Source organism: Salinisphaera sp. G21_0 (assembly GCF_017744115.1).
Classification (GTDB): Bacteria; Pseudomonadota; Gammaproteobacteria; order Pseudomonadales; family Endozoicomonadaceae; genus Endozoicomonas.
In genome coordinates this window covers 1-57,671 of the sequence record NZ_JAGHQW010000029.1, presented here as the reverse complement: position 1 = coordinate 57,671, position 57,671 = coordinate 1, and the positions used below count along the sequence as shown (strand labels likewise).

The 57,671-nt window shown below is 49.0% G+C and carries 47 protein-coding genes and 1 pseudogene (1 of these 48 running past the window's edge); 30 read left to right on the top strand and 18 right to left on the bottom strand.

The annotated features are described in order from the left end of the window. Positions 1-512: the 3' portion of an AmmeMemoRadiSam system protein B gene (gene amrB / locus J7439_RS14695; protein WP_209202740.1), read on the top strand. It extends 268 nt beyond the left edge of the window; 512 of the gene's 780 nt are visible here — the last part of the coding sequence; the start codon falls outside the window, past its left edge; its stop codon occupies positions 510-512. 127 nt (positions 513-639) lie between these two features. Next, positions 640-1,251 carry an AmmeMemoRadiSam system protein A gene (amrA, locus tag J7439_RS14690; RefSeq protein WP_209202739.1) on the top strand — a complete coding sequence of 204 codons (612 nt, stop codon included), beginning with the start codon at positions 640-642 and terminating at the stop codon, positions 1,249-1,251. Between the two features lie 126 nt (positions 1,252-1,377). Here amrA and tyrS read toward each other — a convergent pair whose 3' ends face one another. Continuing rightward, complete coding sequence (gene tyrS / locus J7439_RS14685) at positions 1,378-2,685, bottom strand: tyrosine--tRNA ligase (protein WP_209202738.1); 1,308 nt, start codon at positions 2,683-2,685, stop codon at positions 1,378-1,380. A 489-nt stretch (positions 2,686-3,174) separates the two neighbouring features. Between tyrS and J7439_RS14680 the strand changes: the two genes are divergently transcribed. The 3 genes from J7439_RS14680 (at position 3,175) to J7439_RS14670 (ending at position 7,109) form a co-directional block, all read left to right on the top strand. Next, positions 3,175-4,221, top strand: a complete 1,047-nt coding sequence (locus tag J7439_RS14680) for a hypothetical protein (RefSeq protein WP_209202737.1) — start codon at positions 3,175-3,177, stop codon at positions 4,219-4,221. Positions 4,222-4,423: 202 nt separating this feature from the next. After that, positions 4,424-5,869 carry an OapA family protein gene (locus J7439_RS14675; protein ID WP_209202736.1) on the top strand — a complete coding sequence of 482 codons (1,446 nt, stop codon included), beginning with the start codon at positions 4,424-4,426 and terminating at the stop codon, positions 5,867-5,869. A gap of 130 nt (positions 5,870-5,999) precedes the next feature. After that, positions 6,000-7,109: an anhydro-N-acetylmuramic acid kinase gene (locus J7439_RS14670; protein WP_209202735.1), complete on the top strand. Its 1,110-nt coding sequence runs from the start codon at positions 6,000-6,002 to the stop codon at positions 7,107-7,109. Between the two features lie 13 nt (positions 7,110-7,122). Here the strand turns inward: J7439_RS14670 and J7439_RS14665 are convergent, their stop codons facing one another. After that, a complete protein-coding gene (locus J7439_RS14665; protein WP_209202734.1) occupies positions 7,123-8,487 on the bottom strand; it encodes a hypothetical protein in 1,365 nt (454 codons plus the stop codon). A 654-nt stretch (positions 8,488-9,141) separates the two neighbouring features. Between J7439_RS14665 and J7439_RS14660 the strand changes: the two genes are divergently transcribed. The 4 genes from J7439_RS14660 to J7439_RS14645 all read left to right on the top strand — a co-directional run bounded on the left by J7439_RS14660 (position 9,142) and on the right by J7439_RS14645 (position 13,863). Next, positions 9,142-10,176, top strand: a complete 1,035-nt coding sequence (locus tag J7439_RS14660; protein WP_209202733.1) for a hypothetical protein — start codon at positions 9,142-9,144, stop codon at positions 10,174-10,176. 249 nt (positions 10,177-10,425) lie between these two features. After that, the gene (locus J7439_RS14655) at positions 10,426-10,890 is read left to right on the top strand and encodes a C2H2-type zinc finger protein (RefSeq protein ID WP_209202732.1); all 465 of its coding nucleotides are present in this window, start codon (positions 10,426-10,428) and stop codon (positions 10,888-10,890) included. A 22-nt stretch (positions 10,891-10,912) separates the two neighbouring features. Beyond that, complete coding sequence (locus tag J7439_RS14650; RefSeq protein WP_209202731.1) at positions 10,913-12,682, top strand: SGNH/GDSL hydrolase family protein; 1,770 nt, start codon at positions 10,913-10,915, stop codon at positions 12,680-12,682. Positions 12,683-12,816: 134 nt separating this feature from the next. Further along, positions 12,817-13,863: an START domain-containing protein gene (locus J7439_RS14645; RefSeq protein ID WP_209202730.1), complete on the top strand. Its 1,047-nt coding sequence runs from the start codon at positions 12,817-12,819 to the stop codon at positions 13,861-13,863. 60 nt (positions 13,864-13,923) lie between these two features. Here J7439_RS14645 and J7439_RS14640 read toward each other — a convergent pair whose 3' ends face one another. The 3 genes and pseudogenes from J7439_RS14640 to J7439_RS14630 form a co-directional block, all read right to left on the bottom strand. After that, entirely contained in the window at positions 13,924-14,931 is a 1,008-nt protein-coding gene (locus J7439_RS14640) for a C2H2-type zinc finger protein (RefSeq protein WP_209202729.1), read from the bottom strand. A gap of 64 nt (positions 14,932-14,995) precedes the next feature. Then, positions 14,996-15,172 (bottom strand): annotated as a pseudogene (locus tag J7439_RS26540) (OsmC family protein); the annotation flags it as partial. A gap of 224 nt (positions 15,173-15,396) precedes the next feature. Beyond that, entirely contained in the window at positions 15,397-15,813 is a 417-nt protein-coding gene (locus tag J7439_RS14630) for a hypothetical protein (protein WP_209202728.1), read from the bottom strand. A 72-nt stretch (positions 15,814-15,885) separates the two neighbouring features. Here J7439_RS14630 and J7439_RS14625 point away from each other — a divergent pair, with 72 nt between their 5' ends. The 6 genes from J7439_RS14625 (at position 15,886) to J7439_RS14600 (ending at position 21,472) form a co-directional block, all read left to right on the top strand. After that, positions 15,886-16,437: a GNAT family N-acetyltransferase gene (locus tag J7439_RS14625; protein WP_209202727.1), complete on the top strand. Its 552-nt coding sequence runs from the start codon at positions 15,886-15,888 to the stop codon at positions 16,435-16,437. A gap of 494 nt (positions 16,438-16,931) precedes the next feature. Beyond that, a complete protein-coding gene (locus J7439_RS14620) occupies positions 16,932-18,248 on the top strand; it encodes a dicarboxylate/amino acid:cation symporter (protein WP_209202726.1) in 1,317 nt (438 codons plus the stop codon). Between the two features lie 122 nt (positions 18,249-18,370). Beyond that, a complete protein-coding gene (gene thiE, locus J7439_RS14615) occupies positions 18,371-19,015 on the top strand; it encodes a thiamine phosphate synthase (RefSeq protein ID WP_209202725.1) in 645 nt (214 codons plus the stop codon). 80 nt (positions 19,016-19,095) lie between these two features. Continuing rightward, a complete protein-coding gene (gene hemL, locus J7439_RS14610) occupies positions 19,096-20,391 on the top strand; it encodes a glutamate-1-semialdehyde 2,1-aminomutase (protein ID WP_209202724.1) in 1,296 nt (431 codons plus the stop codon). A 29-nt stretch (positions 20,392-20,420) separates the two neighbouring features. Beyond that, complete coding sequence (locus tag J7439_RS14605; RefSeq protein WP_209202723.1) at positions 20,421-20,810, top strand: DUF4019 domain-containing protein; 390 nt, start codon at positions 20,421-20,423, stop codon at positions 20,808-20,810. A 23-nt stretch (positions 20,811-20,833) separates the two neighbouring features. Further along, positions 20,834-21,472 carry a hypothetical protein gene (locus J7439_RS14600; protein WP_209202722.1) on the top strand — a complete coding sequence of 213 codons (639 nt, stop codon included), beginning with the start codon at positions 20,834-20,836 and terminating at the stop codon, positions 21,470-21,472. Positions 21,473-21,507: 35 nt separating this feature from the next. On the opposite strand, the gene J7439_RS14595 is transcribed toward J7439_RS14600, so the two are convergent. Both J7439_RS14595 and J7439_RS14590 read right to left on the bottom strand, forming a co-directional pair. Beyond that, entirely contained in the window at positions 21,508-23,922 is a 2,415-nt protein-coding gene (locus J7439_RS14595; protein ID WP_209202721.1) for a hypothetical protein, read from the bottom strand. A 93-nt stretch (positions 23,923-24,015) separates the two neighbouring features. Beyond that, positions 24,016-24,342, bottom strand: coding sequence for a DUF1820 family protein (locus tag J7439_RS14590; RefSeq protein WP_209202720.1), 327 nt, complete (start codon positions 24,340-24,342; stop codon positions 24,016-24,018). Between the two features lie 382 nt (positions 24,343-24,724). Here J7439_RS14590 and miaB point away from each other — a divergent pair, with 382 nt between their 5' ends. The 5 genes from miaB to lnt (J7439_RS14565) all read left to right on the top strand — a co-directional run bounded on the left by miaB (position 24,725) and on the right by lnt (J7439_RS14565) (position 30,356). After that, positions 24,725-26,074, top strand: a complete 1,350-nt coding sequence (gene miaB / locus J7439_RS14585) for a tRNA (N6-isopentenyl adenosine(37)-C2)-methylthiotransferase MiaB (RefSeq protein ID WP_209202719.1) — start codon at positions 24,725-24,727, stop codon at positions 26,072-26,074. Between the two features lie 113 nt (positions 26,075-26,187). Further along, positions 26,188-27,411 (top strand): PhoH family protein, encoded by a 1,224-nt coding sequence (locus J7439_RS14580; protein ID WP_209202718.1) that lies wholly within the window; start codon positions 26,188-26,190, stop codon positions 27,409-27,411. Next, positions 27,411-27,872 (top strand): rRNA maturation RNase YbeY, encoded by a 462-nt coding sequence (ybeY, locus tag J7439_RS14575; protein WP_209202717.1) that lies wholly within the window; start codon positions 27,411-27,413, stop codon positions 27,870-27,872. Before J7439_RS14580 ends, ybeY begins: the two co-directional genes overlap by 1 nt. Positions 27,873-27,957: 85 nt before the next feature. Beyond that, positions 27,958-28,800, top strand: a complete 843-nt coding sequence (locus J7439_RS14570; RefSeq protein WP_101745588.1) for a CorC family transporter — start codon at positions 27,958-27,960, stop codon at positions 28,798-28,800. Further along, positions 28,800-30,356 (top strand): apolipoprotein N-acyltransferase, encoded by a 1,557-nt coding sequence (gene lnt, locus J7439_RS14565; protein ID WP_209202716.1) that lies wholly within the window; start codon positions 28,800-28,802, stop codon positions 30,354-30,356. Before J7439_RS14570 ends, lnt (J7439_RS14565) begins: the two co-directional genes overlap by 1 nt. A 630-nt stretch (positions 30,357-30,986) precedes the next feature. On the opposite strand, the gene J7439_RS27175 is transcribed toward lnt (J7439_RS14565), so the two are convergent. Then, positions 30,987-31,262 carry an RING finger domain-containing protein gene (locus tag J7439_RS27175; protein ID WP_209202715.1) on the bottom strand — a complete coding sequence of 92 codons (276 nt, stop codon included), beginning with the start codon at positions 31,260-31,262 and terminating at the stop codon, positions 30,987-30,989. A 96-nt stretch (positions 31,263-31,358) separates the two neighbouring features. Between J7439_RS27175 and J7439_RS14555 the strand changes: the two genes are divergently transcribed. Beyond that, entirely contained in the window at positions 31,359-31,745 is a 387-nt protein-coding gene (locus tag J7439_RS14555; protein WP_209202714.1) for a hypothetical protein, read from the top strand. Positions 31,746-31,908: 163 nt separating this feature from the next. Here J7439_RS14555 and J7439_RS14550 read toward each other — a convergent pair whose 3' ends face one another. Continuing rightward, entirely contained in the window at positions 31,909-32,781 is an 873-nt protein-coding gene (locus J7439_RS14550) for a hypothetical protein (RefSeq protein WP_209202713.1), read from the bottom strand. Positions 32,782-32,871: 90 nt separating this feature from the next. Between J7439_RS14550 and J7439_RS14545 the strand changes: the two genes are divergently transcribed. The 3 genes from J7439_RS14545 (at position 32,872) to lnt (J7439_RS14535) (ending at position 34,521) form a co-directional block, all read left to right on the top strand. Then, positions 32,872-33,276: a hypothetical protein gene (locus J7439_RS14545; protein WP_209202712.1), complete on the top strand. Its 405-nt coding sequence runs from the start codon at positions 32,872-32,874 to the stop codon at positions 33,274-33,276. Between the two features lie 63 nt (positions 33,277-33,339). After that, positions 33,340-33,789, top strand: a complete 450-nt coding sequence (locus J7439_RS14540; RefSeq protein WP_209202711.1) for a hypothetical protein — start codon at positions 33,340-33,342, stop codon at positions 33,787-33,789. Between the two features lie 144 nt (positions 33,790-33,933). Next, a complete protein-coding gene (gene lnt, locus J7439_RS14535; RefSeq protein ID WP_353623066.1) occupies positions 33,934-34,521 on the top strand; it encodes an apolipoprotein N-acyltransferase in 588 nt (195 codons plus the stop codon). 408 nt (positions 34,522-34,929) lie between these two features. Here lnt (J7439_RS14535) and J7439_RS14530 read toward each other — a convergent pair whose 3' ends face one another. Beyond that, positions 34,930-35,904 carry an ankyrin repeat domain-containing protein gene (locus tag J7439_RS14530; protein ID WP_209202709.1) on the bottom strand — a complete coding sequence of 325 codons (975 nt, stop codon included), beginning with the start codon at positions 35,902-35,904 and terminating at the stop codon, positions 34,930-34,932. Positions 35,905-36,055: 151 nt separating this feature from the next. Here J7439_RS14530 and J7439_RS14525 point away from each other — a divergent pair, with 151 nt between their 5' ends. Next, positions 36,056-39,037 (top strand): hypothetical protein, encoded by a 2,982-nt coding sequence (locus tag J7439_RS14525; RefSeq protein ID WP_209202708.1) that lies wholly within the window; start codon positions 36,056-36,058, stop codon positions 39,035-39,037. A 51-nt stretch (positions 39,038-39,088) separates the two neighbouring features. Here the strand turns inward: J7439_RS14525 and J7439_RS14520 are convergent, their stop codons facing one another. Further along, the gene (locus tag J7439_RS14520; protein ID WP_209202707.1) at positions 39,089-39,748 is read right to left on the bottom strand and encodes a YdcF family protein; all 660 of its coding nucleotides are present in this window, start codon (positions 39,746-39,748) and stop codon (positions 39,089-39,091) included. A gap of 175 nt (positions 39,749-39,923) precedes the next feature. Between J7439_RS14520 and J7439_RS14515 the strand changes: the two genes are divergently transcribed. Continuing rightward, a complete protein-coding gene (locus tag J7439_RS14515; protein WP_209202706.1) occupies positions 39,924-41,099 on the top strand; it encodes a cation:proton antiporter domain-containing protein in 1,176 nt (391 codons plus the stop codon). Between the two features lie 29 nt (positions 41,100-41,128). Here the strand turns inward: J7439_RS14515 and J7439_RS14510 are convergent, their stop codons facing one another. Continuing rightward, entirely contained in the window at positions 41,129-41,629 is a 501-nt protein-coding gene (locus J7439_RS14510) for a hypothetical protein (RefSeq protein ID WP_209202705.1), read from the bottom strand. A gap of 110 nt (positions 41,630-41,739) precedes the next feature. Then, positions 41,740-43,401 carry a putative transporter gene (locus J7439_RS14505; RefSeq protein ID WP_209202704.1) on the bottom strand — a complete coding sequence of 554 codons (1,662 nt, stop codon included), beginning with the start codon at positions 43,399-43,401 and terminating at the stop codon, positions 41,740-41,742. 268 nt (positions 43,402-43,669) lie between these two features. Between J7439_RS14505 and leuS the strand changes: the two genes are divergently transcribed. Then, the gene (gene leuS / locus J7439_RS14500; protein ID WP_209202755.1) at positions 43,670-46,297 is read left to right on the top strand and encodes a leucine--tRNA ligase; all 2,628 of its coding nucleotides are present in this window, start codon (positions 43,670-43,672) and stop codon (positions 46,295-46,297) included. Between the two features lie 230 nt (positions 46,298-46,527). On the opposite strand, the gene J7439_RS14495 is transcribed toward leuS, so the two are convergent. The 4 genes from J7439_RS14495 to J7439_RS14480 form a co-directional block, all read right to left on the bottom strand. After that, positions 46,528-47,448, bottom strand: coding sequence for a hypothetical protein (locus J7439_RS14495; protein WP_209202703.1), 921 nt, complete (start codon positions 47,446-47,448; stop codon positions 46,528-46,530). A gap of 164 nt (positions 47,449-47,612) precedes the next feature. Beyond that, on the bottom strand, positions 47,613-48,494 hold the full coding sequence (locus J7439_RS14490; protein ID WP_209202702.1) for a hypothetical protein: 882 nt from the start codon (positions 48,492-48,494) through the stop codon (positions 47,613-47,615). Next, entirely contained in the window at positions 48,478-49,215 is a 738-nt protein-coding gene (locus J7439_RS14485) for a hypothetical protein (protein ID WP_209202701.1), read from the bottom strand. The genes J7439_RS14490 and J7439_RS14485 overlap by 17 nt, the downstream gene beginning before the upstream one ends. A 360-nt stretch (positions 49,216-49,575) precedes the next feature. Next, positions 49,576-50,967: a hypothetical protein gene (locus tag J7439_RS14480; RefSeq protein ID WP_209202700.1), complete on the bottom strand. Its 1,392-nt coding sequence runs from the start codon at positions 50,965-50,967 to the stop codon at positions 49,576-49,578. A gap of 364 nt (positions 50,968-51,331) precedes the next feature. Between J7439_RS14480 and J7439_RS14475 the strand changes: the two genes are divergently transcribed. The 3 genes from J7439_RS14475 to katG all read left to right on the top strand — a co-directional run bounded on the left by J7439_RS14475 (position 51,332) and on the right by katG (position 56,110). Beyond that, positions 51,332-52,612 (top strand): aq_1923 C-terminal domain, encoded by a 1,281-nt coding sequence (locus tag J7439_RS14475; RefSeq protein ID WP_502950423.1) that lies wholly within the window; start codon positions 51,332-51,334, stop codon positions 52,610-52,612. A gap of 203 nt (positions 52,613-52,815) precedes the next feature. After that, positions 52,816-53,706, top strand: coding sequence for an aspartoacylase (locus tag J7439_RS14470; RefSeq protein WP_209202698.1), 891 nt, complete (start codon positions 52,816-52,818; stop codon positions 53,704-53,706). Between the two features lie 238 nt (positions 53,707-53,944). After that, positions 53,945-56,110: a catalase/peroxidase HPI gene (gene katG / locus J7439_RS14465; RefSeq protein WP_286198359.1), complete on the top strand. Its 2,166-nt coding sequence runs from the start codon at positions 53,945-53,947 to the stop codon at positions 56,108-56,110. 217 nt (positions 56,111-56,327) lie between these two features. Here the strand turns inward: katG and J7439_RS14460 are convergent, their stop codons facing one another. After that, the gene (locus tag J7439_RS14460) at positions 56,328-57,413 is read right to left on the bottom strand and encodes a serine/threonine-protein kinase (RefSeq protein ID WP_209202696.1); all 1,086 of its coding nucleotides are present in this window, start codon (positions 57,411-57,413) and stop codon (positions 56,328-56,330) included. Positions 57,414-57,671 lie beyond the last annotated feature (258 nt).

Sequence of the window (57,671 nt, the reverse complement as noted above, 5' to 3'; positions counted from 1 at the left end):
ACTGTGAAGCCTTTGCCACACCGCTTGGTCATATTCCGCTGGATATTGACGCCATGGAGGAACTGAAACAGTTCAGCCAGGTAGAGACCGTCGATGAAGCCCATACCCACGAGCACAGTCTTGAGGTCCAGTGCCCGTTTCTGCAGGAATGTCTGGATGACTTCAAACTGATTCCAATCGTTGTTGGCGACACCAGCCCTATAGCGGTTGCTGAGGTGATTGAACACCTCTGGGGAGAAGAGGAGACCCTGATGATTATCAGCTCCGACCTCAGTCATTACCACACCTATGAAGAGGCCTGTTACCGGGATAACCAGACGGTTAAAGCCATTGAACAGCTCAGTTGTAATTTGACCGGTGGACAGGCCTGTGGCTGCTATCCTCTTAATGGCATGTTGAAGGTTGCCCAGCACCGGGGGATGGATGTTATTACGCTTGATGTGCGCAACTCCGGAGATACTGCTGGCGATAAAAGCAGGGTAGTGGGCTATGGAGCCTTTGTTATTCAATAGCGCGATTATTCTGCAGAATCCGCCCTGCACACATCCACAAATCAGACGTTCAACTGCTGTCAGATAACATGAAGCCGTTATTCAGTGGTCCCGTTGAGTGGCGATAAAAATCAGAAGGAGGCTATTAATGCCTCTAACGAAGGAAACGGAAATTTTTACTGTGCAAATTGCCCCTACAGAAAGTCAGAAAAGAGAATTATTGCGCCTTGCCCGCAAGACCATCAGTGAAGGCTGTACCCGGAGCCTGCCACCAGAACCATTACCTGAAGAAGACCTGGCAGATTTCTTTCTGCAACAGGCAGCCAGCTTTGTAACACTGAAAAAGCGCGAGGAACTGCGGGGCTGTATTGGTTCAACCCAGGCTTACCGGACACTATTGGATGATGTGATCCACAATGCCTTTGCCAGCGCATTCCGGGATCCACGGTTTCCCCCGGTGACGGAAAGTGAGCTGACCGATATCAAAATTGAAGTTTCCGTGCTGACCCCTCAGGAACGCATGGACGTTGCTGATGAGAAAGACCTTTTGCAGCAGCTGAATCCCGGCATCGACGGATTATTGATTCGCAATCCCCAATACAGCGCAACCTTCTTACCGCAGGTGTGGAAACAGCTGCCTAACCCCCGGCAGTTTCTGGCCCATTTGAAAAGCAAAGCCGGTATGACTCCGGGGTTGTGGCCGGATGATATGGAGTGCTTTCGTTATCAGTGTGTTAAGTTCAAAGAGAGGAGGCACTGAAGCTGGCCCTGTTAACTTGAATGGCCAGCTTTATAAATCAGTCACCGGGACAGGACTGCCCGATGACCATCAGCTTTTAAGAGCACGCTTTTAATAAAACGCTCTTAATAAAGAGCGGCGATTCGATCAAACCACTTCAAACAGAAAGTGATTTTTCTTACCCAATTTCACCAGGAAGAACCGATCATACATGGCACCCCGGGCTGCAAAGCATTCTGCCAGGTTCATATTATCTGCCGAGCCACGGGCGACACCATTAAAGAACACCGCGTTATTAGCCAGCGCATCTTTAACCTGCTTGCCTGACTTCACCATGCCGACTTCTGCAAACAGCTGCGTCATAGCCTGGCCTTCCAGCCCGCTCCGCTCGATAGTAGCACTGGGCAGGCCATCCTGCTTCAGCTGCTCCATATCGGTTTCTGACAGCTGGGTAATGTCCCCGGAAAACAGTGCTTCAGTGATGCGCTCCGCCGCCTTGAGACCTTCCTCACCATGCACCAGGCGGGTAGCTTCACGGGCAAGAATCCTCTGGGCTTCCGGCCTGCCCTGACGCTCAGCATCCGCTTGCTCAATGGCCTCAATATCTTCCATGCTCAGGAAGGTAAAGAACTTCAGGAAACGATACACATCGGCATCAGCGGTGTTCATCCAGAACTGGTAAAAGGCATATTGGGAGGTCTTTCTGGAGTCCAGCCAGACCGCACCGCCTTCTGTTTTACCAAACTTGGTGCCATCGGACTTGGTAATCAATGGTACCGTTAACCCGAAGGCACGGGCCTTATTCTGACGTCGGGCAAGGTCAATACCGCCAACAATATTACCCCACTGGTCACTGCCACCGATCTGCAGGGTACAGTCATAACGGCGGTTCAGCTCGGCAAAGTCCATGCCCTGCAGCAGGGCGTAGGAAAACTCGGTAAAGGAGATACCGGAGCCTTCCCGGTTCAGCCGTTGCTGTACCGACTCCTTGTTGATCATGGCATTCACCGCAAAGTGTTTGCCGATATCTCTCAGGAAGTCCAGAACATTGAGGTCGCCGGTCCAATCCAGATTATTGGCCACAACGGCGGAGTTTTCTCCGCAATCGAAGTCGATAAACTGACTTACCTGTCCCTTGATTTTCTCAACCCAGCCCGCCACCACATCCGGGGTATTCAGTTGACGTTCGGCCGCCTTGAAGCTTGGGTCACCAATCAGGCCGGTGGCCCCACCCACCAGGGCAATGGGTTTATGACCCGCCTGCTGGAAACGCTTGAGCACCAGCAATGGCACCAGATGGCCAAGATGGAGACTGTCAGCCGTAGGATCGAAACCACAATAGAGCACCCGGGGCTGTTCGCTCAGATGAGTGTCCAGTTCCTCAACAGCAGTGGTCTGCGCGATGAGCTGGCGGGCCTGAAGATCTTTCAGCAACGGGTTTTGACTATCGGACATTTGCCTTTTCCTGCGACGATTCGATGATTCAACCGGAATACTGCGGTGGATGCCAGGGGCTCTGACACAAAATCAAGAAACAACTCCCTGCCCCGGTGGACAGGAAACAATCAATAAAAAATCAAGCCGCCCAAAATACAACAAAACGTTGCCGGAACAAATGCCCGACCTCTAAATAAGGTAAATTTCAGTCTATTTTTCTTACCAGGCCTTTACTTGATCAGACTGGAACTTACGTTAAATCCTAACTGTCGAATCAGGCACTGTTTGATATTTCTGCCAGGAGGCTGTCCGAGAATAGCGCCCGTAACGAGGATGGCAGAAAATTGAGGATAAAAATTCCGTTTTGTGAGGTGAATAGCGGGGCTATTTGCCGAACAAAACGGAATTTTTAGACCAATTTGCTGCCACCGCAGTAGGGCAGTCTCTTCTCGGACAGCCTCCTAGGTCTCCACAATACCGGCACCATCATAGCGAGAGGAGAAGTCTTTGGATTATCCACAACCACTGTCGACACCAACAGCTTCAACCTACTCTGCTGCTCTACCGGCAACATCCGGAGCCTCCCGGGAAAAAGAACCTTTGTACAAATCCGGGCAGACGGGTTCAAATTTTTCCGTGGGTGATGCTGCCTGGGTGGTCATGCGATCCCTGTCAACAGCCGCCGAGTGTCTGAATTTTGTCTGCAGAAAAGTGGCCGTCCTGTCCAGTGTTTGTTTTGGTGGTTTTACCGGGCTGCTGCAATATGCCCATGAGAACCTGGGGGATAGAACGGTTCAAAAGGTACCAGGGTCAGACAATAACAGAATTGACCAGCAGCCCGCTGGTGATAAACAGCCCGGAGATAAAGCACAGCAAACGGCTTATCTCCAGAATCCCCCGGTAGAAGAGTACGTCAGGCAAGGTGCAAATAAGTGGAAGCACTTTGTGGAGTCCGGCACTTCACCGGATTCTGAATACACCTGGATGTATCTTGCCGGCATGGTCATGTCCATAGCCCTTTCCATATCTGTGCTGGGTATAGTGGGTACAATTCTTCTGCATTCGCCGCACTGGCTGTTTAAGGCAGAACCTTATATCAATCTCAATACACCAGCGCCCCCCTCGCCTCAATCACTCTTCCAGTCAGCTGCCACTCTGCCTTCTGACCATCTGGAAAGACAATCGCCAGCCCTTGATCCGGCAGCGGATAACCGACCTCTGGATAACCCGGCCAGCCAGTCCACACATCCACATGTCGAACTACCGCCAACCGCCGCGGCCTCAAGCCAGAGCCCTCCATCAAAGCCTGCAGAAGAAACAAGCCACAATAGCCAGGGCTCCCAACAGCAACCTGAACCCGAAAACCAGCACCGCACAGCTTCACTACATGAGCCACTGACTGCCAATGCTCAAACCACTCAGCAGTCAGCCGCCAGCCCTGCACCCTTCTCAAAAACAGACCAGCAACCCTTATTACAAACAAGCCCGCACCCATCTGTTAACCCACCCACAGGCGATCGCATTCCAACATCCGTTTCAGTACATAAACTCTGACGATGAACAACCCTGCATTTTCATTCCCTCTTGGAAAGACAAACCACAAGGCAATAGAATGATTCGTGATAATCAAGACATTAATGAAAAAACAGAATAATTGACCTTGTATTGACGTACCTTTTCTGACGGATATGACTTACGATATTTTTTATCGTTATAATTTACTGATAACCACACTGAAGACAGCGTTAAAATCTTAATGAATAAAGCCATCCCGAGGGGCGCAACACGGATCAACCAGCGCCTGAAACAGTTCCCCAGGCGACACTTGCTGCTGGCAAGCACCATCGCTGCCAGCGTCATGGGATTGATGGCTCTTCTACCTTCTGGTGACGTAGAAGCCAGGCGCAATGAAATCCCGATGTCCATTGATGCATTCCAGCCTCAGGAAGCCAACACTGAGCTGACCAGCAGCCCCACAATTCCCGAGTCTTCCCAATTTGTCAGCAATCAGAACGCTGATCAATCAGAAACAGCAATCAAAGAAGTAGAACAGGAAGCAGAAGCCAAAGCTCTGGCAAAAGCCGCCTACGACCTGGAGCAAAAACTGGGAAAATGGCACAGTGTCACCATTAAATCTGGTGATAATTTATCGGTGTTGTTTAATAGCCAGGGATTAAATGCCAGTGTTGTTTACCAGGTTGCCAACACCCCCAAATATGGCGAAACACTGGCCAGCATACGTCCGGGGGAATCCCTGGAATTCCGAATTAATCAGGAAGGAACCCTGACCCAGCTGCGCTACGTCAAGTCCAGGCTGGAAAGCATTTTCTTTAACAGGGAGGACGATGGCTACCGGGCAGAACAGGTGACCCTGTCACCGGAAATCCATCCCACCTATGCCAGCGGCATTATTGAAAGCTCTCTCTTCCTTGCCAGCCAGAAAGCAGGCCTGTCCCAGAATCTGACCATGGAGCTGGCCGGAATTTTTGGCTGGGATATCGATTTTGTTCAGGATATCCGCAGTGGTGACAACTTTAATCTGCTCTATGAAGAGAAGTTCCTGGAAGGGGAAAAACTGGGCGATGGCAATATTCTGGTAGCCAGCTTCACCAACCAGGGAGAGACCTATACCGCCATCCGTTATACCGACAGTAACGGCGATACCAACTACTATACCCCGGACGGAAAAAGCATGAAGAAGGCGTTTCTCCGCACTCCGGTGGATTTTACCCGTATCAGTTCACGATTTAACCCTAACCGCCTGCACCCGGTGTTCAAGACCAAACGCCCTCACCGGGGGGTCGATTATGCCGCTCCGATGAATACCCCGATTAAAGCCGCGGGCGATGGTCGTGTGCAGTTTTCCGGCTGGCAGAATGGTTTCGGCAATGTGGTATTTATTCAGCACCCGAATAATGTGGTGACCGTCTATGCCCATGCCAATAAACTGGCCGGTCTGAAAAAAGGCCAGAGAGTTCGTCAGGGCCAGACCATAGCCTATGTGGGCAAAACGGGCTGGGCCACTGGGCCTCACCTGCATTATGAGTTTCGTGTGAATGGCGTGCACAGAAACCCGATGACGGTTAAGCTCCCGGATGCAGCCCCTATCGCCAAAAACGAGATGGCTAACTTCCGGAAAAAATCCGAACTGATGATTGCCAGGCTTGAGAAACACAGGGAAACACTGCTGGCCACGCAGTAACCTGCAAGTGATTGAAAAAACCGTAATGTGGGCACGTAAGGCGCAAAGCTATCTGGTTGTTTACTTTGCGCCTCACTGTCTTTGTCGTTAACAATAATGTCCCGATAAACCTTCCTTCCAGAGGCGAACCATGTCAGATATCTATATAGGGCTTATGTCAGGTACCAGCCTCGACGCCATGGATGCTGCCGCCGTTCACTTTGCTGGAAAGAGTCCAACTCTCCTGGCCCATCACAGTACTGAGTGGCCCGCTGAGCTGAAGCAAAAAATTCAGCAACTCTGCCAGCCAGGTCATGATGAAATCCGTTTGCTGGCGGAAGTGGACCCGGCCATTGCTTATGTCGCTGCAGAAACGGTCAATGCGCTGCTGAACAAAGCAGGACTGACCGCTGATCAAATCAAGGCCATTGGCAGTCATGGCCAGACCATCAGGCACATACCCGAGTCAGGCTACACCCTGCAGATCGGTGACCCTAATATCCTGGCAGAGCAGACCGGCATTACCGTTATTGCCGACTTCAGACGCCGGGATATGGCCGCCGGTGGTCAGGGAGCCCCGCTGGTACCGGCCTTTCACCGTGCGGTTTTTACCAGCGAAACCTGCCACCGGGTAATCGTCAACATTGGCGGTATCAGCAATATATCGATCTTGCCTGCTGAAAGCGGTGAGCAAAAACCGGTAACCGGCTTTGATACCGGTCCCGGGAACCTTTTAATGGACTATTGGTGCCAACAGCAATGGGGGCAACCTTATGATAAGGATGGCTTTCATGCTGCCCGGGAGCCCCATGACCCGATCCTGCTGGAAACCATGTTAAGCGACCCCTTTTTCCGGTTACCCGCTCCCAAAAGTACCGGCCGGGAACTGTTCAACCCTGCCTGGCTCAACGCAATGCTCGAAGGCTTTCGTGGGCTGTCCCCGTCCACCATACAGGCAACCCTCTGTCGCTTAACGGCGCGTTGCATTGCCGATGCCATAAAGCAGCATGCCCCCGATACCGATGAAGTGTTTACCTGCGGCGGCGGTGCCAATAACAACACCCTGATGGCAATGCTGAAAGAAGAAATGCCCGGTACAAAGCTGGGATCAACCTCGGCGCTTGGTGTTAATCCTCAGTGGGTAGAAGCTACCGCCTTTGCCTGGTTAGCAAGACAGAATATGTTACAGCTACCTGGCAACCTGCCTACAGTTACCGGAGCATCGGGTTTGCGTTTGCTCGGTGGACGTTATTACCAGTGACAGCGGCAATGCATTACACGATGGTTTCCCCGGAAACCTCAGTGCCCGAAGAGTTGACTGGAAATGTACTGATAACCTCCGCCAGCGTCTGAACCAGCCGTTCTCTCTTTTCAGGAGTATCATCAGGGATTTTACCAGTAACCATATTATTGATTGATTGCCTGATTCTACCTTCATCTCCGGCTCCAACATTGTTGGCAAATGCCCTGAAATCCAGATAACTCATTTTTGACACGTGCCTCTTAAATGCCCTGCTTACCTCAGGTTCAAGGGACTCAAAGGCATTATCTTCAATAAATTGATACAGTCTGTCAGCATCATTCCCTGCACAGGGGTAGAATGCCGTCTCATCAAGCGGTTCACCTGCTATCAGCAGGGCAGGTGAACCACTATGTCTGGAAGACATATTCACCATATCGAAGCTTTCTGATGGAAAAGCAGCAGGCACAGGCGTAACCTCAGCTTCAACATTGACTAAACAGGGTAAAAATGGATGAAATTCTTCCTCATCACTGTCATAGGGAAGTGGATATTCCACATTAACTGAAGAACCGGCACCCTGATTAACGCTTTCCACATCCCATGACCCGGCTTGCTGATAATCCGCTTTTAGCAGCAGGTCAGGCCTGGTATCGCGGTTGACTGATTCCCTTTGCCGAAGGGTTGAAATATCTTCCATGGAGATTTCATCGGACTTGCTGTTATTTATTTGATCTTTAGGACCAGGTTCTAAATCCAGAATTTTACTGCTCTGACTTTTATCCGTTTTTTTGGTATCACTACCGGAACAAAAGCGTGTCAATAAAATACCAGCAACCCCCACAGTGATAAAAAATAATCCAGCGACGTATAATCCGCCAATACCGGAAGAGTCCTCATTATTCTGTGCTGAGGAAGTAGAGATAGCATCTTGTAATAATGCCTTAGTGTTTTTATTAAAAGTCAGATTTGAGGGAGGTGTTGAATTATAATGGTTGCCAGTTGCAACCATTGATGAAGAACTCTCATTCAAGCTAAAAATACCACTCCCGGCAGCGAGCAGAAGTGCCAGCCCAACAAGTGCCAGACAGGTTCCTCCACATATAGCCTCAATGGTTTCATCCGTTTTTTTCCCCAGCAAGATTGCTTTACAACCGGGTTGGGTCACTTCTCTTTGCGATATGGTTTTACTGTCACTCCGGACTCCGGGTTCCTCGATCGGCTCCGTTCTGCAGTTAACAACGGCGTCTGAATCCTCCTTTACCACCGCCCTGGTTCCGGTAAAACCTCTAGATTCAATGGCGTCCTGTGAACGTGATGGCTTCAGCGTGCCAGCAGTAGGATCAATAGCCTGTTGATACTGAACTTCATTACCTGAAGCTGTGCCTGTAATGCCCATAGTACTTTATTACCTGATTATCAGTATTTTTTTCATAAGATGAGAGTCAAAACAATCCAAACAGCATTTAAGCAAATAATCTGCACAGGATCCTTTTGTTTCCTAATAAAGGAAAACAACAACAACACTTTTATAAAAATTATTAGTCATAAACTATAATTTAATATTTCAATAATTAGATAATCCCATGAAAAAATTCAACGCAAGCTCAAATTCATTTATGGTTATTCCCGAAGCGTTTAAGTAGCTAGCCATGATACATTAATGGAAATTTATCTTGTGATTTTTCCAGTGTTTTTTTTGATGAGGATTTTTTATTCACAGACTTTAAAGCTTATGTATAGTCGGAGAAACGGAAGGCTTATGTTAATGCTTACTACAAAGCTCTCAGAAAGACCGGCAATAAAGAAAAAGCAAGAATCGCCGTTAATCAAGCTGCCGACTTTATAAAAAATCGAATAAAAAAATAATTAGATTAAAACAACCTTTATTCCCCCCCCTTCCAAAGCGTTCTACTTCGTTATTTCTGATATCCATATCAATTATCTATGCACTTTCGGCATAAACAGTAAACGGTTTGTATCAGAAGGGAACTTTTATAAAGAATGATAGGTCTTAAGCTTTAATTCAATAACTCAATAACTCAATAATTCAATGTACACAACCGATTTAGACTCAATTGTCACTTCTGACTACTCATGGTTACAGGAGTTTCTGGATGCACACTCAATACCAAATAATCCTTTCGATACACAGCCAACTATGGCTGGCCACTCTATACATACACCTGATTCATTCTATGATGGGTATTTAAATCAGGATGTAATAGATCTGGACACACTACCGGCTCCACATTCACTGAGTGATTTTTCAATTTCTCATTTACCATCCACAACAAACTTTGAGCAAATAACCCTTAACTTACTTCCGGAAAATTCATTAGCTGTTTTTTCTCAGCCATCATCACGTCCAGTTGCTAAAGTTGATCCATTACATAAAGACCCTCAAGAGCAAGTTACAATTGAAACCAGTCAGTTTAAAGCACATGAATCGTCCGGTTCTGATGAACCTCGGCCCCTCACGCTCGCTGTACCTCACGAGCAATCAGGGAAAATCAAGGTTGCCAAAGCCCGGACACAGTCCGAGAAAGAGAAGGATCGCCGGAAGGCTTACGAGCAGTCCGAGAGAGGGAAGACTGTCAGGAAGGCTTACGAGCAGTCCGAGAGAGGGAAGACTGTCAGGAAGGCTTACGAGCAGTCCGAAAAAGGAAAGGCGTACCGGAAGGCTTATCTTGATTCCGAGAAAAGGAAGGCTGCCAGGAAAGCTCACGCACTGTCCAAAAAAGGTAAGGATTACCAGAGAACTTACAGACAATCTGAGAAAGGGAAGGCTGTCAGGAAGGCTTACCAGCAGTCCGAGAGAGGGAAGGCTGTCAAGAAGAAATACCAGCAGTCCGACAAAGGGATGGCTGTCAAGAAGACTTACCAGCAGTCCGAGAAAGGGAAGGCTACCAAGAGAGCTTACGAAAAGAGCGAGCAACGGAAGGCTTATATTAAGGTTTACTACAAAGTTCTCAGGAATACCGGTGATAAAGAACAAGCAAGAATCGCTGCCAAGCAAGCTGCCGCCTTTGTAAGGAAATCGAATAAAGCAAAAAATAATGAGCTTGAATCTACCTCTATGTCCTGAAAGAGGTAGAAGACCGTAACCACTGACTACGAAATAATTACGGCATGGGATGAGTCTTTACCGGGCAGGAGTGGAACCTGCTTTCAACGAATGATTTCAGCTCATGGAGCCTCAAACTCTTGGGCTTAGCCTGTCGCGAAGGAACTTTTATAAAGAGAAGTGATCCAAGGTATTATTGAATAATTTAGTCATCCTATGTTGAGCATTAACAATAACTTACGACAGGTCTGTTTTTGTGGCCTCCTTGGCTTGGCTCCTGTCGCCCATACTCAGGCCAATGATCAATCTCGCCCTGTCGTTTATCAACAAATTCCTGTTTCTTTAGCTTCCCCCCAGCCAAACAATTTAACTAACGGGCTGGAAAGGTTATCCAGCCGCAATCCAGCAGCAAAAGACTCAAAGGGCAAAAAATTTACATGTAGCCGTAAAGGGTGTGGTGAAACATTCAGATTTGATGCTGCACGTTGCCTGCACGAGAGATCGATTCATCTGATTACAAAAAACTACAAATGCCACATATGTAAAAAAAGGTTTACTCAAAAAGCTGGTTTAAAAAGACATGCCAATGTCCACTCAGGGGTTAAACCATATCTTTGCCTGATATGCGTTAAATCTTTTTCTCAATCTTCTAACTTATTTACTCATATAAAAAACTGCCATCAGATTCAGCCTGTAAATCATGATAATTGGGTTAAAATTGAGGAACATGGGTAAGTAGTTCAGTCAGGGCCAGATCATGAAAAACTGTTGCTATACACTGATCACCTGCTGCCTGGTTTTGTTTTCCCTGCAAACCAGTGCGCACCATGAACCGAATATAAGCAGTCCTGTATTAATCAAACCTGAGCCATGGAGCCCCCATACCTTACTGGTATTTGGGGACAGCCTCTCAGACAGTCATGGTGATGATTTTCATACACCTGATTCAGCGCTTTCTACCTTCAATCTGCTGAAAACCCTGAGGGGTGATTTCAACCCGATGGTCGAAGAGCCACCCATTGATCTGAGCCAGTTCTTCTCCCGCGCCAGCAGCATCCGGAATATTAAACAAACATTTGCACTTTACCGGATAGAACTTCAGGCAGAAAAACGTGAACAAAGCTTTATCCGGCGACTAATGACCGGGTTGGAAGAGCATGCTGTGAACCAGCTGGAAACACTGCTGACGAACATACTGGCAGGCCTTGAATACATGGAACAGAAGCTGGACAGTCCCCTGCTGGGGGCGGTACAACGCACCACCCGCTTTCTCCGCAATATTCAGCATTCCTATATTGCCCGTCAGATGCCCTCCATCAAAAGTATCAGCAGACTTCTGGCCAATAAGACCGAGGCCCTGGGTGAAATTATCAGGGCAGACCTGTTATCTATGATTCCTGCCGTGGCTGAAGAGACCTTACTGTCAACCACCAGCCAGTTTGCAGACCAAATCCCTCTCCTGCCGGACAGCCAGCACTACGAAAAAGGGAAGTGGACCACCGGCAGAGAGATGGATTTGATGTGGCCCGAGGTGCTGGTCAGAATGATGTCATACCCGAATCAGCACAAAGTGAAACTTGATAACCGGGCCATGGCGGGCAGCTGGGTACTCTGTGCTGAAAGTAAGCTGGGCAGACCCGGTGCCTTCCTGAGTTCTGTGGAGGGGGTCATGGATGCTGTTGTCACGCTCTTTCAGGGCAGCCTTATACCCCCTTGCGAGGGTCTGATTGTGCAGTCCTATCTGAGTGAGCGCAATGGCAAGGTCGGTAAAGACACTTCCAGCCCACTGATCCTGCCGGACACCCTGGTGGTCTTTTTTAATGGCGGTAATGATTTCCTGAATAACTGGCAGGAACCTGACGATATTGCCCAGGAACAGGCACAGGATATTTACAATGTGCTGCAAGCAGGTGCTCAGCGGGTTATCGTGTTTTCACTGCCCGATATCACTTCCACGCCCAGGTTTCTTAACGCCCCCGAACGACAGGAAATGCATGAAAAATGGCGGGTATACAAGGCCAGCCTGAGTATGAGAATCAACCTGCTAAGGGAATCATTTCCTCAGCACTCTGGTTATCGTGTCATGAAGATTGATGGTGAAAAAGTGTTTGAAATTCTGCGAAAAGATCCACAATGGGATTTTGTGCACCCTATTCTGAATATTCCAATACCGGGTATAGATGACGATGGAGAGGTTGAAACAGATCGCCAGGCCCTTATTGCACAAAAGCGAAAAGAGGCTGAACAGCAGCGCAACATTATTACCCGGGAACTGCTAAACAATGCGGCATTTGATGACAGCTGGCACCCCGTCCGCAATCATTTGTCTCAGATAACTCCGGGCAAAACAGCATTTTACAGCGACAGTGTGCATCCGAGTGCAGAGGCTCATTACGCCATTGCAGAACAGGTGTGTCAGATCCTGGAAGACCGGTTTAATATTCCCTGCGATACCAGCAACTACCCTGAGGCACTGGCCATAAAAGAGGCACAACATCGCAAACATCCATTTGTTTTAAGTAATTGAAGCCAGTGTTTCCTGAAAACGATTCATCTGACAATCAGGGCAGATAAAACCGACCAATACTCGACTTGACATTTATTTTTCCTGGGCTTTTATAGTGGCATCGTGCGAGTTGATCAAGACTGTCTGGTTACAAAATGCGAGCATGTCAAGGTAATCCCCAATTTGATGAATACAGTAGTAGATCAATTAGCAGGCCGGGGTCCCAGCGTCAGAATGATGTCGGTACATGGCATACTAATTCAGTTTCTGTAGAAGAAAATGTAGCCCACTCTATTCAAGCCTTACCTGAGGGTGGCAGGCAGGAACCAGCAACAACATCAGCAAACAAGCCATTAGAAGACAGGCAAATATCACAAAGTTTTCAGGTAACACATTCCCCGGATGGGAACGCTGCAACGTGTCCGGTTACCCCTGTCTTTGTTGAATCAAAGGGGCAGATGTACAAGCTGATGCAACTACCCGACTTCGTTAAACTGCGTGACTTCGCCGGGAGCCAGGATGGCAAGTGGACAACAGTATATGAGGATAGCCAGAAAGCTCTTCTCGTGGAGTCCAGGCCAGAGGATCTGAAGCCTGGTGAGAAAGGCACCGGATTCAACATTGTCCGTGCAACTGTCCAGTGGGACGATATTAATCCCGAAACGCTGTTCAACACACTGCATGATGCAGACTACCGCAAAACCTGGGACAAGAAGATGGTTGAGGGGCGCGACATCTGTCAGCTGGATTCCCGGAATGACATTGGATACTACGCAGTGCAACCCCTTTGGCCGATCTCGAAACGTGATTTCTGCAACATGCGCTCCTGGATGGAGTTTACCAACGGTGAGTATATCATTATGAACCACAGCGTGGACCATGCAGACTGTCCTGAGCGGGAAGGGTTTGTAAGGGCTCGCTCATTTATCACTGGGTATTACATGATACCGACCCATTGTGGCGGGACTAAACTGATATTTATCTCGCACTCTGATCCAAAGGGTTCCATACCGGCGTGGCTGGTTAACAACCTCTTGGGCAAGGTGATTCCTGACACTATTACTAACTTGCATGATTGTGCCCTGAAATACGATACCTGGGCTTCAGAGAACCATGGCTCTGATACAAACTATAAATGGCGTACACCAAAGATCAACTGGAACGACTTTACCCGGGAAGTCCAGGATAATTATGATGACTGATCCTTATAAATCCATTAGTGTTATTTTAGATTTGACTCCATGGCAAACCTCTTACCAAATTCACGAACTCTTATTTAAATGATGACGCTCATGTAATTTCATATTTTTCTTTGTGATAAATCTCCTGCCACAACCCACAAACTCACATTTATGTGGTCTCTCCCCCGTATGAAGGCATTGGTGTACTTTCAGATTTTGCCTCGTGGCAAACTTCTTATTGCAATCCACATACTCACATTTATGTGGTTTCTCACCCGTATGAGTGCGCTTGTGTATTTTTAGACTATGCCTCCAGATAAACGCTTTTCTGCAACCCACAAAATCACATTTATACGGTTTATGCTCCGCATGAATGACCTGGTGTCTTTTTAAATCAGGCCTCCTGGCAAATGCTTTTCTGCAACCCTCAAAATCACATTTATACGGCTTATGCCCCGTATGAACGGATTGGTGTGTTTTCAGATCATAATTCCTGGTAAATGCTTTGCCGCAACCAGCAACATCACATTTAAAAGGCTTCAGCCCTTTATGAGTAAGTTGGTGTATTTTCAGATTATTGTTTCGAGTAAATGTTTTACCACAACCATCCCATCTACATCGATAAGTTTTTCTTTCTTTTAACGGCAGGGCTACTTTACTGGGCGGCCGACACTGCTGTTCACTGGCCTGTGATTTTTGCCTATAACATTCAGCCAAGGGGTAAAACTCGTAGCGTTGACTGTTCTGACCCGATCCTGAAAACTGTTGATCCTGTCTGCCAGAAACCTGGTTTGCCAGGGTGGTTAATGTGCATCTTTTCTCGCTGAAGTCTTGAGTGACACACTTTTCTTCGCCGGGCTGACGTTTTATGCCAGGGTAATAAGGCTTGACTTGAGCTTTTACCTGTCGGTTAAAAGATGTTGAAACCGATGCGGTTTGCCCGGAACTGGCCTTGGTTGCTAAAAATTGAGCGATAAGTTCAACTTTCGAGCCGGACTGGTTAGCCGTGACATTTACTGAATTCATGAATTTGTCATCTTTTTTGATTGATACTTGAATTATAACAAATTCATGGTTGTAAGGTTGCATGATGCTTCATCCGGAATGTGGATAAATCATCCGACTTGAGTAGCAGAATGCATTGAAAAGTAATGATGCCCACTTCGGATGTGACCGGGGCAGCTTGCAAAACCACTTTGCTTTCACGGGCAACATGAAGAATGGCGTTTGAGAAGCAGGCAGCATAACCCGCGGCAAACAGCTGCTCAGGATTCGTCGCCGCACCAGTACCACCCATTTCTTTTGGGTAGGACAGCTCCAGACTTAAAATAAGCTGGATCTGACGTATGCCCAATATCTGGTGATGATGGTGTTGTGGGAAAATGAAATGTAAAATCCAGCTTGACCTTGATGAATTAATCACTTTAAAAAAACTGTGCGAAAAAATAGTTGCAACGCTGTAGAACGTTAGCACAAAAAAGGCCTGACACCCCTACAATGCACACTCTCTGCCCTGGAAAGACATACCGGTGCCTTCAGGATGTGACACAACCGTTAAACACTGTGCCGTCGACTCAATGTCTGGCGGGCAACGGCGTTGCCGGGATTATTAGATAACCTGACGTTATTATCTTGATCGTTGGTTTCCAACCACTGATTGATTGAGGTTGCTGTGGGAGTAACGGTGTGATTATCCGCACCCGGGAACAACGCATTCAAACCATTGGTAACATTTCGCACACCATCGACAACCGCCAATAATGAATGGTGGATTGAATACCCACATAAGTAACCCAGGCCTGCGCCAACCGCACTGGAAGCAGCCAACGTCACCAAGCCCGGATCCTGAACTTTTTTAATGCAAATAAGAAACCCTGCGAACACGCCATAGCCTGTAAGTGCTTTTACCAGATTAGGCGTTTCAGCTTGCTGCCCACGAGTAGCAGGCGTATAAGAAATGCTTATGTTCATTATTCTTTTCCTCAGGATCGCGAAAGTCTCAGAGTAGCACAAGAGACAGGCAGTAATTAATTTGGAGGCATTGTGGAGTTTTCAGTTTACCACCCGGGTGACATTGACGAGATCAGACATCTCTTTACCAGGACATTTACTGACTCGGAAAGTGAGACGGAAGGAGCAATAGTCGGCAACCTCGCTTATGAGGTAATGAAGACAACAGACGACAACGACTTGTTTGTTTTTGTTGCCCTGGACCATAGTTGGCAACATGGTGAACAGGTTGCAGGCTGCATTATCTTTTCCCGGTTAACGTTTGACAGTGGTATTGATGCTTTTCTACTGTCGCCGGTTGCTGTCGGCACTGATTACCAGGGTAAAGGTACCGGTCAGGCATTGATCCACTTTGGCCTGCGTACATTAAAAGACAATGGCACAGAGTTGGTATTCACCTATGGTGATCCTGATTACTACTGTCGAACAGGTTTTGCGCCTGTCAGTGAAACCGTGATCAAAGCACCACTGCCGTTGTCCCATCCGGAAGGTTGGTTAGGCCAGTCGCTGGTTAGTAAGGAGATTGAGCCAATCGCTGGCAAACCACACTGTGTCGAGGCGATGAATAAGCCGGAAATCTGGTAATCACGCAACAGGGAAGTCAATGTCTGCCGCTGACAGGAATGATGTCATACGATCGTACAAAATAGCCATGGTAGCAGGCACAGCATCACGGATGATTTTCTCCACGGCATAAGCCGTTGCAACATTCTCAGGCCAGGGCTTGCGAAACCTCAGCGCTGATATCCAAGCATGGTGACAACATGCCAGGCCTCCAAAACTTCACACAAGTGCTTTGGCAACATTAAGCGAATAATGGCTGAAATACTTTTCCGAGGGACATCAAAAGAACACCCCCTACTCGCCTGAAACCGGCTGGTTATGCCTTCGATTGAGCAAATCCGGCCCTGATCACGGCTTCAGGAAATCCGATAATTTTCAACTAAAATAAGGATTTACCATAAGGAAATAGCATTTTTTCATCTTTGTCGGGAACTTGTTACTGATAAAGCGTTCCAATTAAGTAAGGGGGCATAAGTCAGCAGAGCCGTTTCACTTTCATATTGAGAGGAGAATGTATGATGCAGAAAAATTTAGCCCCTCAAATACTGATAGCCCTGATACTGGGAATGGCCACTGGCATCATCATCCAGTTGGCTGCCTCTCCCGAAGGCATTATCCAGAAATACCTGGTCAGTGGCCTCTTTCATGCCGTTGGTGTGATGTTCGTGGCAATGATAAAAATGCTGGTTGTCCCCCTTATTTTTGTCTCCATAGCCCACGCTGTGTGCAGCATTAACGACATCACCCAGGTCGGTAGACTGGGGGTTAAAACCTTTGGCATCTATCTAGGCAATACATTTTTTGCCATCCTGTCAGCCATTGTTATTACATTGATGGTGGCACCGGGGACCGGTGCCAATCTTGGCCACGTTGGCCAACTGGTTCGCTCTGGCCAGTCGGAACTCCCTTCACTGCTGAATATGATTATTAACGTGGTCCCAGTGAACCCCTTTCAGGCGCTGGTAGAAGGCAATATTCTGCAAATCCTGTTTATGGCAATCATTACCGGGATTGCCATAAAGAAGCTGGAAAACCACGAAACCCACAGTGTCAGCAATGCTATTTCCCTGGCCAACAGCGTGATGATGAAACTGATTGGCATGGTGATGAGCATGGCTCCTATCGGGGTTTTCTTTCTGACCGCCAAACTGGCTGCCACACTAAACGGCAGCAGCATTTTAAGTGTGTTGTCCTATGTGCTGACCTGCCTGCTCATTATGTGCCTCTGGCTGTTTGTTATTTATCCGGTGCTGATTGGGCTGGTGATTAAACGTTCCCCGCTGGTGTTTATCCGTCACACCCGTGAGCAGGTCATTTTTGCCCTTTCTACCGCCAGCTCTAACGCCTCCATCCCCATTACTTATCAGACACTGATCGAAAAGTTCCAGGTCCCGGCACATATCGCCGGTTTCACGGTTCCCCTGGGAGCCACCATTAATATGTCCGGTTCTGCTATCTATATGAGCGTTGCCGCCCTGTTTGTGGCCAATGCCTGGCATATTGACCTGAGCCTTCTGGAAATGGGCACCATGGGCTTCACCACCTTCCTTCTGGCCGTTGCTACTGGCGGTATACCCGGCGGTGCAGCAGTCTCCACCGGAGTACTGTTACACACCATGGGGCTACCCGTTGAAGCCATGGCGATTATTCTGGCGACTGACCGGATTACCGATGCTGGCTGCACGGTCACCAATGTTGTTGGCAATACGGTTGCCGGCATTCTCTGCTCAGTGGGTGAAGCCCACCCTGAAGCCAGCGAAGATAGCTCAACAATAAGTGAGAGTGTTGCCATCGATTCTGATGCGTTACCGGGCAAACCTGATGTTTGTTAGAACACATTTTTTTCCACGGAATATGATGAATACTGGTCTTATGGTTAATAATGAACGTCCATTAAAGACAAGGACGATAAACTGGTATAATCTGCCGAATATTTAATAATTGGGTATGGACCATGCATCGATTTCACGGCCTGTACGGTATTACCGATAGTCAACTGCAACCTGATGACAGAATACTGTTCGAAACGGTAGAGCAGGCTCTGATGGGCGGTATGAAAATCTTGCAATACCGCGATAAAAGCCTTGATTCCGGTAAAAGACTGCGACAGGCCGGGGCATTGAAGGTTCTCTGCCATCAGTACCAGGCCATGCTGATCATCAACGATGACGTTGAGCTGGCTCTTGATGTGGAAGCCGACGGCGTTCACCTTGGCCAGCAGGATGACAGTATTGCCGATGCCAGAGCCCGGCTGGGTGATTATGCCATTATCGGCATCAGCTGTGAGGGCTCTCTGGAAAAGGCAAAAGCGGCTGTTGAACAGGGTGCCAACTATATTGCCCTTGGCAAGTTTTTCCCCTCCCGAACCAAACCCGATGCTAAAAATGCCGAGCTTGCCATTCTGTCACAGGCACGGGAAATGTTTGACCTGCCCATCGTCGCCATTGGCGGCATTACCACGGACAATGCGTCTGAGGTGATTTCTGCCGGTGCTGATATGGTTGCCGTCGTTAATAACCTGTTTGCGGCACAGAATATTCGGGATCGAGCCCGGAATTTTATAGCTCTGTTTAACGATACACAGCGTAAAGCTGTTTAACCTTCCACAGTTGCACAATAAAGAATAGCGGCCAAAACCCCGGGTTTAAGCCGCACAGCCTATGTTAAGGAATTGCCACCATGTCTCGTTCTGAACAACTTTTTTACGATGCCCAGACGGTCATCCCCGGGGGAGTAAACTCACCGGTCAGAGCATTTAAAGGAGTTGGCGGCAAGCCCATCTTTTTTAAAAAAGCCCGTGGCGCGCATCTTTATGATGTGGATGGCAGGGAATACATTGACTACATCGGCTCCTGGGGTCCCATGATCCTCGGCCACAACCACCCGGATGTGATCGCTGCCGTGCGTGATCAGGCCCTGGCTGGCATGAGCTTTGGTGCACCCACGGAGCTGGAAACCCGCCTCGCCAAGATGGTACGGGCGATGGTACCTTCCATGGAGCTGCTGCGCATGGTCAACTCCGGTACTGAAGCGACCATGAGTGCCATTCGTCTGGCCCGGGGCTTTACCGGTCGTGACCGAATCGTCAAGTTTGAAGGCTGCTACCACGGCCACTCCGACTCCCTGCTGGTAAAAGCAGGTTCCGGTGCCCTGACCCTGGGTGTGCCCAATTCACCGGGAGTGCCCGCTGCGCTGGCGGAAAAAACCATTACCCTGACCTACAACAACCTTGCCGAGGTGGAAGAAACCTTCCAGCAGGCAGGCAATGAAATTGCCTGTATCATCATTGAACCGGTGGCTGGCAACATGAACTGCATTCCACCCGTTCCCGGTTTTCTGGAAGGCTTGCGCAAGCTGTGTGATGAATACGGCACTGTTCTTATATTTGATGAAGTCATGACCGGTTTCCGGGTTGCACTGGGTGGTGCCCAGGCCTATTACGGCGTAACGCCGGATCTGACGACACTGGGTAAAATTATTGGCGGTGGTCTGCCCGTGGGTGCTTTTGGTGGTCGCAGGGAGATTATGGAGCATCTGGCACCACTGGGTCCTGTCTACCAGGCCGGAACACTCTCGGGCAACCCGCTGGCCATGGCTGCCGGTCTGGCCACACTGGAAAATCTGTCTACCCACGGCTTTCACGAATCCCTGACGGAGAAAACCGCGTTACTTCTGCAAGGTCTCAGAGAAAAAGCAGAAGCCGCCGGTATTCCTTTTACCACATCCCAGGTAGGCGGCATGTTTGGTCTATTTTTTACCGACCAGAATCATGCCGACAATACCATAGACAGCTTTACCAAAGTGATGGCCTGTGACACCGGGCGCTATGCCAAATTCTTCCATGGTATGCTGGATAATGGCGTATACTTGGCACCCTCAGCATTTGAGGCAGGATTTATATCCATAGCCCATGGTCAGGCAGAGCTGGACGCTACATGGAGTGCGGCAGAGAAAGCATTCGCCCGATTATCCTGAGCCCGGAAGCCTGATCTCCGGAGTATTGTATGAAATGGGTTACTGTGTTCTTAATGAGCGTCTGTTCAACGCTGGTTTATGCTGACAGTTCGCTTGAGACATCCACCGAGTGGCTGACACTTCTTGATGCCATGGCATATCGGGATGGCTGGAATGCAGCATCCCCCTTTCTGCAATCACAGGTTACTGAGTATGAGTGGGCAACCTCTGTTCAAGCAGTCCGAAATCCGTTAGGAGCACTGACTGCCCGCCATTTGATCACGTCAACTGATCACCATGAGCTGGCAGCGGTACCGGACGGCCAGTACCGGATACTGACCTTTAAATCCAGCTTTGAAAATAAAGCCACCGCTATCGAAACGGTCGTACTATCAAAGGGAACCGGGCAGTGGCTTCCCGCTGGATATTTTATTAAATGACTGGTTAAGCAATTTTGCAAACAATGAGTTCTCTGGCTATTTCTGATGCCGTGCTGGCCTTTGCCTGCCTTTTTGCTGTTTTTCTTATGGCACAGCAAAAGAGTTTCGCTGACGTTCATCGCTTTTCTGCCACTGCTGCATTGCTGGGATTCCTGCTAATGGCACTGGCATCCATCACTGGTAGCGTACGTTATGGTATCTCCAGCGCATGGTCAGGCCCCCACGAGATGCTGGTGAATGCTGCCATGTTTCTTGCGCCGCCTCTGACCGGCATTGCCACCTGTCTTGGCGTTAGCGTCAGCAGCTGGAGTCGGGCCGCCTGGGGCAGGCTGATATTGGGTGTGTGCGTGGTTTACGAAGTCTGTCGGTGGTACGGTTTAGACATTATTTACCGTGACCTGCAAATGGCCGTGCTGCTGATTTTCGCGTCATTTCTGCTATTGCGTTCATCGGTGGAGTCCGGTCCGAAGTGGCTGATCATCGCTTCTGTTACCAGCTATTTTACCGGCGCGCTGATCATCGGTACTGAAGGCACACTGGCTGGCTATCTGAGGCTGGATTTATTCCGATACCTGATTGGACTGGGCAACCTGCTGTTGAGCAGCGGCCTGTATCTGCTCTTTAAAAACCGGTATCAAAACGACAAGCAACTATCGGCCTGAGCCTTATCAAGCCGGAAACCAAAGCAATATCACGCTCACAGGTAATACAGAGGATCGGCAATACGTTTTAACGCAAAAAACTCATGCCCCTTGTCATCATAAATTTTTCTTAGCTTGTGGCTGCTGACCAGGCCACTCAACTCAGAAAAAACATGGCCAAAACCGGAGCATCCGGAACGCAGGCGCTTGCAGGCCTCAGCGTCCTTTTTTTGCTCCGGGTTCTGATGGTGCCGCTGAATCAGCATCTCCTGCAACCGGCCACTGAGGATACGCTTCTCTATGGGCTGTACCAGGTAACAGGCCATGGCCCGGGAGACCCAGTCCAGGGCAAAGTGCAGCATTTGCCATTTTGCCTCCTTCTCATGATTCAGCTTGTCACCGGCCAGGATGACCGCGTTCATCTGCTCGGGAAAAATACACTGCCGCAAATAGAACCAGGCCGCATCTTCGCAAACACGCCCATAGACCCGGTCCTGCATCAGCCACTGTTCAATACACAACTTCTCACTGACAAGATCACTTTTGTTCCGATGGGCATTAATCTCCCGAATAAACTTCTGAACCATCAAATCACTATCGCTGAAGCGTCCCTCCCTTGGCATAAACAGCTGCCGTGGGGGCGTTGTCCCGGCCACCTTCTCAGGCGCTGGCCTCAAAAGTGTAACAGGTGAAAGTTGGTCTACCTGTACCGTTTCCGGGGGCTTATCCGGATGTGCGCTGTCTTCAGAATCTGATTGTTCAGGCAAATCAGACACCGACGGCAAATGCCTCGGCTCAACCAGCCGGGAAACTTCAGGTGTTTGCTCCGTATCCGGGCTGCGCTGCTTCGGGGCAACCACGTCCCCTCTGAACTCGGTCCTGCTGCGCTGACGTGGTTTTCTTTTTTTCCTGCTTTTCGTGCTGTCAGCTTCAACGACAACCGGCGTTTTAACAGCATCTGACGCCGCAGTACTGGTTACGGCAGGAATATTTAACTCACAGATTTCAATTAATGAATCCAGCCTTCGCCCGAGGGACTCTGGCAAACCGGGTAAGCTGCGCAGCTGTTGATACAGTTCCCGGGACTTTTCAAACCGACCAAAACCCAGGTTAATATCACCCGCATCTTTGAGCAGCAGCGGGGACAAGCCACTGTCTGCCGCATTAGCCAGATGTATAAGGGCGATCAGGGGATGTTTTTCAAACCCTGTGGAACAAAGGTACATTAGCCCTTTGGTCAACTTCATGAGCCCAATGACAAAGCGTGACTCCTTCGCCTCAAGATGTTGCTCGAAGTACTTATATAGTTTTCTTCTCGTATCCCCCTTGCCTGCATCCTTGAATACCCCGCCAAGCAGATTATTTATTGTGCCTTTCGATACCCGCAACTTCGCCCCCGATTCCTCAAACACTTGCTTGAGATCGTTATGGTTATAGCGGTTGCGCCTGGAGCGAAGTTCGAGCCTGCCTCCTTCCTGTCGGGAACGAATAATGTCACTCCAGTCCAAAGTAATGATCTGCCTCAGCACTTCCGGATAGTCAGCAAATGGTTTGAACTCAGGTTTGGTGTTAGCACCCATTAACAGCCCCCCCAAATCCATCATAAACAAGTCCCGTGGCGTCATTTTTTCAAGACAGCTATTGAAGTTTTTGTTAGTCAGCTTGAGGAGGGTAGTGAATACATCCATCAGCTCCCGGGCAAAAGTCCGTTCCAACATAATCATTTCATTGCTCCGATTCAGGAACGGGACCAGCAGACGCGGGATAAGAAAGGGTGAAACCAGCAGCAGCTTATCCGTATTACAACTCAGCTTCACCAGCAGCCAGGCGGCGGGAAAAAATTCAGTCTCCCGGACCAACTGAGCAAGCTCCTGCACCTGCTCATAATCCATAGAAGATGGTGACTGTCCGGAAATCAGCAAATATAGCTCAACAGCCCTGAGATAAAGGTCGAGAAAATCCTTATCAATATTCTTAAGCTTTGCCAGGATGGGTTCAGTGGCTTCAGGCTCCCCGGCATATTGAAAAGCCAGAAATCCTGACAACAGAAAATTGCATTTCATACCATTACTGACGAAGGGAGACAGTTGATCTTCTTCATCACAAATGCATTCAGCTAAAATGTGCATTATCGCCCGGCTATCGAAGGGGTGCGATGTACCAAAGGCGGACATTACCGCGACCACTTTTTCCCGGCTCGATAAATGGTTGTTCTTTTCGCTGTTAACCGGATTTCCCATTAACAGCCCGGGGCCATGATCAGCAACAACGTTTGCAGCCCTGCGGGGAGCAGCGTCAGGGAGCGTAGCATCAGGGAGCCCTGAACATGCCGGTGATGAGACATTAACCACTGCCAACTCCCGTCCCCACACTATGGCTGGGGCAGAACCAGAAGCAGACATCGCATCACTGTCCCCGGGGACAGCACTGCCAACTTCCAGTGACTTAAGAGAATCTGACAGTGAATCCATAATATCCCCCCACTACCGGCACAGGCCAGAGGATGGCAGTGCTGATGCCATGGATGCGAGCTGTGCATAAGACTGCCTAACCAGCGGTGAAGTTCAGTCCCTGCTGGGAATATGGGGCATCACGGGGAAGGGGCGGACATTATCACCCTGTGCTTCGGAAACCTTGCCGGTTCCCTCTTTTTCCACCTCATCAATACGAATAATGGTATTCAGTGGAATGTAACTGCGTTTTACCCCTTCAAAAGCTGCCTTCAGTTTCTCTTCGCCCGGGTCAACCAGTAGCTGACTGCGCTCACCGAAGACAAACTCCTCAACCTCAATGAAGCCCCAGAGTTCACTCTGGAAGATCTGTCGGGCGTAGATTTCAAACACTTCGCCCTGATTTTGAAAAATCACACGGAAAATGGGGGTTTTCGCCATTAGGTTCTAGTACCACGTTAATTCTGCCCAAACGTTTTACGGCTTGAGCTGACCATAGGATTTCAGGGCGCAGATCATAACACAAAGCCTGACCGCAATGGTTTGCTTAAATACACTGGAATGTACAAATCTGACCGGATCGATCATTCGTCATCCCACGCCCGAACTCTGCAATGACCACAATACAATCTATGCAATCACGGTTTAACCGGGCTCATCCTTGACTATCCTCCATGGTGCAGGGTAGCTATAATGCCCGGTTTATGAACAACAGGCTTAGCCTCGCTGAAGGTTTGAGCCCCCCAGGAGATTGTCCGGGAATAACGCCTGCAGGGCTGATTATTCCCGGACAGCCTCCCGGCACAAGCCAGTAAAGTGTGAAATGAGCAAAAAACTGTATATCAAAACCCATGGTTGCCAGATGAACGAGTACGATTCCGCCCGTATGGCTGATCTGCTCGGCGAAACCCATACCCTGGAGCTGACGGACAATCCGGAAGAGGCGGATGTCCTGCTGGTAAACACCTGTTCCGTGCGGGAAAAAGCCCAGGAAAAGTTGTTTCACCAGCTGGGTCGCTGGCGAAAACTGAAAGAGAAAAACCCGGACCTGATCATCGGCGTTGGCGGCTGCGTTGCCAGCCAGGAAGGTGATGAGATCCGTAAACGGGCCCCCCAGGTTGATGTGGTGTTTGGCCCACAGACCCTGCACCGTTTGCCGGAAATGATTGATGCCAGCCGGGCCAACCATATTCCCGTAGTGGACGTTACCTTCCCGGAAATTGAAAAGTTTGACCGTTTGCCGGAACCCAGTGTGGATGGTCCAACGGCGTTTGTTTCTATTATGGAAGGCTGTGACAAGTACTGCACTTACTGCATCGTTCCTTATACCCGTGGTGCGGAAATCAGCCGCCCCATGGATGACGTTATTGCTGAATGTTATGGCCTGGCGGAAAAAGGCGTTCGGGAAATCAACCTGCTGGGGCAGAACGTCAACGCCTATCGTGGTGAAAAACACGATGGTACGGTCTGTGACCTGGCAGAATTGATCACGGTGGTGGCTGCCATTGACGGGATTGACCGTATCCGCTTTACCACCTCTCACCCACTGGAGTTTTCAGACAGCCTGGTCAATGTCTACGCCGAAGTTCCCGAGCTGGTCAGCCATCTGCACCTGCCGGTACAGAGTGGCTCTGACCGGGTCCTGCAACTGATGAAACGGGAGCACACCGCAGCAGACTACCTGAAGAAAATACGACAGCTGCTGGCTATACGCCCTGACCTGAAGCTCTCCTCAGACTTTATTGTCGGCTTCCCGGGAGAAACCGATCAGGACTTTGCAGACACCATGAACCTGATTGCGGAAGTGGGCTTTGATGCCTCGTTCAGTTTTATCTTCAGCAAGCGCCCCGGTACTCCCGCAGCCGATATGGAAGACAATGTTCCCGAGGAAGTGAAGAAACAACGCCTGCAGATTTTGCAGAACCGCATTAATCAGCAGGTTATTCAGATCAGCCGTCGTCTGGTTGGCAGTACCCGGAAGATTCTGGTGACCGGTTATTCCAGGAAAGATCCGGGGCAATTATCAGGGCGTACCGAGTGCAACCGGGTAGTGAATTTCCAGTGTGCTGACCCTCGCCTGATTGGCCACTTTGCGGATGTCGAGATTGTTGAAGCGTTGCCGCACTCCCTGCGTGGCACGCTGATCAGTTCCGAACTGGACAGCGTGGCCTGAGAAGAAGAGGCGTAATGCCTCTTTTTCTCAGAGGGAACCCTGACTGGCTTACATTCAGAGACCATCGTAATATCTTACCTGAATCCACTTGCAGTAAAGGCTAAACACTGACTTTGAATACCAAAACACAAGGACAGGACTCTTCCGGAAGTAACAACGCCTCTGGCCATAACGCCACTGATCAAAACGTCTGCCGCTTCTCTCTTGAGCCTGATGAGCCACAGAGGTTCGCCGAACTCTGTGGGCAATTCAACCAGCACCTGAAACAGATCGAAGAACGTCTCAGCGTCACCATCCGTCATCGCGGTAATGTCTTTGCCATCCATGGTGAAAATGGCCGTGCTGAGGTAGCGGGCGAAGTAGTCAGGCGACTGTTCAGAGAAACCGGTAAGGACGAACCCCTCAGCCCGAACACGGTTCACCTGTTCCTGCAGGAATCGGCCATTGAGTGGATACACGAAGAACCCGAAGACAAGCTGATCTCACTGCGTACCCGCAAAGGCCTGATTACGCCCCGGGGTCCTAACCAGCAAAGTTATGTAAAGTCGATTCTTCAGCACGATATCAATTTCGGTATTGGCCCTGCGGGCACCGGGAAAACCTACCTGGCCGTTGCCGCTGCGGTACAGGCCCTGGAAGAAGAACAGATCCGTCGCATTCTGCTGGTGCGTCCTGCGGTGGAAGCGGGGGAAAAACTGGGCTTTCTGCCTGGCGACCTGTCCCAGAAAATCGATCCTTATCTCAGGCCGCTCTACGATGCCCTTTATGAAATGCTGGGTTTTGAGCGGGTTGACCGACTGATAGAGAAAAATGTTATTGAAGTTGCCCCGCTGGCCTATATGCGGGGTCGTACACTCAATAATTCATTTATTATTCTTGATGAGTCCCAGAATACCACTCAGGAGCAGATGAAGATGTTCCTGACCCGTATCGGCTTTGGCTCTACCGCAGTGATTACCGGTGATATCACCCAGGTTGACCTGCCCAGGGGGACACGCTCCGGTCTGGCCAGTGCCATTGAAGTCCTCAAAGGGGTTGACGGTATCGGCTTTACCTGGTTTAACGCCAAGGATGTGGTACGCCATCCCCTGGTACAACGGATCGTGCAGGCCTATGACCGTTTCGACAAACTGACCCAGGAGCAGTCAACAGGAAAGCATTCCCGACAGGGTAAGCAACCTTCTGCTCACCAATCTGCGCGCGCTCATCCGGCTGAAGGCTCTTTACCCGCTGAGGGCTCTTTACCCGCTGAGGGCTCTTTACCCGCTGAGGGCTCTTTACCCGCTGAAGGCTCTTTACCAGCTGAAGGCTCTTCATCACCCAAAGGCGCACAATAATGGCCTCGGTTCATATCGATGTGATGATTAACAGCCGCAGCACACAGCTTCCCGAACAGAGTGATCTGGAAAAGTGGGCCGCAGCTGCCGTTGGCCAGCACCGTCAGGAAGCTGAAATCAGCCTCCTGATCGTCGATGAAGATGAAGGTGCCGAGCTGAACCGGCAATGGCGGGGCAAGGAAGGGCCGACCAATGTACTGTCCTTTCCTTCCGATCTTCCTGCCGAACTGGAGTTGCCATTACTGGGTGATTTGATTATCTGCGTCCCGGTTGTTGAGCAGGAAGCTATTGAGCAGAAAAAAAGTCTCAATTCCCACTGGGCTCATATGATGGTTCATGGCACACTTCACTTGCTTGGCTACGATCACATTGACGATCAGGAAGCCGAAAAAATGGAGTCTCTGGAGACGGAAATTCTTGGTCAGCTCGGCTATCCTGATCCCTATCAGGACAGAGAGTAATCCTGACAGGCTTTGGATCACGTTTAACACATTCATCAGTAAACCGCCCACCGGGAGGTGGGCATAGCCGTGAAGACAGAGGGCAATGAGCGACGACCATTCGACGGAAGATCATCCGTCACCATCATGGATGGACAAACTGACCAGCATATTTCACCAGGACCCCAAAGACCGCAACGCGCTTCTGGGCATACTAAGAGATGCCGGAAGCCGGGGCATGCTGGATGATGAAGCGCTGAGCATCATCGAAGGCGCTGTTCAGGTCGCGGACATGCAGGTTCGTGAAATCATGATCCCCCGCTCCCAGATGGTCTGTGTGGATGAAGACCAGAACCCGGAAGAGTTCCTCCCCCAGGTTATTGAGTCGGCCCACTCCCGCTTCCCGGTTATTGGCGATACCAAAGATGAAGTTATCGGTATTCTGCTGGCCAAGGATTTGCTGCCGTTGATTCTTAACACCGGGGGCAAATTCAATATCAAGAACCATTTACGACCAGCGACTTTTATCCCGGAAAGCAAACGCCTGAATGTTTTGCTCAGGGAGTTTCGCACCAACCGTAACCACATGGCTATCGTTATTGATGAATTTGGTGGAGTGGCCGGACTGGTCACCATTGAGGATGTGCTTGAGCAGATTGTTGGTGATATCGAGGATGAAACCGATGTTGATGAAGATACCTTTATCAAACCGGCGGATGACCTTGAACACGCGTTTATTGTCAAAGCGCTGACGCCCATTGAAGACTTTAACGAGCAGTTTGCCACCAGGTTCCCGGATGATGAGTTTGATACCATTGGTGGTATCGTCATGCAGGAGTTTGGCCACATGCCAACCCGCAATGAATCCGTGGAAATTTCCGGTTTCCGCTTTGATGTACTGAACGCCGATGGTCGTCGGATTCGACTGTTGCGGGTAACCCCCTGCTGATGCCTGCTGCGACGTCCCGTTCATCTCTTCAGGTTGTGCGCTACCTGCTGTCGCTGGCCGCGGGTGCGGCCGTGCCCCTGGGCTTCAGCCCTTTTGACTTCTGGCCAGTTCCCATGCTGGCTGTTGCCATTATCTTTCTGTTGACCCGAACATTACCCATCAAGACCGCAACAATGTGCGGTTTTCTTTTTGGTGTCGGGATGTTTGGGGTCGGCACATCGTGGATATACGTCAGTATCCATGAATTTGGGGCCGCTTCCCCCATGCTGGCCGGACTGCTGACCGGGCTTTTTGTCCTGGGCATTTCCGCCCTGATGATCATGCCGGCCTTCCTGCTTTACAGCTGGCTTAACCAGCGAAAAGCCGGGGCACTGCCACCCTGGCAGCAGGCACTGATGTTTTCAGGCCTCTGGGTGCTGTTTGAGTGGGTGCGCAGCTGGTTGCTGACTGGCTTTCCGTGGCTGTTATCAGGCTATGCACTTCTGGACACGCCCTTTGCTGCGCTGGCTCCCGTTATCGGAACCTATGGCTTAAGCCTGCTGATGGTAGCCACAGCCTGCCTGTTGTTTGCCCTGATTATTCCGGCTAAACAGCAGCGAACACCCAATATTATTGCTTTATTCATCGCCCTGGTATGTTGGGGACTTTCGTGGCCGCTCAACAATATTGCATGGACAGAAAAAACCGGCGATATTTCCTTCAGCGCAGTACAGGGAAATATCCCCCAAAACCTGAAGTGGGACCCTGACTTTATTCACACCACCATCATTAATTACATTGGCCTGAGTGAAGACCAATGGCAGCAGGAATTGATTATCTGGCCGGAAAATGCCATTCCACTGTTTTATAACCGTGCCCGGGGCTTGATGGCTCAGTTGGACAGAATGGCTCGTCAGAATAACAGTACTTTAATTCTTGGCATGCCAGTTGATGATAATGCTGGCAGCGAAACCCGTTACTTCAACAGTATTCTGTCTCTGGGAGAAGGCTATTTACCCTCAGAGGGCCCTGGCCGCTACGACAAGCAGAAGCTGGTGCCATTTGGTGAGTATGTTCCCATGGAGTCCCTGTTGCGCGGGTTGATTGATTTCTTTAACCTGCCCATGTCTGAATTCTCCCGTGGAGACTCAGACCAAACCTTACTTAAGGCGGGCGAGGTAACCATTGCCCCTTATATTTGTTATGAGGTGGTCTACCCGGACTTTGTTGCACAAATGGCGCAAGAGAGTGGGCTGCTGATTACCATCAGCAACGATACCTGGTTTGGCAAATCCATTGGCCCTGTCCAGCATTTCCAGATTGCCCGGATGCGAGCGCTGGAAACCGGGCGCTTTATGATCCGGGCCACCAATGACGGCATTACCGCCCTGATTGATGAAAAGGGACGTGTGGTAAAAACCATTCCGCGCTTTACCCATGGCGTTTTGTCAGCAACCGCGGAGGTTCGCGAGGGTCAGACACCATTTATGATGTACGGCTCCTGGCCGGTGTTACTGCTAAGCTTGCTTCTGATTTCTCTGCCGCTGTATGTTAACCCCCGAAAAAGAAGTCAGTGATGCCGTGTAGGCAGACCACTCAGGGTAGGCATTAAGCGGCTACTCCCTCTTCGGGAAGTTAAAGATGGAACCACGAAGGACACAAAGAGCACGAAGGAAAAGAAAATCTCTTCTTTGTGCTCTACGTGACTTTCGTGGTTCCATCCGAAAGCCATTGAAAATGGTAATGTCCACCCTAAGAGGCAGACCTACCCTCCCCCGGACAGCCCCTCAGGGGGCCATTGTCTTCCCAGGAGGACTTCCCTGGTTAAATCCACCTCCTGCTGAAATTGTTCAAACGCAGCGATAAGTTCAAACGTAACAGCTCACCATGCCATAATCCCTACATCGCATATTTCAGCCTCTATGGAAAACCTGAAAGAGAAGGAATGCAATATTTATGAATCTGTAAGTATCTTTTTTTGGCTCAGTTCCACGAGCAGTTTGAATTTGAACAAACCAAGGTTCTTATAGAGTCAAAAGGCGGGATTTTAACAAAACTGGAAGAGCAGGAGATATTGCTGATGTGTTAACACTGATGTTTTAACGGCAACTGTCAGAATAAGCAAGGTTTATGGGGTACGGGACTCATTTCTTTCGCCATATGCTGCATCAGCCACGACAATCATCAATGGAACAACAGCCGAGCGATTATTCGTCAAAATAGCTGGGCCAAAACAGTTTAATCATTTTTTTCGAAATAATTACCAAACGTTCAGGCAATGGGATAGCTTTTATCTCTTTTATATCATTATCAGTTAGTTGTTTATGACAGAGAGTGCAGGTTTTTTGGTTATGACTTTCCAACCTGTTCAGTAGGCACGATCTGCCAAATGCATGCCCGCATGTCAGGTGAATGATTTCGCATTTCTTTGAGTCAAGACATATTGAACAGTTAACACCGTCAACCCGTATAAAATTGTCCATTTCAAAACACTCATAAAAAACAATCCCGGCTGCTTTGTCCTGGCCACCGAAGATGCATACGAATCCTCACCTCAACGTTATATTCCGCCGGAACTCGTGTACACCAAACATTACCATGCATTCGTAAACAGGATTTTGCTCGAGACGTATGAGGCAAAGGCTCTTCGTCAGGCGAAAGCAGCGGAAATGAATTCAGAAAATGGTGTTATTTACCGGTTAAACCAGTTGCTGGCAAAACTGCCTGAACAGCGGGATAGTTATCTGGATTCGATCAACAAAATTACACGTCAGCAACAACAGCGAATACTCAAATGTCCTTGTAATTTCTGGCCAGATGAAATCTTTAATTTGCACATTAGTAATGGCTTATTTGAGGAAGTTGGCAGAATTTTCGAAAGTATCAAATGTGAAGTAGAAAATAATAAATTGGAGATGATTTGCTGGCATGTTTATCGCCAGGATATCCCCCCTGCGCCAGAATAGTTGTCGCCTCTCCTGAATGTAAGTACCTGACTTATCAAGATGCTCATAAACACTGATCGGAGGAATCAAGCAGAGCCTGATTGCCCTCGGCTGATTCCTGATAAGTCAGTCAAAGGGTCTTATGAAAAGTTCAATAGATAGACCACCTGAAAGGTTAACTGTGTTACGGTAATCCTTCCCCCTGATTCATCAGCACTTTAAAGCGTTCATAGGTTTTCCAGTTTTCAATAACACGAAAAGTGCATTCATCACAGACCGTCACACAGTCGGCTTTTAATATGCCATAATGACACGTTTTAATGTATTCGTTCATCCGTTGAGGATCAGGATAACACTGACAATTCTGTAATTCCTCATTCAACCAAAACTCTATGAGTTCTATTTCGTCTTCGCTCCAGCCAGCACGCAAGGGTAAACACGCCTTTATAAAAAATTGTTTAAATTCCTTTTCCTTTTCGCCATTCAGGTATTCCAAATCATCGCTTCCAAGCAAAATGATTGCGCTATGGAACCTCGCTAAGGCTTGATACTCATCGGGAGCAAACCACTCTTTACCGGACCAGTCTTTGTTCAGAAACTCAGTCAGTTCTGCAGGCAGTCTTGCCAAGATTGAATCAGTCAGTGACTTTTCTTCCTCCTGAGTAGGAGGACTTTTTCTTCTATTTTCTACCCATTCCTCATACAAAAATTCACTTATGCGTTTATAAAGATTGTTTTTAAGCTCTTCTGGATTAATTTTCAAATCCAGACTGGGAGTGCCTCTGTCAACTGAATTGCAAGGATAAACGAGCAATAAATCATTTTCCTGAAACTGCACCTTTGGTTGTTTACGCTCTGTCTTTACGGAACAAGAGGTTAGAGAAGCTATTTGACGATTATCCAGAGAGCGCCCCGGGCCCTCTTCGGAATCAGGAAATTGCCGTAAACAGGCAGGAATGTCCTGAGCTTTACCATTCGACTCAGTAGATGCAATAGCCTGAGGGCTGTCAGATTTGGGCAGAGTTGACTGGACAGGGTGATTTGTTAATGGATGCATAAGTATTAATTTCCTTCTGAGTAACTTAACCCAACTTGCCGACAAGTACGGTAACTCTTCGCTAAAACCATAATTCAAGCATCAAAAGTCATGTATTCAACTCCTTGGCAGATGCTTGATATCTCCCCTGAACCTGAATGCACTTCGGGTCAACCCGGCACCCCCTTCAGTCTTGTTCATGTCAGCTTGACCAAGCAGGAATACATTGATCTCAAATGGCAGGTCAATCACTATCAGGATCTGTGGGAACGAGTTCGAGATCGTGAGCGCGAATTGACAGCAGCCATTGCCTTGATGAAAAAAGAACATAAGGCTGAAGTCGAGCAACTCAAAGTGTTGGAGAGCCTGGCAAATCATTGGGAAGGGCTTGTCCGGTTTATTCAGAATCCGGATGTCTCTATGGACAGCGACGTCCCTTTCACCTCTTCAGGTTGTGCGCTACCTGCTGTCGCTGGCCGCGGGTGCGGCCGTGCCCCTGGGCTTCAGCCCTTTTGACTTCTGGACACGCCCTTTGCTGCGCTGGCTCCCGCTATCGGAACCTATGGTTTAAGCCTGCTGATGGTAGCCACAGCCTGCCTGTTGTTTGCCTTGGTTATTCCGGCTAAACAGCAGCGGGCACCCAATATTATTGCTTTATTCATCGCCCTGGTATGTTGGGGACTTTCGTGGCCCCTCAACAACATGGCATGGACAGAAAAAACCGGCGATATTTCCTTCCGCTCGGTACAGGGAAATATCCCCCAAAACCTGAAGTGGGACCCTGACTTTATTCACACCACCATCATTAATTCCATTGGCCTGAGTGAAGACCAATGGCAGCAGAAATTGATTATCTGGCCGGAAAATGCCATTCCACTGTTTTATAACCGTGCCCGGGGCTTGATGGCTCAGTTGGACAGAATGGCCCGTCAGAATAACAGTACTTTCATTCTTGGCATGCCAGTGGATGATAATGCTGGCAGCGAAACCCGTTACTTCAACAGTATTCTGTCTCTGGGAGAAGGCTAAGTAGTTGGCCAAATGGAATCGTATATTTCTGGCTAAGTGGGCAGTTACTATGCAAGGCACAACGCAGGGAGCATAGCCTTAGCTATGTGACCGGAGTTGTAACGCCGCAGAGTGGCTGTCCACTTAGTCAGAAAATAGGATTTCATTTGGTTAACTACTTATTTACCCTCAGAGGGCCCTGGCCGCTACGACAAGCAGAAGCTGGTGTCATTTGGTGAGTACGTTCCCATAGAGTCCCTGCTGCGCGGGTTGAATGATTTCTTTAACCTGCCCATGTCAGAATTCTCCCGTGGAGACTCAGACCAAACCTTACTCAAGGCGGGCGAGGTAACCATTGCCCCTTATATTTGTTATGAGGTGGTCTACCCGGACTTTGTTGCACAAATGGCGCAAGAGAGTGGGCTGCTGATTACCATCAGCAACGATACCTGGTTTGGCAAATCCATTGGCCCTGTCCAGCATTTCCAGATTGCCCGGATGCGAGCGCTGGAAACCGGGCGCTTTATGATCCGGGCCACCAATGACGGCATTACCGCCCTGATTGATGAAAAGGGACGTGTGGCAAAAACCATTCCGCGCTTTACCCATGGCGTTTTGTCAGCAACCGCAGAGATTCGGGCAGGGCAGACGCCGTTTATGGCCTATGGCTCCTGGCCGGTGTTACTACTTGGCTTCCTGATGGTTATACTACCGCTGTATTTCAATCCCCGGAAAATGACGTCAATAAAGTGAAGCAGTATTGCAGAAAACCGATAGATTTTTAAAACAGCCTCTTAATGCCTACCATAAGACGCCCTGAAAAAAACAAGGTGTTATCACAACTAACTAATCGGTTTGTTTTAGAATATTTCCTTCTTCAGGTCAGCCTGAACTTGTCAGAGTGACAGTAGATAAAGGACATAGTAGAGAATCCCATTATTTAACCTGGGTAACGTCTGATGAAAAATATTGTAAGGTGGTTGCAACGACCAAAGGTCGGGTTGAAGTTCAACAACACAATACTTCCGAGTCAGATTCGAAATATTTTAATCTTTTTCATTAATAGAAATTCTGAAACCGGTCTTCTGGCCGGTACTACTGCCTGGTTTTTTCTGTTTATTTTAATTCCTGAAAATAACAAAATAATGGTGAAACCCTGCCCTAAGGAGTCATTGTCTTCCCAAGAGCGACTTCTCTGGTTAAATCCACCCCCTGCTCAAATCGTTCAAACGCAGCGATAAGTTCAAACTCTATCGTTTTCAGCCTACTCTGTCTTTCAGCTTCTTCCAGCCCGGATAATCCCAGATATTCCTCAACATAACCCATTATCTGATCGATCATCCGGTCATCAGGCTGGAGATGATCCAATGGCGAATTACCCCGGTCATCCAGATTTTCCAAACTCGGCCAGGCTCCTTCTGCTAACAATAATGCAAATACTTTAACCCTCTCGGGATGTTCACTTCTGCCTGCGTGATGAAGTGGCCTTACACCCGCATTGGTCGGATGATTGATGGCGATTTGATAGTCAGGATCAGCCCTGAACATATCACAGTACCACCGCACCACCTCCTCCCTGCCACCGGCTGCCAGATTAAACCGGTTATTACCCGTATTATTGGCAGCCTGCCCCTTTAAATCCCCCGGAGTTAATAGTGCCTTGATGGATTTAAACAGTTGGTAATATTCCGCCCGCAGCGCTTCGGGAGCATTGTTTAACAGAAAAACCAGTATTTGATCCGGACAGTCGCTGTTGATTGCCGGACCCACTTTACCAGCAACTTCATAGGCAATTTCATCGACTGATCTGGCCCCATTGGGTTCATTAAACAGTGATATAATCCGCTCACGGGAAACTGAATTACAAATCACCTGAAATGCCTGGGAATCTGCTGCTGCACATGCCCAGTGAAGAGGGTTCATGCCAAAAGGGTAATCAACATCCCTGCCGATACGTAATGCCTCAACAGCCACAGAAGCCAAAGGTTTTGCCTTATCAGCAAAATCAGATACATGTCGGCACCTGGAAAAATCAAGCACTCCTTGCTCCATCGTTGAAGCAATGCCACCACTTGCAATCGCCTCTGCAGACACATCTCTGTAAGGATCAACAGGCTGAGTTCCCGGGGCATCCATCAAAATAACCTCTCGACGCTGAAATAGTTTGATCCTTTGATTAGCAATCCAGCAAAAAGTTTCGTCCAATATTCCTTATATAAAAATGGAACCGGAAAGTCGCTACAAGGTCAAATGGCGATATTTAAAGTCCAGGTGTGCAGGGTGTCTTTTGAAAGCAGCAGCATCCACTCATTCCCCCCCGAAGCCTGCGGGCCGGGTAAATCAAAAAACCGGTTCAAACAGGATTCCTGACCGTGCCGGATGTTCATTTAACGGTAAAAGTGTCTCAACGCATCAGTTTCATAGAGGCACAGCCCCACCTCTGAATGATGCCAGGCGTATTGAGTTTGCCTTTTGGAATAAAAGGCCATTAAAGGGACATCAAATCACCCCGACTGAGGTGATTAAAGCCTATGGCAGTGACTGTTCGTCTCTCAGAGCTGGCTTCTTCCTGCAAAGGCTTTGTGCAAAGAACATTCTTCTTGACAATAGAAAAGTCACCCCGGAGCAGGTCATTCAAGAATTCAACCGACAGCCAGATGGCAATAATAAGTGCAGATTGGCGATAGCACGCTATAGAGAGGAATTTTGCCTGAAGGGCCTGCCATTAAATGGCAAGCCGGTCACAGCGGATACGGTGATCAAGGATTTCCCGAATACTCCGCAAGGCATACTGGGAAGAGCGCGTTTTAAGCAACAATGTTGCCTTAGCGGCCTGCCATTGAATGGCCAGCAGATTACACCGGATGAGGTGGTTAAGGCTTTTCCGGACAGTCAAGTCGGTAAACTGGGGGTAGCGCGCTTCACCGCAGAATGTTGCCTGAGTAGCCTGCCGTTGCATGGCCATCGGGTCACAGCGGATGCAGTGGTTCAGGGTTATCAGGCAGCCGGGGCAACACTGGAGCTGGCACGCTTCAAAGCGCAATGTTGCCTGAAGAGACTACGGTTGGATGGCAAACAGGTCACACCGGATGCGGTGGTTAAGGCTTATCCGGATAGTCCGGCCGGAAAACTGGGGATAGCGCGTTTCAAAGCAGAATGTTGCCTGAAGAACCTGCTGCTGTACGGCCGACAGGTCACACCGGATATGGTGGTCAAGGATTATCAGGCCGCCGGGGCATCACTGGAGCTGGCGCGCTTCAAAGCAGAATGTTGCCTGAAGAACCTGCCGTTGTTCGGCCGGGAGGTCGCACCGGATGCGGTGGTAAAGGATTATCAGGCCGCCAGGGCACCACTTGAGATGGTTCGCTTCAAAGCAGAATGTTGTCTGAAAGGACTGCGGTTGAATGGTCGGCCGGTCTCACCGGATGAGGTAGTTAAAGGTTATCAGACCACCAAAGCGCTACTGGAGCTGACGCGCTTTAAGGAACAATGTTGCCTGAGGAACCTGCCGTTGAATGGCCAGCTGGTCACAGCGGATGCGGTGGTTAAGGGTTATCAGGCCGCCAGATCACTACTGGAACTGGCACACTTCAAATCGGAATGCTGCCTGAAGGGCCTGTTGTTGCAGGGCCGACAGGTCTCAACGAATGAGGTGGTTAACGATTTCCTGGCTAGCCGGAAAGGCAAACTGGGGATAGCGCGCTTCAAGGAACAATGTTGCCTCAGGGGTTTGTTGTTGTATGGCCAGCGGGTCACGCCGGAAGAGGTGGTTAAGGATTTCCCGGATAGTCCGGAAGGCAAACTGGGCAGGGCCCGCTTCAAGGAACGATGTTGTCTGAGGGGCCTGCTGCTGAATCGCCTGCCGGTAACAGCACATCAGGTGGTTAAGGATTTCCCCGATAGTCTGGAAGGCAAACTGTCGCTGGCGCGCTTCAAGCAAAAGTGTTGCCTGAAGGGCTTACCGCTGAAGGACCGGCAGGTGACACTGGAAGAGATACTGAAGGATTATCAGGCCGCCAGAGCAACACTGGAGCCAGCTCGCCTGAAAGCAGAATGTTGCCTGAGAGGCCTGCTATTGAATGGCCGACAGGTGACTCCGGATGAAGTAGTCAGGGCTTTCCCAAACAGTCCGGAAGGCAAACTGGGAAGGGCCCGCTTCACGGAGCAATGTTGCCTGAGGGGCCTGCCATTGAATGGCCAGCCGGTCACACCAGATGCAGTAGTTAAGGGTTTTCCGGACAATCAGGCTGGCAAACTGGGGATAGCGCGCTTTAAGGAACGATGTTGCCTGAAGGGCCTGCCGCTGAATGGCCAGCAGATTACACCAGATGCAGTGGTTAATAACTACCGGGCCGCCATGGCAACAATGGAGCTGGCTTGCTTTAAGGCAGAATGTTGCCTGAGAAACCTGGCGTTGAATGGCCAGCAGCTTACACCGGATGAAGTGGTCCGGGGTTTCACCAGTAGTCCGGCGGGCCAATTGGCGGCAGCGCACTTCAAAGCGGAATGTTGCCTGAGAGACCTGCTGTTGAATGGCCAGCAGGACACGCCGGATGCGATGGATTATGAACGGGGTGGCTGGTTGCTCGAAAACACTATTTTGTATTCTCAGCTGCCATTGAAGACAAAAGTATTGGAAAGTATCTGGGATAACCAGCAAGTATTAGACGCGTTTAATGAAATACCCGGCGATCATTCTGCCGAGCAAACCAAATATCTGATTCAAAGCCTGAAACAATCTCTGCAGTACGGTGAAACCAGCGAAGCTCAGGATATACTTCAACAGGCTTGGCAAATCTCAACCAACGCACCGGTTCAGGACGATGAGCAACACCGACTGCAATGTATCCTGAAATTCATGGCTATGCAGAATGAATGGACAATTGACCATGAAAACCTGTCAGCAGCACAGGTGTTGCAATCCACCAAAACACTGAGACATACATTTCAGAACTTACGCATACGTTTCTTCTTCCTGGCGCACTGCTATATCAACAGCCTGTGTGTTAATGGACAACAAATCCATAAGGATCAGGTATTAGAATGCCTTAAGAGTTTTCCTGAAGAAAGTAAACTGCATTATGCTTTAGTCTGCTGGCTTGAAGAATGCCGCACCAACACCAATGTAATGGATTATATGCTGTTTAGACACGAAAAGACCGTTGCCGGTGATAGTCTTCACAGATACGATGTCTCTGATGGTCAACAAGAGACTTCGGCTTATTTCATGTTATCTGTTGATGAAGACTATGGGCTTGATATGAATTGAACGACAAAAATTGTCTAAATAGCACTGATCCAGGCTGGTTAAACACAACAGTCAGCTGCGATAGATCAGCCAGTACCATAAATACCCGGCGTACTCTCTTAAAGCACGTTCACTGTCGCTCAAATAACGGGCACTCGGCAACCATCGACTGATACGGAAAGTGTCTTTTGGGGCATCGACCAGCATCCCCGGTGCCGGAATCACATGGAAACCAGCTCGTTCAAAGCTGAGAACAGCCCTTGGCATATGCCAGCCATGGGTCACGAGTAAAACCGACTGAATATCCTCAGGCAGCATTTCACGGGCATACACTGCATTTTCCCGGGTTGTAGTACTTTGATCCTCCAACCACCGGGTTTCCACAGCAAAATCATGTTTAAGACTTTCTGCCATGATGGCGGCTTCCGGTCGGAAACCGCCACCACTGACCATAACCGGCAACTCAGTCTGACGGCTCAGCCATGCACCATAACGGAGTCGCTCCAGGGTATACATGGAAGGGCGAAAGCCTGACATCTCGGGGCTGATACGAGGTAAACCACCACCAAGAATCACCACTGCCTGAGGCTCTACAGGTTGTGTTTGCCCCGGCGTAAAGACCGGGTAGCACTCAAGGCTGCGAATAAGCAGCGATGCAACCGGCTGGGTTGAGAACAGATAAAGAATGACCAGTACCAGCCAGGCAATCCATGACTTAAAAATCAGTCCCATTATGATCAGCCAAATCAGCAACATGAAAAAAAGAGTCCACTTGTTTTTCTGAACGACCCCGCAGGCCCTGGTGGGGACACGTTATTGTGACACGCTCATTGAAAATCGGACAATCCCAACCTGTTTGATCAACTATCCTGAACAGTCCCATAGTTTTAACGATAAGGTTTACGCTGTGCAAGGACCGTTTGAGCATCTTGTTCTGGAAATGGCTGTCATCTTTGGTGGTGCATCGTTACTGGGTACCCTGTTTGTCTGGCTGAAACAACCCATTATTCTCGCTTATATAGGCCTTGGTATGCTGATTGGTCCCCAGGGTCTGAATGTAGTTATGGATGATGGACATATTGAAGCGATCTCCACCATGGGGATTATTCTGTTGATGTTTCTGCTGGGGTTACACCTGCACCCCAGAAACCTGCTCAAACAGTTAAAACAAACGGCGCTGGTAACCTTTCTCTGCCTGAGCGCTGTTGGTGCCATGATCTGTGCCGTTCTTGCCCTGCTCTTTGGTTTTCCATTGATAGAAGCGTTGATCGCTGGCCTGTCTCTGGCCTTTTCCAGTACCGTACTCAGTTTAAAGTTGATCCCTACCACAACACTGCACCATAAGAGAACCGGTGAAGTGATGATCAGTATCCTGCTGTTTGAAGATATTCTGGCCATTCTGACCATTCTGATTCTTTACAGCAGCAACGGTGGGGCCCATATCGAAGCGCTATTACTGCCGTTGAAAACCTGTGCATTTGCCCTGGGGGCCTGGAGTTTTGTCCGATATATCCTGCTACCGCTAATGGGACGTTTTGACATTATCTCTGAGTATATTTTTCTGGTGTCACTGGGCTGGTGCCTGACAGCAGCTCAACTGGCGGAGTCTTTTGGTCTGTCCCATGAGATCGGCGCTTTTATTGCCGGAGTCAGTATTGCTACATCGCCAATCTCACTGATTATTGCCGAGGGTTTGAAACCGTTGAGGGAGTTCTTTCTGATTCTGTTTTTCTTTTCGGTGGGAGCCCAGTTTGAACCGATGCTGAAAAGTCATCTCCTGATGGCCATTCTATTGACGTCAGCGATCGTATTAATTGCCAAGCCCATACTGTTTAAATATCTGCTGAAGCATCTGGCAGGCGAACGGAACGATAATGCGGCAGAAATGGGGTTACGTTTGGGGCAGAGCAGTGAATTCTCACTACTCCTGGCTTACGGAGCCATGACGGCAGGAAGAATCCAGCAGGAGACCGCATTACTGATCGAAGGAGCGGCAATTCTGACCTTTATAGTTTCTACGTATCTGGTGGTATTCAGACTGCCAACACCGATATCACCCAGCAATGAGTTAAGAAGTGATTGAGACTCTGCTGAGTTTTTAATGCTACAAAGTCACTGAGCATTCGATTCAACAACATAATAGATTATGCCTTCAAGTTCATACCACCGGGAGTTTGGAGGCAATTCACCTGGATCATTAGCTATTTGAATCTCACTGAGCGAACCATTAGCGGGGTTGATGTGGTCTCTGATGTGTTGATCAACATCTGACAGCAGGGCTTTCTGGTTACAATTGCTAAAGGGGCAGAGAACAATCAGATTATCCAGAAGCGTCTTAGTCTCTATACTGTAGCTGGTTAATGTTTTTCCGGTAACAATAATGCCATCGCAATTATGCTCTCCTGTTGCTAATAAATCGTTATTATCTATGCAAGGTTGGCAGATCGTATGATGACAACCATCAATTTTCCTGCCGTTGTAGGTTATATTTCTGCATTGAATGCATTCCAGGCTGCTCAGTGCGGATATCTGCGATGAATCATTGCTATAGGCAACATCTACCTGTCGACCTGAGGGTGTGATCACTGAAAAGGGCTGTAAAAGGCCGGGCATAATCTGAGTTCCTCTGCATCCTCTGAAACAACAACCGGTTATGTTTTCTGGTACTAAGACGACTTTGACCATTACCAGCGCTTTTTAGTTCCAACCCTCAGGACAGTTCCTTACATGAGCCCCCACAGCAACACTGCCAGTATCTGCGGTGACAAAATTCTCAAACACATCACCAGCGGATAAACCGTTGCGTAGGACAGTGCCGCCGCTCCGGACTTTTCATGCAGACTATTGGCAAAGGCCAGCGCAGGTGGGTCCGTCATGGAGCCTGCCAGCAGGCCACAGAGGCTCAAATAGTTAAGCCCACCAAACATACGGCTGGTAATACCGATCACCAGCAGCGGCACCAGGGTGATCACTGCGCCGTACAGCATCCATTGCAAACCATCCCCGTGCACCAGGATATCCACAAAGTTTTCCCCGGACTTTAAACCGACCACGGCCAGAAACAGAACAATACCAATCTCCCGCAACGCCAGGTTGGCACTGGGCGGCATAAACCAATATAAACGACCAATACTGCCTATTCGGCCAAGAATCAACGCCACCAGCAGAGGTCCACCCGCCAGCCCCAGCTTGAGCGCCGCAGGCAGGCCCGGGATAGCCAGTGGCACAGAGCCCAGCAAAATCCCCAGACCAATACCAATAAACACTGGCATCATCTGAACCTGTTGCAGCTTCTGCTGGGCATTGCCCACCTGATTGGCCACCGCATCAATCGACTCAGGGCGACCAACCAGGTTGAGAATATCACCAAACTGCAACGTCGCCTCCCGGTTGGGCACCAGCTCCACACCGGAGCGGTTCAGGCGGGAAACCACCACGTCATAACGCTGCTTGAATTTCAGGTCGATCAGCTTTTTACCCAGCACCTTCTCATTGGTTACCACCACCCGGGAAGTTCTGAGCTCCGTACCCTTGGTGGTCAGGGACGCGTCCACCTCTTCGCCGAGAATAAGGCGGGCACTCTGTAATTTCTGTCGACTGCCAACCAGATGGAGAATGTCACCCAACGCCACTGTTGTATTGCCCTTGGGGACAATCAGCTCTTCCTCCCGCTTCAGTCGGGAACAGACCAGTTCTCCGTCATTCAGCCCCGGAACATCCTGAAGCGCCAGGCCATCAATATTCGGGTTTCGAATGGCAACATTGATGGTATACAGGCTTTCCTTTCCGGTACCGGACACTTTCTCAAAGGCTTCCGCCTCCTGGTTAACGTCTATTTTGAACAGTCGCCGGATAAACCACATACTCAGCAGAATGCCACAGATACCAAACGGGTAAGCCACCGCATAGGCAGAACCTGGCAGTGCCAGCATGCTCTCTGGCGTCCCCAGCTCGGCCAGAATGCCGGTACCCGCCGCCAGAGAAGGCGTATTCGTCACCGCGCCCGAATAAACCCCCAGGACAACGGGCAGTGGAACATCAAACATCAGATGAAGTACGGTGGCCACCACCCCGCCCAGCAGTACCAGCCCTGCGGCAAAGGCATTCAATTTCAGACCGCTGCTTTTCAGCGATGAAAAGAAGCCCGGCCCCACCTGAATCCCGATGGTGTAAACAAAAAGAATCAGGCCAAATTCTTTGATGTACTCCAGTGTATGGCTGTCCAGATGAATATCCATCTGATAGACAAAGTGCCCCACCAGAATACCCCCGAACAGCACTCCACCTATGCCCATACCGACGCCGCGGATGCGCCAGTTACCTATCCACAGGCCCAGCACGGCCACCAGCGACAGGATCGATATGGATATCGCGATATCGCTCATTATGTTTTCCAGAAAGTGAGAATGAATGGATGACGAAAAATGCATCACCTTACCAAATATTGACAGTCAGGACGGATGATATAGATCAATGGAGGACAATCTGTATGGATAAATCCACAGGAAAAGTGCAGTTGCGCAGGCAGTGTTGTATCCTTGCGGGTTATTAGTTTCCCTGACTCTTTGATTGGTTTTCCACGAAGCTTTTCTCACCGGACGGCTTTCAGGAAAGCATCAAAGCGATCCTTTACATTAAGCCCGTTGAGCGATGATGGAAGAGCATTACCAACCGCATCAGATTGAGAGCGAAGCCCAGAAATTCTGGGAAGACAATGACAGTTTTGCTGTTACCGAAGGCACTTCAGAAGGCTGTTCAGACGAGAAGAATAAAGAGAAGTTCTACTGCCTCTCCATGTTCCCGTACCCCAGTGGCCGACTGCACATGGGGCATGTTCGTAACTACACCATTGGTGATGTGATTTCACGCTACCAGCGCATGCGGGGCAAGAATGTCCTGCAGCCTATGGGCTGGGATGCCTTTGGTCTGCCTGCCGAAAATGCCGCCATCAAAAACAAGACGGCACCCGCACCCTGGACCTACGAAAACATCGATTACATGAAAGGCCAGCTCAAGCGCCTGGGTTTCGGCTATGACTGGAATCGTGAGCTGGCAACCTGTAAGCCGGATTACTACAAGTGGGAGCAATGGTTCTTTACCCGGCTCTACGAAAAAGGCCTGGTATACAAAAAAATGGCCACCGTTAACTGGTGCCCAAACGACGCCACCGTACTGGCCAACGAGCAGGTTGAAGATGGCCGCTGCTGGCGTTGTGATACGGTCGTTGAGCGCAAAGAACTGCCCCAGTGGTTTGTCAAAATCACCGCCTACGCCGACGAACTGCTGGCCGACCTCGATAAACTCGAACACTGGCCAGAGCAGGTCAAGGCCATGCAGCGCAACTGGGTTGGCCGCTCCGAAGGCGTACAGATGACCTTCAAGGTTGCAAATGGGCCTGAAGGTGCCCCTGATGAGTTCAAGGTTTACACCACCCGACCTGATACCCTGATGGGCGTGACCTACGTGGGCATTGCTTCAGAGCACCCATTGGCCAAAGCGGCAGCGGCCAATAACCCTGCCCTTGCCACCTTCATCCATGACTGCAAATCCAATGCCGTGACTGAAGCCGAAATGGCCACCATGGAAAAGGTCGGTGTCGATACCGGCATCCGGGCCATTCACCCAATCACGGGGCGTGAAGTCCCTGTATGGGCGGCCAACTTTGTACTGATGGATTACGGTACCGGTGCAGTGATGGCCGTTCCCGGCCATGACCAGCGGGACTACGAGTTTGCCACCCGCTTTGGTCTGCCCATCGAACAGGTCGTCGAGCCTGCCAATGGCGAAGCCATTGACCTTGGCGCAGCGGCTTTTACGGACAAGGGTAAGCTGGTGAACTCCGGTGAGTTTGACGGCCTGAGTTCAGAAGAGGCGTTCAATGCCATCGCCGACCGACTGATTGCAGAAGGCAAAGGTGAGCGTCAGGTGAACTATCGCCTGCGCGACTGGGGTGTCAGCCGTCAGCGTTACTGGGGGGCACCAATTCCGATGCGCTACCTGGAAGACGGTACTGAAGTTCCTGTTCCTCTGGAAGATCTGCCGGTGCTGCTGCCAGAAGACGTGGAAATGGACGGGGTTCAGTCGCCCATCAAAGCAGATCCTGAATGGGCAAAAACCACCCACAACGGCCAGCCTGCCACCCGTGAGACTGATACCTTTGATACCTTCATGGAGTCCAGCTGGTACTACGCCCGCTACTGCTCGCCACAGTCTGATGACCAGATGCTGAACCCTGAGCAGGCCAACTACTGGCTGCCGGTGGACCAGTACATTGGTGGTATCGAGCATGCGGTTATGCACCTGCTCTACTCCCGTTTCTATCACAAGCTGCTGCGTGATGCCGGCCTGGTGGATAGCGATGAGCCGTTCAAGCGCCTGCTCTGCCAGGGCATGGTATTGGCTGACACCTTCTTCAAGCTTGATGAAAAAGGCGTCAAGCAGTGGATTGCCCCGACCGATGTCGACAGCGAGTTTGACGACAAAGGACGTCTGGTTAAGGCTACCCTGAAAACGACAGGTGAAGTGGTTGAGCATGCGGGCATGAGCAAGATGTCCAAATCCAAAAACAACGGTATCGACCCACAGGACCTGATTGATCAGTACGGTGCTGACACGATCCGTCTGTACACCATGTTCGCTGCGCCACCGGAGCAAACCCTGGAGTGGTCTGAAAGCGCTGTAGAAGGTGCCAACCGTTTCCTGCGTCGCTTCTGGAAGCAGGCCGCAGAACATATTGCCGGTGGTGATGTGGCTGCTCTTGATCTGAACGCCCTGACCAAAGAGCAAAAGGATCTGCGCCGTAAAGTGCATGAAACCATCAATAAGGTTTCTGATGACTGTGAGCGCCGCCTGACCTTCAATACCGCCATTGCCGCGATCATGGAGTTGAACAACGCCATCAGCAAGTTCCAGGTGAGTCATTCACAAAGTCAGGATCGCGCCGTCATGCGCGAAGCCATTGAGGCCACCACGCTGATGCTGGCACCGATTGCGCCTCATGCCATGCACAGTATCTGGCAGGCTTTGGGCAACTCTGAGCCAGTACTGGATGCTTTATGGCCGGTAGCTGACGAAGCAGCGCTGAAGAAAGAGGCCATCACCCTGGTGGTTCAGGTCAATGGTAAGGTGCGGGCAAAACTGGAAGTACCGGCAGGCCTGGATAAAGACGCCATTGAGAAGCTGGCTCTGGAGCATGAAAACGTCAGCAAGTTCACCGATGGTCTGACAGTCCGCAAAGTGATCGTGGTTCCCGGTAAACTGGTGAATATTGTTGCCAATTAGTCGCAAGCTGATGACTACCCGGGTCGAGTTACTAATACTGCTCTCAAGGTCTATTCCATGCCCACCCCGTTAGAAACGGGGTGGGTATCAAGACGGAGTTTTCTGATTATTAAGCAGTTAACCAAACGGAATCCTGTTTTTTTGACCAGGTCATACAGCTATGCTGTCTGCGTTGTGCCTTACATAGTAGCTGTCCACTTAGTCAGAAATATACGATTCCATTTACCCAACTACTTATCGACAGTAACTTTTAAGGCAAGTACGCGTTTTTCTGCAATGTCAACATCACCAACCAGAAATGCATTATTAGTGCGAACAATCACTTCAGGGTCAGTTTTCAGCAGGATGGCACTATTTTCGACACTAACATCATAAGACTCTATGGTTCCTTCTACAGGTTTTGGCTCTAAGCCTGTTTCTCTAAACGCAATGTTGATGTCTCCCCCCCTGTATCCGCATCCAGCATCCGTAATTTTTTTGTTCATCGTTACCATCATAAAGATGGTGGACTTGCAAGGTCGGTTTCTATCGCCATAATTGTACCAGCCACGTTCCATTTTATCCGATGTTACTTCCGCAGTTACAGGGTAACGCAGAATTTCGGCTGTCAGAATATTTATGGTGTGGCCACCCAATTGCAACTCAACAGCCATTCTTTTAATCGCACAGAATAACAAATTGATAACTGCATCCGACTTCACATATTTTCTGAGTTCAGGTTCAATAGCTTCTCTGTTCATAAGTTCGCAGCGGTCATCCAGGAGGAGGCCAGTGATGCCGGGAGCACTGTCACCAGTCAGAGGAATTTGAAAAAAAGCAGGACTATATTCAGGAATAACCAGTGACGGTTTGCAGAATAATTTCGTCGGTTCAAAAAGGGTCCATACCTCATACTCCATAACTTCACTTTTTGACTTTGGATAGCCTTTGATAACACTATTGAAATCAGGATTTGTTGCTTCTTCAATATCTTCATTGGCTTTTATGAGTACAGTTTTCGGAATAACATCAGCTAACTTGACGAGTATGCCACGAAAATTGCCTTGCGTGTTTTTTCCTCCTGCTTGATTATCTTCAGTTTGATCCTGAGGCTTCACGGTATTGGAAACCGGATTCAGATTCAAAAATTTCGGTGCGAGAAGAGGGTCCATAATTTGATACCAAAAAAAGTTCGTTGTTGTTTGGGTAATACACCTTTCTGACACATCGATCAGGAAAAAGTTCAGTTTCTGATTAAATCTTCAACAAGATTTTGTACGGAAGGATTCAGGACAGCCAGTACAACAAAACACACTGTAAATAGTTCTGGACTTATTCATTCCATATTACCCCCCCTGGGTATTGATGCGGATACAATAATATTGGCAGCAAACCTTGTAATTCCCCGGGTCAGAGCGACCAGAGGTAAAATAGCGTTAAAGGCTCCGAGATTTTGCTCACCATTGGCTTGATGGAAGTCTCTGGGATACTTTTTCTGCGTGTCAGTGGGGTGCAAAGTTTTCGGGTACAGTATTTTATCCAACTGCCCGGTGTTCTTCAGGTGTTCTGAGTAGTACTCACGATCAGGGTTTAATGCACCGGGGTCTGTGACCTCATCAGGCTGCTGGGCAGTCCAGTACAGAATCTCCAGGGCTGAGCGAGTCAACCATGAACGGTATTTGGTATCGTCTAACCCCATAAATTCTTGCAATCTTGACTTGGGCTGTAATTCTTTTTCTTTGGCAAAAAATCCTGACAGGTATTCGTTCAGTAGCTGTTCAATAAAGTTTTCTGTCTCTTCCACTGCCTGTTGATTTTGATAATAATAATCTTGTGAATCCCGACGCAAGCGTGACCTTAATAACACGGCAGCGAGCAAATTTTCGCATAGGGCATTGGCAAAGCTTAGCCGCTGTATAACCTCTGGCGTATAACCCCAGGTTTTAGAGTCTTTCGCACCAAGACCGCTTTTTATGGAGCCATAAAACTCAACATCACCCCAATCCCGTAAACCATCCCAGCCAAAGTCAGGACGTTCAATCGCTTCGATCCAGCATTCAAGCTTTCCTGGTAATGGAAAGGCGAAATAAGCGGAGTTCCCCAACAACGCGCTTAGGAACACCCATCGACGCCCGGTAAAGTGAAATGCCGGTATCGTTGACGTAGGCATAACCCCAAACTGGCCATTAAGTACGCCAATATCATGGATGCCATTCAATATGAATCAAGAAAAAAGGATTGGCATTCACCAGCTTCTTAAATAACAAACCAAGTTTTTTTTCATCTGCCTTATATCTTTGTGAGACAAACCTATATACATTACCCAAGACCATGCAATGACATCTCTTTATTGGCTCATCTTCTCCCAATTCAGCTGTGACAATCTTTATCAGCACCTCTTCAATCAAGACAGGGTCCTTGTAGAAAGTACTGTATCGACGTTGATTCATCAAAAACTCATAATAATTACTAATCCATTTCTGGTCATTGAGTGAATCCAAAATGGCTTCTTTTGTTATAAAATGAACCGGAACTACTGATAATTGACACAAGCCATAGAATAATTGTGACAGGCAGTATTCTTTGTTTTTATTTTTAATATGTTCCGGAAGGTATTTGAGCCCTATCATTCCTGAACAAATGAGTTCATTGTACAAGTCATCATTTTTAAAACTCTCAGGGAGAGTGCGCAAGGATTTTATTTTCGCAGTGATCTCCAGATGATCATAAATAAAAATTGCCATTTTCGGTGGTGTTTTAGAAGGAATACTTCTTTTAAGAAGATAATCGATAACGATCATAAATTCTTCTTTCGTGAGTTTATACGCCCCATATTTAACCACTGTTTTTATCAGCTCGACTTGTGTGTTGGACAAGATAGCAGTGTTAGTAAAAGAATTTGGCTTATGATCACATAAGGTTTGGGATAATTGATCCACCAATTTCTCCTATATTAAATCATCCTTAATCCTGACGAAGATGTGCCCTTAAAGAGTACCTTTAGACTTTGACTCATTAAAAAAACTAAAGTTCTAAAAAAGAGGTGCAGGGCTTACGCAGGAAGACAATCATTCACATTTGAGCCACCTTCCTCGCTGAGGATAAACATCTTCAGGTTCTGCCATATGTTTTTGTCAGCCTGTACGACACCAATTGTTTCAGGCCTGCCCATTCCGCTTTTGTAGTTTAATCTGTATCACTGATGGGGAAAACAACAAAGCAAACTGGCAAGATTCCACGGGAAGCGGGCTTTAAGGCGGCTAAGGAAACACTGGTGTCATTCCTTCAGACGTTTTCCTTTATTCGTCATCATCAAAAGGCTCATCATCGAATAAAAAAGATGACCCTTCCCTTTCTTTTTCTTCCTCTTCCTCTTCTTCACGTTCTTTCCTGCTTTTCCTTTTCCTATCAGACCGATTCAAGGGATTTGGAGCTGTATTAGGTAAAATAATGGGAGGTGGCTGCTTTTGACCACTTTCCACAGCCAGTGGTGGTTGTGCTGCGATATTGGCCAACCCCATTGAAGCAAGCAACTGGTTTAACGAACCCATTGCCTGAGCGGAACTGATGGGCGTTGCACTGTTATTGGCACTGGTATTGATACTGGTATTAATGCCGACCTTGTTACCTGACTCAGGACGAACAGCTTCATTTGCACTCCTGTTCCCCGGGGAAACAGGCCCTTCCCCGTTTTTCAGCCTGCTCTCGCCATGCCCATTATGCACCCCGGACTTTATTGGTACAGATAATCCATCATGCTCTACTCCGCTGCCAAACCCATTGACTACCCCCGGCTTTAATAACTCCGAATGGTATTGCCGATTAACAAGAGCAAGTCCTTTTTCAGGGGCAATTTCAACAGCAATATCAGCGTTAGTGGCGTACTGATTTAAAAGAGAGTCAACTTCTTGCAATAAAGCAGAGTCTGTCAGTGAGTTAGCATCTTTTAAAGCCAGCGACAGCTTCTCCGCCAATCTGGATAACTCCATCGCTTTTTGAATATCTTCCGGACGCCCCTGCAACATGAGCCTGTTGATAAGGTTACCTAACAGTTCACTGATTGAATGTCGTTGAGACAAGGGCACCCTGCCCCCCTGGGACGCTGCGTGATCCTCAGACTCCCCCTGTCCGGCATCAATGATCTGAGCACTGCCACCCGTTAACAAGGCAATCAGTTGTGCTACTTTTGCTATCACCTCAATGATAATTTGCGCTGACGGGCTTTCTGTCAGGTCAGGTCCACAGACCACAACATGCAGTGCAGGTGGTGTGGTAAAGAGAGAGGCAATTGACCTATCGGGTAAGGCCGTCCAGGCAGGCAATATCCTGTTACCTGAGACAACATTGCTGATAAAAGCTGGCTGTGAAACCGCTATTGGCATTGAAGGCGGCGCTGTAAGCGAAGATGGTGGCTGCGGGCACTGGCTTGTAACGTTCCTCTCAATGACTGTTCTTAACTCACTACCTAATGGCTTGGCAAAAATCCTGTTTTGAACAGTCCGCAGCTCCCAACGCTCCACCAGCCGCAACTGCCTGGAGTTACCCATAGCATCGGTAACATACAGATTCTTTTCTTTGGTCAGTTCAGTGCAGCTGACATTGGCTGTCTGGCCGGAATTGGGCAAATCCGGCGGCATGGATGCCGCCGGTTGCATAGGTACCGCTAATTGCATGGATACAGCTTCTGCCATGGGGCCTCCTGCTAAGTCCAAAGCAGAGAATGCACTCTGCCATCATATTGAGTTAATTATTATTTTTCCCTATATACAGTAAGACACTGAAAATCCGGATAAGTTCCGGCATGGTGGGGCGGCCAGCCTCCCGGAACCTGGCAGCAATCAGTAAAGTCCATCCGCCAAACGGGAGCTGAACATATCAAAGAGGACGCTGGCTTCCCTTGTGAATTGCTGGCAAAATTCCTGACCATATAAGATTTTATGGATAATTCAGGGTGATAAAGTGCTTCGTTTGTTAAAAGGACTTACGCTTGTCACAATTCTGGCAGCCGTTATTTTGCCGGGAATTATGTACTTTTTATCCAGTAAAATCACCTTGATGGTAAATCAGTGGGTCGCCAGCCTCTCTCCTTATGCCCGTGTAAGCTATGAGCAAATTGATATAGGCCTGGGCGGCACTATCAAGCTTCACAATGCAACGATTGATCTACCATCCGGCCAGCAGCACAGACTGGAAATACAGCGAATATCCCTTCGCTTTCCAGAGCTTTATGGACTGTACCAGCCAGCCTTAACCGGTGATTACTCTCTGATACCGCAATCCCTGACTGTAGAGCTGCAGGGCATGAACTTATTTTTTCTGGACTACCCTCACCTGGAAGCCCACTTTGCCAAAAGGAATGAGTCATTAAACACAAGCCTTCCCGAAGCTTGTCATGACCAGTTTCTCTTTGGCCCTGCACAGCTTGAATCAATGGGTTATACCTCGGCCAATTTAGTCAATCTCGGACTCCGATATCAATTTCATGACTTCAACCAAACGCTTGACCTTGTCTTTGAAAGCGAAATCCAGGGGTTGGGATTTACTACGTTAGGCTTGTCCATCGATAACATAAGCCATCTTGACCGGGCAGCATTCAAAACCGAAACTGCAGGACTGAAGCAACTTTCTTTCTGGTATCAGGATGATGGGTATATAAGCCGGAAAGTCAGGTTCTGCGCTCAACGCTCTGGCGTTTCAACTGCTGAGTATGTTGCCCGGGAAGTATCACGGGAGAATCAATACTACGCGGCACTATGGGGCGTTATTCCGGGGGATTCTATTCGAGAGGCATACCAGGACTTCCTCAACAATCCAGAGACCGTCTCCATTAGCCTGGAATTTCAGTCCCCGTTTCTTTTCAACCGGCAGTACCGGGAAGATGACGTTCCGGTGGTTAACCAGCGCTCTGTATCGATTAACAATAGTGAAATCATTGCGCCAATACTCACGATTGTTCCGGGGGAGATAAGTAAAAAAGTGGCTGAACTGCAGGCAATACTGTTGAGCAACGTCGAATTGCCGGACGTAGACAGCCGCAGGGCAAACCCTGTATCTGAACCCTATGATGACCAATCAGCCTCCCTGCCTGAACAGGAAATTGACCTGAGAGCAGTGTATGTTGGTCAGCATATCCGGTACCAACCTGTGAAGCTGACCAGTTTGACTGAAGGTGAACTGCGGCAAATCAGAATTACCCTGAGCAATGGACGCCAGTATGAGGGCATTATTAACAGCCTCAGTGACAGTGAGCTTCAGCTTAAAAGCCTGCAGTCAGGAGGCGAACTGGTACTCCCGATAAAACTTGAAAGAATTGTTCAACTTGAAATAAAAATGTAAACGCCGGGAATGATTCCCTGCACAGTAAAACTGGCGTAATCATCGGACTATAACTAGTCTCAGCAAGAAATCCCCCCGGTAGTATCATCTAACCAATGGTGAAAAGTGGGTTAAACACATCACGCATACGCTGTTCGTTGATAACAAATGCAGTCAGGCAGTCATAAAAAATCAGATAAACAATTGCACTGCCAGAGAGGTTAATGATGAAAAATGGCAATCATCAGGTCATTGAAAAAGTCACTATTATTGGCGGAACCCACGGCAATGAATACATCGGTCCCTACTTCATAGGCAAGGCAGAGCAAGCGGGGGTTTATCAGGATAATGCCCTGGAAGTGGCAACGCTCCTTGCCAATCCGGAAGCCTTTGCCCGGGCAAGGCGGTTTATTGATCAGGATTTGAACCGATCATTTTCTCCCCGGGTTCTCACCGGTACTCAAGACGCCCATGAGTGTCAGCGGGCAAGAGAAATCGCCAGACACTTTGCTCAGAATGACATAGACCAGCACTTCCTGGTTGATCTCCACAGTACCACCGCCAATATGGGCATTACCCTGATCGTCAGAAATAGTGAGCCACTAAACCTTCACACTGCGGCTTATGTTCAGAAAAATATTCCCGAAGCCCGGATCCTGCTCAGCGATGTTGACCATGGTCAGCACCAGTCTTTAAACAGCATTTCACGTTTTGGTATTGTGATTGAGGTTGGTCCCTTAGCCAATGCCGTGCTTCGTCATGACCTCTTTGAAACCACTGAGAAAGTGGTGGATCTGGTCGTTAAGTTCCTGACTCTGTGCAAAACTCGCCAGGAACCCAAGCTTCCTGATGCAGTAACGGTATTCAGGTTCAGGGAAAAAGTACCCTACCCCAGAAATGAACAAGGGAATCTGACCGCAATGGTTCACAAAGACCTTCAGGATCGGGACTATCGTCTGCTGAAAACCGGTCACCCCATTTTTATGACATTTCAGGGTGATGATATCCGACACTCCGGGGAACCAGGCTATCCGGTATTTATTAATGAGGCCGCTTACTACCTTGAAGATACGGCTTTCATCATCACCGACAAGGTTGAAGTCTCACTGGATTGAACATCTATTGGTCTAACCATGCTCACTTTCCTTTTCTGAAGCAGAAACCCCAGGCAGTTAACTGCCAGCAATCAACAATCAGTACACCTACCTAAAAAAACGCGAAAACATCCCATAGACAATCAAATAAAATTCGTAATATACTGATATAGAAGAAAAAACATTGACCCAAGTCAAACCAGCACCCCGTCGGAAAACTGATAATGCTGCCAACGTAACCCACAAGAAGAACTGAGCAATGAATCATCCCCACTCTGGAAAATGTCCCGTTATGCACGGCGCGGTGACCGAGAGCGGCAAGTCGAATGTTGACTGGTGGCCAAAAACTCTGAACCTCGACATTCTGCATCAGCATGACCAAAAAACCGACCCGATGGCACCAGAGTTTAACTATCGGGAAGCGGTGAAAACGCTCGATTTTGCCGGCCTGAAGCAAGACCTTAAAGATCTGATGACCAACTCCCAGGAGTGGTGGCCTGCCGACTGGGGACACTACGGCGGCCTGATGGTACGCATGTCTTGGCATGCGGCCGGTACTTACCGTATTGCCGATGGCCGTGGCGGTGGCGGTACCGGTAACCTGCGCTTTGCCCCATTGAATTCCTGGCCCGACAACGCCAACCTGGACAAAGCCCGTCGCCTGTTATGGCCGATCAAGAAAAAGTACGGTAACAAGCTGAGCTGGGCTGACCTGCTGGCTTATGCAGGTACTGTCGCTTATGAATCCATGGGGCTGAAAACCTTTGGCTTCGCATTCGGCCGGGAAGATATCTGGCACCCTGAAAAAGATACTTACTGGGGCTCTGAAAAAGAGTGGCTGAAGCCAAGCACCGAAGAAGGTGGACGCTACTCCGGGATGCGTGACCTGGAAAACCCATTGGCAGCGGTGATGATGGGTCTGATTTACGTCAACCCGGAAGGTGTGGATGGCAATCCTGATCCACTGAAAACCGCCCACGACATGCGCGTCACCTTTTGGCGTATGGCGATGAACGCTGAGGAAACCGTAGCCCTTGCCGCCGGTGGCCATACCGTAGGTAAGTGTCACGGTAACGGTAAGGCTGAACTGCTGGGTGAGGCTCCGGAAGGTGCTGAACTGGAAGACCAGGGTCTTGGCTGGCTCAACAAAACCAGCCGGGGCATTGGCCGCAATACTGTGACTTCCGGTATTGAAGGTGCCTGGACCACCAACCCAACCCAGTGGGATAACGGCTATTTCCACCTGCTGTTCAAATACGACTGGGAACTGAAGAAGAGTCCGGCCGGTGCCTGGCAATATGAGCCCATTAACATTGCCGAAGAAGACAAGCCTGTGGATGTGGAAGACCCATCCATCCGCTATAACCCCATTATGACCGATGCGGATATGGCGCTGAAGGTAGACCCGGAATATCGCAAGATTTCCGAACGCTTCCGTGATGACCACGCCTACTTCTCCGAAGTGTTTGCCCGCGCCTGGTTCAAGCTGACCCACCGGGATATGGGACCACAAACCCGCTACATCGGTCCGGATGCACCACAGGAAGCGCTGATCTGGCAAGACCCGGTACCTGCAGGCAAGACCGATTACGATGTGGCTGCGCTCAAGGCCAGAATTGCCGCCAGCGGCCTGAGCAACAGTGAGATGATCACTACGGCCTGGGACAGTGCCCGGACTTTCCGTGGCTCCGATAAGCGCGGCGGTGCCAACGGTGCCCGTATCCGTTTCGATTTCCAGAAGGACTGGGAAGGCAACGAGCCCAAGCGTCTGGAAAAAGTGCTCTCGGTACTGGAACCGATTGCAACAGAAGCCGGTGCCAGCCTGGCAGACGTGATTGTTCTGGCCGGTAATGTCGGTCTGGAAGCCTCTATCAAGGCAGCGGGTTTTGACGTTAAGGTGCCTTTCGCTGCTGGCCGTGGTGATGCGACGCTGGAGCAGACGGATGTTAAGTCCTTCGAAGTGCTTGAGCCTCTGCACGATGGCTTCCGCAACTGGCTGAAGAGGGATTACGCCGTGGCAGCGGAAGAGATGCTGCTGGACCGGGCTCAATTAATGGGACTCACCGCCCACGAAATGACAGTACTGATCGGCGGTATGCGGGTTCTGGGTACTAACCATGGTGGCAGCAAACACGGGGTCTTCACCGATCGCGAAGGTCAGTTAACCACAGACTTCTTCGTTAACCTGGTGGACATGAACTACACATGGAAACCGGCCGCTGATGGTCTCTATGAGATCCGGGACCGCAAGACCGATACCGTGAAGTGGACCGCTACCCGTGTTGACCTGGTATTTGGTTCCAACTCAATTCTGCGAGCTTACGCAGAAGTGTACGCCCAGGACGATAATCAGGAAAAATTCGTTCGTGACTTTGTCGCCGCCTGGACCAAAGTGATGAATGCTGATCGCTTTGACCTGGCTTAATCGCAACACCGGCTAAAACCCGATACACACGCCGCATTCATTGCGGCGTGTTTGACCCGGATGCCTGGACCATGAGCGTACTGAAAAATATACAGAATGAGAGCTGGATTATGCATAACCATTCATTCTCTTGGCCCTAAAAATACTGACCAGGCAATGGCTCTGCTTCATTAATAAGGGATTCTTAAAAAAAATGTCAACAAAGCACCATGAGCTATCAACGCAAGGTGGCAAAGTAAGGGTGAGACAGTGCTTCAGTGGGGGATAACCGGTCCGCAGGGTCCGGTTCCGTTAATGACATGAATAACTCAGCAGCTTCCTGTCCTTCCTTTTCCAAGAGCTCCTCGTATGCCTCTGTTCTCAATGTTTTTATTGCTTCCATAGCCTCATTAAAGGGTATTTCATCACCTACTGGCATTACCGGGTAACCCAGACGCATTTCCGCGAACGTACAGCCCAAGGACCAGGAGTCCGCCCTGTCATTATTATGATCATCCAGTCTATACATTTTTTCCGGTGGCTTATAAAAGGGGGTTCCACTAAGGATCTGAATACTTCCGCCAAGTTCTTCTGCAAACCCGAAATCACAGATTTTTACCTTGCCTTTATCATTAATCAAAATATTTTCAGGCTTTATGTCATGATGCTGATAACCGGCCTGGAATAGCGTACTGACCCCATTGACCGCCTGAAAAAAAGCCTCTTTTAGCTCTACACCTTTGAAACAACCATCCTCTTTTAACGACTTTCTTAAATCCATACCTCCGTACTCTAAAAGGGCGTATTTTTTATCTGATCTTCCTCGACTCAGGGAAATGATGTTGGCAATATTCTCTGAGTTCCCGCCTGTTCTTGCGACTGCACGCTGAATTTTTATCAATTGTGCACATTCTAGTCTGCGCTCATCATCATCAGCCACTATTTTAAGGGCAAGGTTCTGATTGGTATGCCTGTGAACCATAAGATTCACAACACCAAATCCTCCCGTGCCTAACGTCTTGCTCTTATACAAATCTTTTTGGGGTACGATCGGATAGTTGTACTCTGGATCGATGGTGGCACCTTTAAAAGTAATCGGTGCTGCTGGTTGCAGGTTATCAATCTCAAAGGAGAGCGCGTTTCGTTGCACAAGAGGTGTTGGGGCTTTCCCTGTTAGCGTCTCACCTTTTTTTGGGCTAACGTAAGATTGCCCTGCCACCTTAGCCACAGATTGCCCAGCAAAGTAATCTTTCCTTGGCTTAGGATCTTTTGGTGGATGAGGCTGCAAGTTAGGCTTCATTCCACCTTCAATTTTTCGAGTCATTTCTCTTTGGCTCCAGAATCCAATAAATAAGAACAATATTCTTATTTTTCTTTGTATAAAAAAGCGGCATATCAGTAACAGGCTTTAATATAAATGTCCTGATTGCCACTGAATTTATGCTGACTTTCATCAGTAAGTAATTGTCCCGAAATAATTCCTACATTTCGCCTATAGTAAAGAGCCATAAATATCTACCTTACGGCTCTTTTCTGTGCGAGTGGTTATGAATAATTATTCAGAATCAGTTGAAACTCAGAT

Bases quoted from the DNA above. Each gene is read 5' to 3' on its own strand.
- amrA (WP_209202739.1), top strand. From the start codon at position 640: ATGCCTCTAACGAAGGAAACGGAAATTTTTACTGTGCAAATTGCCCCT.
- tyrS (WP_209202738.1), bottom strand. From the start codon at position 2,685: ATGTCCGATAGTCAAAACCCGTTGCTGAAAGATCTTCAGGCCCGCCAG.
- J7439_RS14675 (WP_209202736.1), top strand. From the start codon at position 4,424: ATGAATAAAGCCATCCCGAGGGGCGCAACACGGATCAACCAGCGCCTG.
- J7439_RS14670 (WP_209202735.1), top strand. From the start codon at position 6,000: ATGTCAGATATCTATATAGGGCTTATGTCAGGTACCAGCCTCGACGCC.
- J7439_RS14665 (WP_209202734.1), bottom strand. From the start codon at position 8,487: ATGGGCATTACAGGCACAGCTTCAGGTAATGAAGTTCAGTATCAACAG.
- J7439_RS14660 (WP_209202733.1), top strand. From the start codon at position 9,142: ATGTACACAACCGATTTAGACTCAATTGTCACTTCTGACTACTCATGG.
- J7439_RS14650 (WP_209202731.1), top strand. From the start codon at position 10,913: ATGAAAAACTGTTGCTATACACTGATCACCTGCTGCCTGGTTTTGTTT.
- J7439_RS14645 (WP_209202730.1), top strand. From the start codon at position 12,817: ATGCGAGCATGTCAAGGTAATCCCCAATTTGATGAATACAGTAGTAGA.
- J7439_RS14640 (WP_209202729.1), bottom strand. From the start codon at position 14,931: ATGCAACCTTACAACCATGAATTTGTTATAATTCAAGTATCAATCAAA.
- J7439_RS14630 (WP_209202728.1), bottom strand. From the start codon at position 15,813: ATGAACATAAGCATTTCTTATACGCCTGCTACTCGTGGGCAGCAAGCT.
- J7439_RS14620 (WP_209202726.1), top strand. From the start codon at position 16,932: ATGATGCAGAAAAATTTAGCCCCTCAAATACTGATAGCCCTGATACTG.
- thiE (WP_209202725.1), top strand. From the start codon at position 18,371: ATGCATCGATTTCACGGCCTGTACGGTATTACCGATAGTCAACTGCAA.
- hemL (WP_209202724.1), top strand. From the start codon at position 19,096: ATGTCTCGTTCTGAACAACTTTTTTACGATGCCCAGACGGTCATCCCC.
- J7439_RS14605 (WP_209202723.1), top strand. From the start codon at position 20,421: ATGAAATGGGTTACTGTGTTCTTAATGAGCGTCTGTTCAACGCTGGTT.
- J7439_RS14600 (WP_209202722.1), top strand. From the start codon at position 20,834: ATGAGTTCTCTGGCTATTTCTGATGCCGTGCTGGCCTTTGCCTGCCTT.
- J7439_RS14595 (WP_209202721.1), bottom strand. From the start codon at position 23,922: ATGGATTCACTGTCAGATTCTCTTAAGTCACTGGAAGTTGGCAGTGCT.
- J7439_RS14590 (WP_209202720.1), bottom strand. From the start codon at position 24,342: ATGGCGAAAACCCCCATTTTCCGTGTGATTTTTCAAAATCAGGGCGAA.
- miaB (WP_209202719.1), top strand. From the start codon at position 24,725: ATGAGCAAAAAACTGTATATCAAAACCCATGGTTGCCAGATGAACGAG.
- ybeY (WP_209202717.1), top strand. From the start codon at position 27,411: ATGGCCTCGGTTCATATCGATGTGATGATTAACAGCCGCAGCACACAG.
- J7439_RS14570 (WP_101745588.1), top strand. From the start codon at position 27,958: ATGAGCGACGACCATTCGACGGAAGATCATCCGTCACCATCATGGATG.
- lnt (WP_209202716.1), top strand. From the start codon at position 28,800: ATGCCTGCTGCGACGTCCCGTTCATCTCTTCAGGTTGTGCGCTACCTG.
- J7439_RS27175 (WP_209202715.1), bottom strand. From the start codon at position 31,262: ATGGACAATTTTATACGGGTTGACGGTGTTAACTGTTCAATATGTCTT.
- J7439_RS14550 (WP_209202713.1), bottom strand. From the start codon at position 32,781: ATGCATCCATTAACAAATCACCCTGTCCAGTCAACTCTGCCCAAATCT.
- J7439_RS14545 (WP_209202712.1), top strand. From the start codon at position 32,872: ATGTATTCAACTCCTTGGCAGATGCTTGATATCTCCCCTGAACCTGAA.
- J7439_RS14540 (WP_209202711.1), top strand. From the start codon at position 33,340: ATGGTAGCCACAGCCTGCCTGTTGTTTGCCTTGGTTATTCCGGCTAAA.
- J7439_RS14530 (WP_209202709.1), bottom strand. From the start codon at position 35,904: ATGGATGCCCCGGGAACTCAGCCTGTTGATCCTTACAGAGATGTGTCT.
- J7439_RS14520 (WP_209202707.1), bottom strand. From the start codon at position 39,748: ATGGGACTGATTTTTAAGTCATGGATTGCCTGGCTGGTACTGGTCATT.
- J7439_RS14510 (WP_209202705.1), bottom strand. From the start codon at position 41,629: ATGCCCGGCCTTTTACAGCCCTTTTCAGTGATCACACCCTCAGGTCGA.
- J7439_RS14505 (WP_209202704.1), bottom strand. From the start codon at position 43,401: ATGAGCGATATCGCGATATCCATATCGATCCTGTCGCTGGTGGCCGTG.
- leuS (WP_209202755.1), top strand. From the start codon at position 43,670: ATGGAAGAGCATTACCAACCGCATCAGATTGAGAGCGAAGCCCAGAAA.
- J7439_RS14495 (WP_209202703.1), bottom strand. From the start codon at position 47,448: ATGGACCCTCTTCTCGCACCGAAATTTTTGAATCTGAATCCGGTTTCC.
- J7439_RS14480 (WP_209202700.1), bottom strand. From the start codon at position 50,967: ATGGCAGAAGCTGTATCCATGCAATTAGCGGTACCTATGCAACCGGCG.
- J7439_RS14475 (WP_502950423.1), top strand. From the start codon at position 51,332: ATGGTAAATCAGTGGGTCGCCAGCCTCTCTCCTTATGCCCGTGTAAGC.
- J7439_RS14470 (WP_209202698.1), top strand. From the start codon at position 52,816: ATGATGAAAAATGGCAATCATCAGGTCATTGAAAAAGTCACTATTATT.
- katG (WP_286198359.1), top strand. From the start codon at position 53,945: ATGAATCATCCCCACTCTGGAAAATGTCCCGTTATGCACGGCGCGGTG.
- J7439_RS14460 (WP_209202696.1), bottom strand. From the start codon at position 57,413: ATGACTCGAAAAATTGAAGGTGGAATGAAGCCTAACTTGCAGCCTCAT.